Here is a 54,505-nt window from a genome sequence, read left to right on the forward strand (position 1 = left end):
CGTGCAGGTCATCGCCGACGCGGCTGGCCGCCTCGTCTGGGCTTCGCCGGCACTGCCCGGCTCGGTCCACGACCTGACCGCAGCCCGAACCCACGACATCATCGAGGCGCTGACCAGAGCTGATGTGATGACCTTCGCGGACAAGGGCTATCAGGGAGCCGGCGGGAGCGTGCGCACGCCGTTCAAACGGAGCCGCTTCCGGCCCAAGCTGTCACGCCGGCAGAAGGCCGTGAACCGCGCCCACGCGAAGATCCGCGCCCGCGGCGAACGAGCGATCGCCACCCTCAAGACCTGGAAGATCCTGACCAAGCTGCGCTGCTGCCCACGCCGAGCGACCACGATCGTGCAGGCCATCCTCGTTCTCCACCGCGTCGAAGCCAACCGCTACGCAGGATGAAAAGGGCTCATTGGACTGATCCCTGCGATGCCCGCGCGTCTGCTGGGTCGCCTGGCCGTGCCGGAGGAGGCGGATTCGCATTCGGTGGGTGCTCACCGGTTCGACCACTCGGCCGGTGGTGAGCCCGAGTGCCTGACGGCGTTGCGAGCGCTGGGGCCGCTGCCGGTGGAGCGCCTGCTCGGCGCGCTCGAGTTGGTTGTCGGCCGCCATGACTGGAGTTGTGCGCCGGACCTGGTGGCGGGTCTGCTCCGGCCGCCGGATGCCCAGTATGTGTGGATGGCCGCAGGTGGTCACGATAGCGAGGCGACGTCCGCGACGGCTTTGCTGCACCGACTGCGTCCCGGACTGGCCGACCGTACGGTTGTGTTGGTGCGAGAGCTTGCGGCGCACCCTGTGATCGCGCCGCTGCTGGCGGTCACGCCGGCGGCGACCGATGAGCCATCGATCGCGGCCGAGCACGGTGCAGCTCATCTCGGCTTGGCGGTGGCGGTTGCTGGTGCCGTGGTCCACCAGGCGGCGCCACCAGTGATCGTGGAGCGTGCCGCCGCTACCGTCGGCCTGGGAGTCGGCGCCGCGGTGCTACTGCTGCGGGACGCACTCATGCCTCCGGCATATGCGGCGGCGTTGCTCGCCAGGATCCGCGCGGAGTACCTGCTGCCGCGCCATATGTCCGGCACGGTGACCGTGGCCGAGCACCGGTTCGGGCTTGCCGAGCATGAGTTGCCCGAGCAGGCCGACTTCGCAGGCAACGGGATGGTCGCCGTGGCCGACGGCGGCATCGTCGTGCGCACCGGTGTCGCGGCGGGCATGGTCCGCGTTGAATTGGCCGTGCTCGCGGAAGCCCCGGACGAGCTGGAGTCCGGCTGGGAGGAGATCGTCGAAGTGAGCTGGCGTGCCGCCGAGGGGCGCGCATCAGTGATGGCGCCGGACGGCACGGGCAGCCGCGGCCTACGCCGGCAGACCCCGCCGTGGCCCGGCGAATACCGGACCCGGGTACACGCCCGCGGGCGCGACGACCTCGACGCCGAGCTCGAGAGCTACAAGCTCGTCGTCTGGGGCGCACCCGCCGCACCGGAAATCGCCTACAAGCTCACCGACCAACTTGGGCACCGGCTGCGCGGCGACCCCGAGCCGGCCCGGCCCCCCGAGCACGCGTACCGATGGATTCGCCGTAGCCCGCTCTCCCAGGCGGCGACTGTCACCGTCGTCACTGGCGCTACGGTCGAGCAGGCGTTACGTGCGTTCGGAGCCGACCCGGACCAGCCGGAATCGGTCGATGACATTCAGCGCGACCTGTCACTGCGTCGTGCCATCGACCCCTGGATCACCGTGCTGGACGGCGGTGACGCGGTCCTGGTCGTGGAGGACAACGGCTTCCGCGGCACGGACGCCGCAGTGCTGCGTAACGCGTCGGCCGGTGGCCGGGCCGCCAGCATGTTCTGGAACGTCAACGCCGTCACCCGGCTCTCCTTCGCCGAGGCAGGTCAACTGCTCGCTGCCTTCGAGCCATGGGGGCGCGACGAGTACCCGCCGGAGGTTGCCGCAGCTCTCGCCGGGATCGACTTCGCCGAGCTCGGTGATCGCAGTGAGAAGGGACTGGTCGCGGTCGCACGGTTCACCGGCCGGGGCATCACCGCTGCCGACCTCAACCGGATCCGCGCGGACGGCATCGGTTACCGCATAACAGGATAGGCACACAGCCGCACCGCGGTCCGAGACGAGGACCTCAGCCACATCCATCACAGCGGACAATGGATCCTGTTCCAGCCCGACGCCTACCGCCGAGGTGCTCTAGCGGCTGTCCACCTCCAGTCACCCGCTACAGCTGGCTGCGAGCTACGTGGAGGTAGCTCGGAATATCCATTGCCATCCGATCGGCGCAGCGCCTACCTTGAATGAGCAAGGTCGTCCCGACCAACCTGAGGAGTTCCCCGTGTTGCAGTACGCCTACACCGAAACCACGCGGCTCATGCCGCGCGGCGGTGTCGTGCTGCCCTCGATTGGACGAGCCCACGATCTGTGCGCGAGTGAGCGGAACTGGAAGCCGGGGTGGCGGCGCGAATAGCGCCAGCGCAAGCTGCGAAGTCGCCCACCCTGACAGGGATAGGGCGGCTTTCTCGTTACTGGAACAACTTCATAGGGGCGTAGCTCAACTGGTGGAGCACCGGTCTCCAAAACCGACGGATGCAGGTTCGAGTCCTGCCGCCCCTGCTTTTCGTCCCGGCTTCGGCCGGCGGCGTTGTAGGTTCTCAACTCCACAGTGGATGGCATTGGTAAGGCCCCGGCCGGCGCCCGTATGGGCCGGCCGGGGGCACTACCTCCGGGACGAGGGAGACGGCTGACCCGCTCGCTTTGGGAGCGAGAGACACGGGGTTCGACACCCCGGTCCCGGACGATGGGGTTGTAGCTCAGTTGGGAGAGCGCCGGTTCGGCAGACCGGAGGTCGAGGGTTCGAATCCCTTCTTCTCCACGCTTCATGGGCCGTTGGAGCAAGCTGGCAGCTCACCTGGTTCTCAGCCAGGAGGTTACGGGTTCGAGCCCCGTACGGCCTACGCACGCAGGATGCCATGCGGTCGTGGTGAACTTGGCGGACACGTCGGTCTTCCAAACCGAAGAAGCGGGGTCGGTGCCCGCCGACCGCTCAACCGTTCCGGGATGCTCTGCTGGCAAGGGCGACGGGACTTTGGATCCCGGTACGAACGCAGGTTCGATTCCTGCTCCCGGAGCTCGCACTTGACCAGCGGAGAAAGTCGTCTCGGATCTGCGAATCCGGAATTCGACTTCCTCTTGGTGGATGGTTCGACTCCGGCCGGGGGCTCCACGCGGTTGTAGCTCAGTTGGTAGAGCGCGACGTTGCCAACGTCGAGGTCCCGGGTTCAAGTCCCGGTAGCCGCTCGATGTCTCTTACATAGAGACAATGCGACATCACCGAGTTGACACCTATCGTTGAAGTGCCAGTGGACGCCGTTCTCGTCATCAACGCCGACCTCGGCCCGCTCCACCGGGTCACGGTCGCCCACGCGATCCGGATGCTCTGCCGGCGGGTCGCCGAGATCCACGAAGCCGAACCCGACCAACTCATCGGCGTGTTCCCCATGCCGAAGGTGGTCCGGCTCGTCCGGTACGTCGTCACCCGGTGGCGGTACACGAAGGGCCCCGCCTGGTCCAAGGGCGGCGTCCTGGCCCGCGACGAATGGCGGTGCGGCTACTGCGAGGGTCCGGCCGTGACGGTCGACCACATCCTGCCCCGCTCCCGGGGTGGGGCGAACACCTGGCGCAACACGATCAGCGCCTGCTACGCCTGCAACCAGCGCAAGGGTGATCGGACCCCGGCCGCGGCTGGGATGCCGCTACGGCGGCAGCCGGTCGCGCCTGCCTGGTCGTCGCTCGCGCAGCGCTGACTTTCGGCCGGCGAGCCGGTCCCCGTGCTGACCGACGGGGCGAAGGGTTGGTTCTCGCGACCAGCTACCGGCCGCCGGCCCTCATTCCGAGATGGTGCAGCTGGCAGCACGTCCGATTCTGGTTCGGAAGATCGGAGGTTCGAATCCTCCTCTCGGAGCGCAAGGGGATGGCCCGGAAGCAGGGCACCCGGCGGGTTACGGCCCGTCGGGAGTTCGCCGGAGTAGCGCCCGGCTCCCCGCGCCAAGCCCTCGTAGCCCAACGGCAGGAGGCAGCGGCATGAGGTGCCGCGCAGTGTGGGTTCGAATCCCTCCGAGGGCACCAGGCCGGCGTAGCTCAGTTGGCAGAGCACGCGCCTTGTAAGCGCGAGCGGGCCGGTTCGATCCCGGTCGCCGGCTCCACACACCCGGTGGGTGTCTCGCGGGCCGGGACGCCCGTAAGGCAGGGATAGCGCCCCTGACGGTGATCCGTCGGTGAAAACGGCGGCGCCGCCCCGGCACGCGAGAGACCCACCGGGACCACGCCAGCGAAGCTCACCATGGCAGAGCGCGCCCCTCGTAAGGGCGAGGATGCGGGTTCGACTCCCGTCGCTGGCTCTCTCGCCGACGTAGCTCAGGTGGTCAGAGCACTCCGCTCATAACGGAGAGGTCCGGGGTTCGAGTCCCCTCGTCGGCACGCAACATCACGCGCTCGTGGTGGAACTTGGTAGACACGCACGGCTCAGGTCCGTGTGCCGAAAGGCGTGGGAGTTCGACTCTCCCCGAGCGCACGCAAGGGCTGAGCGCTGGTGCGCAGGAGAGATTCGCAATCCCTCCCCGCGGGGTTCGACTCCCTGTCGGTCCACGTTGTAGCGCAGCGTGACTAGAGCACTTACAGCCAGTGGGATGCTCTACATGCCAGCGAGCTACATAGTCGATGACGTGCAATTCGCCGCCGTGGTTGCCCGCTGCCGCTCATGGCGGCAGGTGCTTCGGGAGACTGGCAGCAAGATGACCGGGACCAACGCGGCCCGGCTCCGAGCTGCGCGGTTGAACCTCGACGTCTCCCATTTCACCGGTGCTCGAAAGTGGACGGACGACGAGCTGCGGGACGCTGTAGCCGCAGCCCAGTCGTGGAATGAAGTCGCTCTCCGACTGGGCTGCCCCGCGACATCGGCGAAACGGCGGGCCATGCGCCTCAGCCTCGAATACGGGCACCTTGACCGGCGGGCCCAGGCGTCGCTGCGTTCGCTGCCCGCAGACATGCAGCCGCAGCTCGACCGCGTCAGGTTCGCAGGCGAGAACTTGGCCGCCGCGTGGCTCCAGCTCGCCGGCTGCACCGTCGCGATGGTGCCAGGTCAGGCGCCCTACGACATCGTTGCGGGCTTTCCCGACGGGAGCATGAAGAAAGTCCAGGTGAAGACCACCCAGACACGGCAACTCAGCGACCGCGGCCTAGAGCCTCGGCCGCGATTCTCGCTCACCGTCTTCGCCTACGTCTCCGCGCTGGAACGGGCACAGCTCCCGTACAGCGGCGACGAGGTCGACTACTTCTTCCTGATCGCATCGATCGACGGGATGTGGTTCGTGCCGCACGCTCGCGTTGCCGGTCAGACCAGTTGCAATCCTGGCCCTGAGTACGACGAGTTCCGCGTCCACTGGCCCGTAAGAAATGAGTAACCGCCGGCCGCCGGCCGGTCCCGATGCCGACGCAGAGCAGCTAGGAGTGCTCGCCACCCTGTCACGGTGGAGACCGCGGGTTCGAGTCCCGTCGTTGGCGCAACCAACTCGATCGCGGAACAGCCGACCAACGGAGGCGACGATCATGAGTTTCACGATGCTCCCGGGAACCCGGGCACCCGTCAGGGTGTGGACCGACCCGGACACCATCGAGCAGCTGGCCGCCCAGCAGCTCCGCAACATCGGCGCGCTGCCCTGGGTTCAGGGTGTCGCGGTCATGCCGGACGTCCACTACGGCAAGGGCGCGACCGTCGGCTCGGTGATCGCGATGCGGCAGGCCGTCTCGCCGGCCGCTGTCGGCGTCGACATCGGCTGCGGCATGTCGGCGGTCCGGACCTCGCTCACCGCCGCCGACCTCCCGGACGACCTGGCCGGACTCCGCAACGCGATCGAAGCGACCATCCCGGTCGGGTTCAACCAGCGCGACACGGTGGTCAACCCCCGCCGGGTGCGCGGCCTGGAACAGGCCGGCTGGGACGACTTCTGGAACCGCTTCAACACCCTGCACGACGGGGTGAGCAGGCTGGAAGGTCGGGCCCACAACCAGATGGGCACCCTCGGCGGCGGTAACCACTTCATTGAGGTGTTCATCGAGCAGGGCGGCCCGGACGCCGGGCAGGTGTGGTTGATGCTGCACTCCGGGTCCCGCAACATCGGCAAGGAGCTGGCCGAACGGCACATGGCGGTCGCCCGCACCCTGTCGCACAACGCGGAACTGCCGGACCGGGACCTGGCCGTGTTCCTCGCCGGCACGCCGGAGATGGACGCGTACCGGCGGGACCTGTGGTGGGCGCAGGAGTACGCCCGCCGGAACAGGGCGGTCATGCTGGCCCTGCTCTGCGGCGTGGTCCGCGCCCAGTTCCCGCACGTCACCTACGGGGAGCCCATCTCCGCGCACCACAACTACGTCTCCGAGGAAACCTACGACGGGGTGGAGGTGCTGGTGACCCGCAAGGGCGCGATCCGCGCCGGCCGCAGCGACCTGGGCATCATCCCCGGGTCGATGGGCACCGGGTCGTACATCGTGCGAGGCAAGGGGAACACGGACGCGTACTGCTCGGCGTCCCACGGCGCCGGCCGGCGGATGTCCCGGGGCGAGGCGAAGCGGACGTTCACGGTCGATGACCTGGCGTCGCAGACTGCCGGGGTGGAGTGCCGCAAGGACGCCGGGGTGGTCGACGAGATCCCGGGCGCGTACAAGGACATCACCGCTGTGATGGAGCAGCAGTCCGACCTGGTCGAGGTGGTCGCCCACCTGAAGCAGGTCGTGTGCGTGAAGGGTTAGACCGGTCGGTGCCCGGCGGGGCACCGATCACCGTGAAGGGTTGGCCGAGTCTGGTCGATGGCGCCGCGTTGCTAGCGCGGAGCGGGGAAACCCGCCGGAAGTTCGAATCTCTCACCCTTCGCCAAGCCGTCGTAGCTCAGCCTGGGTAGAGCACGGAGCTGATAACTCCGGGGTCCCCGGTTCAAATCCGGGCGTCGGCACGCAACAGAAGGTCTTGCCTCCGTAGCTCAGTTGGGCAGAGCGCGACGCTACGAACGTCGAGGTCGCTGGTTCGAATCCAGTCGGGGGCTCTTACGGGACGTGGCGCAGTTTGGTAGCGCACTTGGCTGGGGGCCAAGGTGTCGTCGGTTCGAATCCGGCCGTCCCGACTGAACGGGTACTAGCTCAACTTGGTGGAGCGCCGGCTTCGGGAGCCGGAGGATGGGCGTTCGAATCGCCCGTACCCGACTCATGGTGAGGCCAGCCGAGGGCAGGCGACGGCCGCTGTCTCGAAAACAGTTGGGGTGAAAGCCCGTGTCGGTTCGATCCCGACCCTCACCGCCAAGCGCCGCGCGACTCTTATTGTCGGACTCTTAGTGGATGATCGAGGGCGTGGAGAAGCGATGCTCGAAGTGCCAGCAGATGAAGCCGCTTACGGATTTCGCGTTGAACCGTCAGCGACCGGACGGCCGGACGACGTACTGCAAGAGCTGTAAGAAGCAGTACAACGCGACGTATTACAACCTGACCAAGGACCGGCACAACCCAAGCCGCGCAGAGCGGCGGGTACGCCACAGAGCAGGAAACACCCGTCGATTGATCGAATACCTCTCGACGCACCCCTGCGTCGACTGCGGGGAGACCGACGTCGTCGTTCTCGACTTCGACCATCAGCGGGACAAGATTGCCGACGTCAGCCGCCTCCTCAAGGACAACGCGCCGTGGGTGCGCATCGCGGCGGAAATCAAGAAATGTGATGTGGTTTGCGCAAACGACCACCGGCGTCGGACTGCGCGGACTCAGGGATGGGCTCGCCTCACCGAGCCCCAAGCGCCGCTAGCTCATGGGGTAGAGCTGCTGACTCTTAATCAGTAAGTGCAGGGTTCGAGTCCCTGGCGGCGTACCAATTCCCCCGGTAGCTCAGCGGATAGAGCGCTGGTTTCCTAAACCGGGTCGTCGCAGGTTCGAATCCTGCCCGGGGGACAACGCGGGCCGCTAGCTCAATGGCGTAGAGCTGCGGACTTTTGATCCGAGGGTTCGGGGTTCGAGTCCCCGGCGGCCCACTTGCGGGATGGCGCAGTCATGGAAGCGCGCTGGGCTCATAACCCAGAGGTTCCCGGGTTCGAATCCCGGTCCCGCTCCCGCCCTGGTAGCTCAGCGGGAGAGCGCCGTCCTGACGCGACGGAGGCCGGGGGTTCGACACCCTCTCGGGGCACGCATGGAGCCGTCGACTAATGGCAGGTCGCCGCCCTTTCAAGGCGGATCGTGCGGGTTCAAATCCCGTCGGCTCTACCAACGTCCAGTTCCCAGGCACAGAGCGCGCCGAACGGCGAGTGCGGTGTCACCGAAGATCGCCGGTTCGAGTCCGGCCGCCTTGGGACCTGGCCCTTTCCCCTGTAGCTCAAAGGTAGAGCGGCCGGCTGTTAACCGGCTGATCTTGGTTCGAGTCCAGGCAGGGGAGCCAAGCCCGTGTAGCTCAGCGGCAGAGCACCGCTCCCACACAGCGGGTCGCCCTGGTTCGAGTCCAGGTACGGGCACTGGCCTTCGGGCCGCAGTTGTGGCTGTAGCTCAGTGGTAGAGCGCCCGGTTGTGGCCCGGGAGGTCGCGGGGGTCAGTACCCGCCAGTCACCCCAAGGGAGTGCGCCACCGATGGTGAGGTGGGCCGGGCTGTAACCCCGGTGCGTTCGCGCTCAGGGAGTTCGAATCTCTCCACTCCCACGCATGCCTGCGTAGCTCAGGGGACAGAGCACCAGCTTCCGGAGCTGGGTGTCGGGGGTTCGATTCCCTCCGCGGGCGCTTCTGCCTGGTCGTGTGCCCGAGTGGTGAGGGAGCGGTCTGCAAAACCGCGTACGCCGGTTCGATCCCGGTCACGGCCTCAACTGCCATCCACTGTCGGATAACGAGCGAGATGCTCAGGTCGACCAACTGTCGGGGTTCAGGACGCGCTGCGCGTCACCGGATCTCGTTGTCGGGGTGGTCGCTGTCGTAGGCCTGACGGGCTTCAGAGATGGCTGCGCGGTGTGCCAGTGACCAGTCGGCGAGTGCTTTGACGAGGTGAGTGAGGCTTGTGCCGGTTTCGGTGAGGCGGTAGTCGACCTGGGCGGGCACGGTCGCGTACACGGTCCGAAGGACGAGGCCGTCTCGTTCCAGGCGGCGCACCGTGAGGGTCAGCATGCGCTGGGAGATCCCGTCGATGGCGCGCTGGAGTTGGCGGAAGCGTCGCGGCCCATTGGCGAGTTCGACGATCACGAGAACCGACCACTTGTCGCCCACCCGGTCAAGAACGTCTCGGATGCCGCAGTCTGCGTGATCCGGCTGTCCGCATGGTTCGAGGTAGGCGGCTCCCGCGGTTACTTCGGTGTGCGCCAGTGACACGAGACTGCCTCCTTGTGAGCCACCGGGCGCGGGTCCAGGCTCTCACTGTAGTTACTGAAGAGAACCACGGTAGGGGACCGAATCGCAATGATCATGGTGACCGGCGCCAACGGACAGCTCGCTTCGCTCACACTCGCAGAGCTCGGCGAGCGAGACGTACCCGCCTTGGCAGGAAGTCGCACTCCCACCGGCGCACAGCGCCACCTTGACTTCGACGACCCCGCAACCCTCGATCTCACAGGCGTTTCGACCCTGGTCCTCGTCTCGGCCGGGTATGCCGAGGACGACCAGGTCATCCCGCGTCACCGGACTCTTCTCGACGCTGCAGGCCGCGACGGCGTGGCCCACGTGGTTTACACCAGCCTGACCAGCGCCGGGGACCACCTCGGGTTCGCGCTCGCCCACAGGGCCACCGAGCAAATGATCAAGGCTGGCGGGCTCGCGTGGACCATCCTGCGAAACGGGCTGTACGCCGAACTGTTCGGTGCCTTGCTCGCGTGGACTCCTGACGGGCTGGAATCAGCATTCGGGACCGGTGCACTCTCCGCGGTAGCGCGGGCCGACCTGGCAGCTGCCGCAGCCGTCGTCGCAAGCGAGCCCACCGCGCACGTCGGCAAGATGTACGACCTGGTCGGGGACCCGATTACCGCTGGCGGCATCGCCGACCGTCTCGGCGCCGCGCACCACACAATCGGCCTGGGTGAGTACCGCACCCGGCTTCTCGGCGACCCCAGCCTGCTGCCATTCCAGCCGCCGATGCTGGCCTCAATCGCCACCGGTGTCCGCCACGGGTTCCTCGACAACACCAGCCCCGACCTCGTGCGCCTGCTTGATCGACCGCTCACGGATCCACTCACCGTCGCTGCGGATGCCACGGCCGCCACGCGCCCTGGCACGCACTGACACAGATGCTTCACAAGAATGCCCTCCGCTCATGCCGATGCGCGTGCGAGGGCTTGAGGGGTCGCGACGGCGATGAGTTTCGCTATGGTGTCCATTCTGTCGTCCCATGCACCCGACCTCCGACTCTCGAGGAGTGCGTCATGACCGCTACGTACAGGAGGCACGGGTGAGGCTTCTTCTGACGTCCGGGGGCGTCCAGAACCCGAGCATTCGCAATGCGCTGGTCGACCTGCTGGGCAAGCCGATCGCCGAGTCCACAGCCCTGTTCATTCCGACCGGTGTCTACCCCTTCCCCGGCGGAGGTGAGAAGGCGTGGAAGGCGATTCACGGCCAGGCCACCATCCCGCTGTCCCAGCTCGGTTGGAAATCCCTGGGGATATTGGAGCTCACCGCACTGCCGACCATCCGAGAAGAGAACTGGGTCCCGGCCGTCCGGCAGGCCGATGCCCTCCTCGTCTGGGGCGGCGATGTGCTCTACCTGACCTACTGGCTGCGCCAGTCGGGTCTGGCCGACCTCCTACCGTCGCTGAGCGATACGGTTTACGTGGGGGTGAGTGCCGGGAGTATCGCGGTCACCCCGTACAACTGCGATGCCGAGTTCGACCTCGAATTCGTCCCCGACGGCAGCGACATGGCGGAGGGCGCTGACCTGGCGCTGGGGCTGGTGGATTTCACGCTGTACCCACACCTCAATCACCCGGACATGGAGGGCACCGAGCTGTCCACCATTCAGAAGTGGGCGTCCCGAATCCCGGTCCCGACCTATGCCATCGACGATGACACCGCCATCAAGGTGGTCGACGGCGCCGTCGAGGTTGTCTCCGAGGGGCACTGGAAGCTCTTCCCCTGATAGCCGCCGCCAACAGCGATCGGAATGCCGGGCGTCAGTGCGGGTACGCGCCGGACTGGGCCGGGCACCACACCAGAGCGAGGCCGTCCAGCACTGTGGATCGCGGGCGAGGAGCCGCTGCGGTTCCTTCGCAGCAGCACCACAACCGTCGCCGGACGCGGACCAGCCTCCATGGCGATCATCGACCCATCCCGCTACGATCCGATATCGATAGATGACTGAGCGTCAATGCGGTGGTGGTCGCAAGCCCTGGACGCTGGCAATCCGGCGCCGCTACGAACGTGGTGCCGGCCTGAGGATCACGCCGCCTCGACGAAGGGAATCCGGATGACGGAGAGCGCGCAGACCACCGAGAGCCGCACCGTTCCGCCCGCGCGGCCGTACCCGTTCAGTGTGCCCGACCGCCTCGTCGTCGATCCGACCTATGGCGAGCTGCGCGAGAACGAGCCGATGACCCGGGTAAAGCTCCCCTACGGCGAGGAGGCGTGGCTCGCCACCCGGTACGAGGACGTCCGTACGGTCCTCGGCGACGTGCGGTTCGGCCGCGCCCTGTCCGTCCAGCGCGACGAGCCCAGGCTCACCCCGCGCCAGCAGTACAGCGGCATGCTGACCATGGACCCGCCCGATCACACTCGGCTGCGCCGGTTGGTGGCGAAGGCGTTCACGGCACGTCGGGTGGAGGCGCTGCGACCCCGAACCCAGGAGATCGCCGACAGGTTGGTCGACGACATGGTCCGGCTCGGTCCTCCGGCCGACCTGGTGGAGCACGTCGCCACGCCGCTGCCGATTCAGGTGATCTGCGAGCTGCTCGGGGTCCCGTACGCCGACCGCGACCGCTTCCACGTCTGGTCCGAGGCGATCGTCTCGACCACCTCGCTGCCCCTGGAAACGATCCAGGAGTACCTGAACAATCTCTGGGGGTACATCGGTGGTCTGGTCGCCGAGCGGCGCCGCGACCCCGGGATCGACGACCTGCTCGGCGCGTTGGTGCGGGCCCGCGACGAGAATGAGGATCGGCTCAGCGAGACCGAGCTGGTGGAGCTGGCCGGAGGGCTGCTCGCGGCCGGCCACGAGACCACGGTGACCCAGATCCCCAACTTCGTCTACGTCCTGCTGCACAATCCGGACCAGCTCGCTCGGCTGCGGGCCGATCCGTCGCTGGTGCCGGCCGCGGTCGAGGAACTGTTGCGGTACGTGCCGCTCGGCGTCGGCTCCTCCTTCGCCAGGTACGCCAAGGAGGACGTCGAGGTCGGCGGTGTGCTGGTCCGGGCCGGTGAGCCGGTTCTCGGCTCGCTGTCGTCGGCGAATCGGGACGGTACCGTCTTCGCCGACCCGGACCGGCTGGACTTCGACCGCGAGCAGAACCCGCACCTGGGCTTCGGGCACGGCGTACACCATTGCGTCGGCGCGCAATTGGCCCGCATGGAGTTGCAGGTCGCCGTCGCCACCCTCGTGACTCGCCTGCCCGGATTGCGGCTTGCCGTGCCGGAAGCCGAGCTGGAGTGGAAGCGGGGCATGTTGGTGCGGGGCCTGCTCGGCATGCCGGTGGCCTGGTGAGTACCGCGTGGCGGATCGGGGTGGACTCGGGCCGCTGCATCGGCACGAGCATCTGTGCCGGTACCGCGCCTGAGCACTTCCGCCTGGTGGGCGGCCTGTCCGAGCCGCTGGCCGACGTCGTCGCCCCGGCCGACGTCGTCCTCGACGCCGCCGACTCGTGCCCGGTGGAAGCGATCACGGTCCGCGATGCCACCGACGACCGGCTGATCGCGCCGGAGGAGTGACCCGACCGAGGGCCGCGACGGTCGTGCCGCCGCGCTGGGCGCGAAGACCGGCGCGGGCGGCGGATGATGGTAGGAGTGAGGCCTCGGCGCACGCGTTGGCATTGCTGCGGTCGCCGCCTATGGTGGAGACATGTCCCCGGTGACGTTCCGCTCTCGTGCCGTCACCGGTGTGGCGGCAATCGGGGCTGCCTACGTGGCGACGGCGGCGTGCCGGATGGTCGGGATGCGGGTGCCGGTTGTCCGCGTGCTGCACATCGCGCCCACCTCCCGGCTGTCGAGCCCGGCGCGAACCGGCCGAGGCCCCCCGCGGAATCGTTGCATCACGGAACGACCGCCAGGGCGAAGCTATCAAGCTTCGGCCCTTTTCTTTTTTCCCTTCGAAAGGCAGAGGTAGACCATGAGCGTCGATCATCGAACCGTCGACCAGGGTTGGCTGGCTGATCTGCGAGCGTCCCTGGCGGAAGACTTCGCCACGCAGACGGCTCGGCTACGGGAATTGACCGAGCTCAACGCGGACACCGGCGACCCGAGCGAGGCCCACAACCGGGCCGCACTGCAGGTGGCCGCCCGCCGCAACATCGAGCAGATCACCGGTGCGCTGAGCCGCATCAGCGACGGTACCTACGGTGCCTGCACGAAGTGTCACCAGAACATCCCGGCCGAGCGGCTCGAAATCCTGCCGCACGCGCAGTTCTGCGTGTCCTGCCAGGCGAAGCACAACGGCTGATTCCCGGTGTGGCTGCCGTGCCTCGGTGGGCACGGCAGCCACAGGCCGTCACGCAGGAGATGACTCCGCCACGGTGACGACGTCCAGGACGTCAAGGATTCCCAGCAGCCCGGCGAGGGTCACGGCCTCGGAGCGGGTCAGGGTCAGCGAGTAGGTGGCGTCGGGGTCGTCGGGGGACTCGTAGACGAGATCTCGCCGGCCGCCCGAATGGTGCGTGACCACGCCCACGCGGCGGCCGTCGGCGGTGGTGAACATGCGGCGTACCCCGATACCGGGCAGCGGGGTCAGTTCGACAATCATGGGAACTCCAGCGGGCAGGGCGGCGAATGTGCGCGGCGGCTCGACAGCGGCGCAGGCCGGCGAGTGTGGCCAGGCGAAGTGCGGCGGGGCGCGGTGACAGCGCGGCCGGCCGGTCATGGCGGCCAGCCGGGCGGCGCCATGGGACTGGCGCGAGCGGGGCGAGTGGATCAGGCAAGGCCCCGCGCATGGCGCGGGGGAGCACGATCCGCCGACCAAGCGGGCACACAACCGGGGATCGCCCGCCGTGCGGAACGGAACACGATGCACAGCCCGATCGACCGGGTGGCGGAGAGCACCAGTACGAGCACGGCAAGCAGCAGCATCGTCGGCAGCGGCGCTCGCCCGCCGACGCGCCGAAGGCTGCGTCGATCGTGCATGCCCGAACCATAGCCGTCGCCCAGAGTGGAGACCACATCCGCATCGGGTGACCGCCCATGCCCCGCCAGCAACGCCGGCGACGACCCCGCGCGCCGGGCTGGATAGTCCATCGCTTCGTGAGCGCCGGAATGCTACGAAGGGACGTGCCTGACATGACCAGTTCCCTTGATGCCACGTCCCTGGAAACTCCGCGGCTGCTGTTGCGCCGCTGGCAAAGCAACGATCTGGACGGCTTCGCCGCGGTGAACGCACAGCCCGAGGTCATGCGGTACATCCATGACGGCCGCACCCTGGACCGGGCAGCGACCGCGGAGCGCCTGGCCAACTATCAGCGGCACTGGGAGGAGCACGGCTTCGGCCTGTACGCGGTGGAGATCAAGGAAACCGGCGAGCTGGCCGGTTTCACCGGGCTGGCGGTGCCAACCTTCCTGCCCGAGATCATGCCGGTCGTGGAAATCGGCTGGCGGCTCGGCCGCGCGTACTGGGGCCGGGGCTTCGCCACCGAGGCGGCCCAGGCCGTGGTCGCCCACGCTCGTGCCGAGCTCGGACTGCGGCGGCTGGTCAGCATCCACGTTGTCGGCAACGAGGCGTCGGCGCGAGTGATGGTCAAGCTGGGCATGGCGCTGGACCGCGAGACCGTGCAGCCGGACACCGGCCGCCAGGTCCGGGTCTATGCGATGGATCTGTAAGCGGTCCACCCAGCGACCGTCCCGACAGCTCCGGTCCGGCAGGCCAATTCACCGCAATCCGCGCTTGTAGCTGAACGGTTCGGGCCCCGGTTGAGCCGTTTCGGGGAGCCCGCTCACGATGAGCCGGCTCCCCGGAACCTGGCCCGGGCTCGAACGGTGCTTTCCCCTACGGCGGCGGCTCGCACAAGTGGATCCCACCGGTGCTAGCTGAATCGAGCCGAGAGGCGCGGATGCTGGTGATGGCGACGACAGTGCGTCGGTGAAAGGCTTTCTTGCCCGTCGGTGTCGACCGACGCGGTGTATTGACTGTGTGATGATCGGGTGGTGCGGGTGATGATGGCCACCGATGCGGGGCACCCGGGGCGAAAGAATGAGGACTTCGCCGGTGCCGTGCCGTCCGGCATGGTTCTGGTTGACGGCGCGGGTGGCATCGCCGGCGCCGAGAAGGTCTGCCATCACGGCGTGACCTGGTACGCCACCCGTTTCGGAGGTGCTCTCCTGGGCGCGCTGTCTGATGACCGGACCCTACGTGAGGTGCTGGCCGAGAGCATTGAGCGGATCACCGACGAGCATCGCGACACCTGCGATGTCACGAATTCCATCAGCCCTTACGCGGCCGTGGCGATGCTCCGATTCTCGGATGGTCTCGTCGAGCACCTGGTCCTCGGAGACGCCGTGGCGGTCATCGGCCGGACCGGGGCCGATCCCTTCGTCGCCCACGATCCGCGCGAGGTGATGATCGCCCGCTCCGTGGAGGCCCGGCTGAAGGGCGTGCCGGAGGGCACTGACGAGTACCGGCGACTCCTGCTGGAGTTGCGTGCACAACGGAACAGCCCGGGCGGTTTTTGGGTGGCCAAGGACGACCCGCGGGTGGTGGACGAGGCGATCACCGGCAGCTGCCCAACGGACGAGATGACCGTTGCTGCGCTGCTGAGCAACGGCGTGAGCCGGCTGGTGGACACCCTCAGACTGACCAGTTGGGCGGGACTGCTGCACCTGGCGGGGACGGTCGGACCCGGCGAGATCATCCGCTGGGTCAGGGAGGCTGAGGTTCGCGGCGACGTCGCCCCCGACGACGCGACGATCCTCTGCTGCAGCCGGACTAGACAGCTCGGCGACGGGTGACTCGATTGCCTTTTTCCGGCCGGGCATACTCGCTGCTCATGACGTACGACCTCGCGGTTTGGCAAGGCGAGCGCCCAGACGAGTGGAACGCGGCCGAGACCTTCAGCGCCTTGTACGACCAGTCCAGGCAGACCGCTTAGCCTGGGCGGCGTCCCCATGCCGAGATCAGCGGCGCGAGGGTGAGGTCGAGCTCGCCGGCATCGACGGCGGCCAGGTGCGCGTCGATCTCGGCGTCGTCGGCCAGCCCGGCGGCGAGCAACTCGGCGCGGACCATGCGTACCGTCGCGATCTCCAGCCGGTCGCAGGCCACCCCACCGACCGGGAAGCAGCCGGCCGCCGCCACATCGACCAGGCCCGCCGCGCGCAACGCCTGCGGCAGCGTACGGCCGTAGCGCAGGTCGGCGCCGCGGCGCGTCATCAACTCCCGGACGGCACGCCGCAGCCGGTTGGCACGCCGCTGCGCCGGACCGACCTCATCGAGACAGGCCAACGGCTGCAACTCGGTGTCGGCATCCTCGACCAACAACCAGCCGCCGGGCCGCAGCGCCGCCACCATCGTCGCCAACGCCCGGGCCCGGTCGGGCACGTGAACGAGCACGAGCCGCGCGTGTACCAGGTCAAACGTGCCGGACTGCGGCGGCGGGTCCCCGACGACGTCGTGCCGAAGAACCTCGTACCCGCCCTGCGGGTCCAACCAGGCCGGATTGATGTCCGTGGCCAGCACGTAACCGGTTGGTCCGACGGCCGTGGCCAGGGCCTCGGGAATGCTGGGACCTCCGGCACCAACTTCCCAGCAGCGCCAGCCCGCCCGCACTCCGAGCCGGTCGAGGTGCCCACGCGTGACACCGTCGAACAGCTCGGCCAGCCAGCTGAACCGCTCGCCCGCCTCGCGCCGGGCATTGTCGAGCAGGTAGCGGTGATCCGGGGCAGGCTCCGGGGACTGTGGCGACGGGGTCCTGGCCTGCGCGCCCGCAGTATTCACCGGCCCGCCCGTCGTGTACGGCTCGGGCCCGGGATCGACGACGGGCTGCGATGAACTCATGCCCACATCCTCACGCCCGATCGTGTACGGCGTCAGCGCGACACGGGCTGAAACCAGACACAGCAACGCCTCGACCGGCCCAGTCGCAGGGGGCTCACGAGTCGGCGAGCCGAAGGAGATCACGTAGGTGGGCAACCTCGGAGCGGTTCTCCGGACCGAATCGCTGCAGTGCTCGGCGCCACGCGTCCACCGTCGCGAGCAGGTCGCCCGCGGCGTGGTGCGTGGTGCCGAGGTGGGTGAGCGTGCGTTTGAGCGGGACGCGCGCCGACGGTGCGCTGGCGACGGGCGCGGTGGCTACCGGCGCGCGAGCTGCGGGGGTGGCGTCGTTCGGTGCCCTCGCCGTAGGGGCGCTGGCCGCCGGGGCCGTGGCTGTCGGGGTGCTGGTCATCGGGCGGCTAGCCATTCGCCGGGCGGTCGTGCGGGAGCTGCGCGTCGGCCGGTTGGAGATCGACGAGCTGGTGGTGCACAGCCAACCCGCTGCCGAGGGATGACCCGCTCCCGCGCTGGGCGCGAGACCGTCGTTGGTGGTGCGCGGGAAACCGTGGAGGTGGCGGGCAGCACCGAGTCCGGGAGACTGGCGGGGCATCAACTCGCCCGGGTCAAGAACCAACGCGGTGCGGTCCGTCGGCGGGACGCGTTCGCGCCGACGGACCGCACCGGAAACGACGCCTACGGTTTGCGGGCGAGGAGCCCGACGAAGGTGTGATAGGTGTCGGTCTGCATCGGCGCGGGCGTACCCGGCTCTGGGCGCCACTCGGCCAGCGGCACCAGCCCCGGCTCCAGCAGCGTCAGCCCATCGGCGAACGAGAGGATCTCCTCGTCCGTACGCCAGCGGCCGGTGCCCAACGACTCGTTGAAGACCCGCTCGACCTCGCGGGCCTTGCGGGAGCCTTCGGGGTCCCGCTCACCCGGGTCGCGGAAGTGCGAGATCGCCACATAGCTGCCGGAGGGCAGCGCGTCGATCAACGCCGCCGCCACCGCTCGCGGATCCTCGTCGTCACCGAGGTGGTGCAGGATCGCGAAGAGCAACAACCCGATCGGTCGGTCAAAATCGAGGAACCGACGTACGTCCGGATGGTTGAGGATTTCCTGTGGTGCCCGGACGTCCGCCTGGATCACCGTCGCGGTGCCCTCCGCGGCGAGCAGGGCCCGTCCGTGTGTCAGGACGATCGGATCATTGTCCACATACACCACCTGAGCCTTCGGGTTCTGCTCGGTGGCGACCTCGTGCACGTTGCCCTGGGTGGGCAGCCCCGATCCGATGTCGAGGAACTGGTCGATGCCCGCCTCGGTGACCAGGAAGCGAATCACGCGACGCAGAAAGGCCCGGTTCGCCTGACCGGCTGCCGGCCCATCCGGTGTGATCCGCAGGGCGTGCTCGGCGACCTGTCGGTCGACCTCGAAGTTGTCCTTGCCGCCGAGGAAGAAGTCATAGACCCGGGCCACGCTGGGAATGCTGGGGTCGATGCCGGGGGGTGCCGCCTTGTCGCGGGTCACAGGCGTCTCCATTCGATCGGGACGGGCGCAGTCTGAGGTCTGCGGGCGGTGCCGGATTGCGGCGAGTCTAGCGATCGGGAAGGTTGAATTTTACCCCGACTGGTATCGCTCCCAGCGAACCGTCCCGTGACCAGCACACTCGTTCAGCGACACCGGCGGGTGGTAGGCCCGGCGCCATCACGGTCATGTTGCTGGCGGTCGGCCGGGACCCGGCGCCGCGTCCCGTTAGGCTCGCCGGCATGCCGGACAGCACTTCGACGTCGCGCGTAGTCGGCGGCGATGTCATCGAAGGGCGGCAACGCCTCATCTTCGTCAACAAAGGTGATCACTACGCACTCAGCACGCTCGGCGTTTTCGCGGACGGCGTCGTCCTCTGGCGATACGGTTCAACTGATCTCGACGGCCTTCGCGCTGTGTTCGACGATGGAACGCTGACCCTGACGCCACCCGAGGGCTCTTCGCTGATCATCAGCGGCACGGCGAGAGGATCCGTGCCGGCACTGGAGTCGTGGCTGACTCCGGAGCTGGTGATCGGCGAACTCGCCGACGAGGTGGACCTTCTCAACAACCGGCCGGATTCCTCCCGGCGCTGCTGGAACGCACTGCTGGTGTACGCCGCGGAGCCGACCGGGGCAAACCTGGAAATCGTTCGCGCGCTGTATCACGCGGTGCCCGAACACCGCCGTATCTACATGCTCGGTGACATGGACCAGAACGACGTCCCGGTCCGGATCCTGCTCGCTGAAGTGGGTGAGACGATCCAGGCCAGGCGCTCAGGCCACATGCTCACGGTGACCCCCGAGGCCCGGAAGCAGGCGCTCGACTATTTCCGCAGGAGCGAGGCTGGTATCGCCAAAGCCCGGACACAGCAGGTGGCGGACGGACCGGAGACAACCGTCCCGCTGACCATCGGCGGGCACGTCTATCCGCATGGCTGGCCGGACCCCGCGGGCCTCGAGGTCCTGCAGATCGACTATCCGGCGGCGGTGATACACGGCGGCCGGGAGTACGCGAGCGTCATGCACGCCTACTGGGCGCTGTCCACTGATGACGCCGAATGGCGCGATCGGATCGCCACGGCCGTCCGTGGCCTCGACGCCCGGGCTGTCGGCGAGGAGGCACCCCGGCGGGCAGGCTGGCCGGCGGCGCGGCTGAGCGTGATGGCCTCGCTGCTGCGGGACAAGTTCGAGCGCCATCCGGCGATGGCGGAAACGCTGCTGGGCACGGGTGACGCCCGGCTGCTCTACAACGACTGGGCTTCGAAATATTGGAGTTCGAGCGGCACCAACTGGATTGGACGGCTGCTGGAACTCGTCCGGTCGGAACTGACTCACCGATAACCGGGCCCGCCGAAAGGGATCACCGGCCCGTGAACGGTCCGGGCCGGTGATCAGGAGACAGTGTTGCGGGTCAGCGGCCCTGCAGGCGCTTCACGTTGTCGCCGAAGGTCCAGCCCTTCGACCCGTCCCAGTTCGCCGACCAGGTCATCAGGCCCTTGATGCCGGGGACACTGTTGTACGCCTGGGTGACCAGCGACGTCGACATGTAGCCGCCACCGGCACCGGACTGCGCGGGCAGGCCCGGAACCTGCTTGTCGTACGGCACGCGGATGGTGGTGCCCTGGATGGTGAGGCCGTTGTTCAGGCACTGCGTCTGCACCGTGAAGCCCTGCACGGTGCCGGCGGGGTACGAGTCGCCGGCGCAGCCGTACATGCTGCCGTTGTAGTACTGCATGTTCAGCCACCAGAGCCGGCCGTTGTCCACGTACTTCTTGATGATCGGCAGGTACGAGCCCCAGATCGAGCCGTAGACCACACTGCCGCCGGTGACGTAGGCCGTCTCCGGTGCCATGGTCAGGCCGAAGTTCGAGGGCATCCGGGCCAGCACCCCGTCGATGATCCGGATCAGGTTGGCCTGCGACGTCGACAGGGTATTGATGTTGCCGCTACCGGTCAGGCCGGTCTCGATGTCGATGTCGATGCCGTCGAAGTGGTAGGCCGTCAGGATCGGCACGATCGTCGCGATGAACCGGTCGGCGACCGCGGTGGAGCTCAGGTCGATGCCCGCGGCGGCCCCGCCGATCGACATCAGGATCGTGGCGCCGGCGGCTTTGGCCTGGCACATCTCGGCCGGGGTGGCCACCTTCACGCCGGCGTCCATGCCGTTCTCCCAGAGGACCGTGCCGTCTGAGCGGATCACCGGGAACGCCGCGTTGATCACGTTGTAGCCGTGCTGGTTGAGCCGGCTGTCGGTGATCGGGATCCAGCCGAGTCCGGGGTGGACACCGTTCGAGGCGCCGTCCCAGTTCTCCCAGTAGCCCTGCAACACCTTGCCGGTGGGCCGCGACTTTACCGCGCAGGTCCCGCCAGTTGGCGGCGGCGTGGTGGGGGGAGGTGTGGTCGGAGGCGGCGTGGTGGGTGGCGCGGTCGTCGGTGGTGGCGTGGTGGGCGGCGGCGTGCTTCCCGAGCACGCGCCCAGGTCACGCCACAGCGACGGGGTCGCGGCGGGGTTCCAGCCGGCGCCGGGGTACGCGGTGTGGGTGACCAGAGCCTGGTAGAGCCGGCCACCGTAGGTGACCTGGGTGCCTGCCTGGTAGGTGGTGCCCTCGGCCCAGGCCGGCGCGGTGCAGGCGACCAGCGCGACGGCGTTGGCCGAGGGCACGGCCGCCATGCTGCTGGGGACGAAGGCGACGGCGGCCGTGACGGTCATCGCCGCCCCGGCCACCACTGCGAAAATCCGACGGCTTCTCATGGCTCACTCTCCGGCTTCGGCGACCCGTGACCTCCACATATTGACGTTCGTGCGGCTTAATAGCAAGGGTTGTTTACAGATAGCGGGCGGGTCGTCGCCGACGCCGGCGGCTCCGGGGCGCCCAGCCGTGTCCGGGGCCGCCGAGGGGACCGGTGCCCGGGTGCCGCGGCGACCGCCTCGACAGGCGGTGGCGACTGTCGTGCTGGATACTTCCCCGATGACCAATCCTGACCTCGATCCGGACGTCTATCCACCCCTCGATCCTCGCGAGCCCGTTCCGGAGACCGCCGAAGAGCTGCTTCCCGGTACGCCGAACGAACTGCCGGCCGCGCCGACTGAACCGATGCCCGACGACGGCGAGCCCGGAGGCGTACCCGAGCCGGCGTGACAGTCGTCCGGCAGCGCTGTCCCGCCCCGCTGTGAGACGTCAAGGACTCGGGTGGGACCCGCGCATGGTCGCCGACCGAGGCGTGAGATACGTTGGCGATCATCGATACGTGGCGGGATCGTCGACGTATGACAGGCGTGTTCCCGTCCTCGCTGATCCGCCGCCTACTGCCGGGTCTGCTGGCCGCCGTCGTGGTGTCGACGGCGGTGCTCACCACCGCGATCAGCGCCGCTCCGGCAGCCGACGCCGGGGCCGCGCCGCCGGCCGCGTACCCCGGAATCGTCCCGGCCCCCGGCGGGCCCGCGGCGCCGACGCCAACCACGGCGCCCAGTACGCCGAGCACCTCGCCCTTCCCGCCGAGCGCGCCCACGAACCTGACCGCCAGCGAGGTCCGGACCGGGTCGGTCACCCTCACCTGGACGGCCGCCAGGCCGGGCTGTTGCGCCGTCACCGGGTACGACATCACGTACTACCAGGCGTTCGACGACGTCATCTACAGCGCCAGCGTCGGGGCCGTCACCACCACCACGATCAGCAACTACCTCCGGCCGGGCAAGCAGTACTCGTTCCGGGTGGCCGCCCGGGACAGCCTGGGACACCGCTCGGCCTCGACAGACGCGCTGACCGTGGTCACCCCGGTGACGGACACCGGCCCGGACACCACCCCGCCGAGCGCCCCGCAGAACCTGGCCGTCGGCGAGGTGACCGCCTCGACCGCCACGCTGTCCTGGTCGCCGTCGACGGACAACGTCGGCGTGCTCGGGTACAACGTCTACCAGTTCGACGGCTGGTTCACCTCGACGCTGATCGCCACCGTGCCGGGAACGACGTACACGGCGTCGCTACCCCCGTCGACGCCGCTTCGCAACCTGTTCTACGTACGGGCCCGGGACGCGGTGGGCAACGTGTCGATCGCGTCCAACACGGTCGCCCTGCCCACGACGTCCACTCCGCCGCCCCCGCCGCTCCCGACCTGCCGGGTCACCTACCGGAACCAGTCCGAGTGGCACGGCGGCTTCGTGGCCACGGTGACGGTCCAGAACACTGGCGCGGCACCGGTCGACGGCTGGATCGTCACCTTCAGCTTCCCGGGAGACCAGCAGGTCATCTCGGGGTGGAACGCCACGGTCGGCCAGACCGGCGCCACCGTGACCGCCCGTAACGTCGACTGGAACCGCGTCCTCGCGCCGAACGGCTCGGCGAGCTTCGGCGTCCAGGGGCGGTGGAGCACCAACGACGCGCCGCCGACCAGCTTCTCGTTGAACGGCGCCCCCTGCACGGTGGGCTGAGCGCGTCCCCATTGGAGGATTCTCGTGAGCACACCCCACCGCCGCCGCAGAGCACTGCTCGGGGCTGTCACGGCCGGCATCCTCGCCGCCTCGACCACATTCGGCGGTACGACCGCGCCGGCCTCCGCCGCGAACACGCTCAGCATGCGGGGCGCCGACGTCTCCTCGTTGCAGCGCAGCCTGGATCTGGGCGCCAGGTACTACGATGCCGGCGGTGTCGCCCGCGACCCACTGGACATCCTGAAGTCCGTCGGCGTCAACTACGTCCGACTGCGCGTCTGGAACAACCCGATCAGCGGCTACAACAACAAGAGCAAGGTCTTGACCCAGGCGAGGGCGGCCAGGGCGAAGGGCCTCAAAGTGCTCATCGACTTCCACTACTCCGACACCTGGGCCGACCCCGGCAAGCAGTACAAGCCGGCCGCCTGGGTCGGCCACAGCCTGAGTCAACTGCGCACCGACGTCTACACCTTCACCTACGACGTCTGCTCCAGCCTCCGAGGGCAGGGCACCCCACCGGACAGTGTGCAGATCGGCAACGAGATCAACGTCGGGATGCTGTGGGACGAGGGCAAGGTCGTCAACAACGACTTCGCCCCGCTGGCCGGCTTGCTCAAGCAGGGCTACAACGCGACCAAGGCGTGCGGCAGCGGCATCCCGGTGATGATCCACACCGCCGACGCCGACAGCAACGCCAACGCGCGATGGTTCTACGACGGCATCCGCGCCCAGGGTGTGCAGTGGGACATCACGGCCCTGTCGTACTACTGCATGTGGCACGGGACCCTGGCGAACCTCTACAACAACATCGTCGACCTGCGCGGCCGCTACGGGAAGCCGGTGGTGATCGTGGAGACCGCGTACCCCTTCACCCGGAACAACGCGGACAGCGAGCCGAACGCCATCGGCGACGCGATCTGTGACGGCATCAGCGCGACCTGGTCCGGGCAGGCCCAGGAGTTCGACTGGGTCCAGAACACGGCCCGCAACGCGGGAGCCATCGGTGTCTTCTACTGGGAGCCGACCTGGTACGCCGTCAACGGCAACGGCTGGGATCCGGCCAACATCAACGGCACCGGGAACCAGTGGGACAACATGGCGGTCTTCGACTGGTCCGGGCGGGTGAACCCGGGCGTGCGCTGGACGCCCTGACCCGTCGCCCGACGCGCGCGACCGCGGTCAGGATCGCTTCCGGAATGGGGCGAGGACGGCGCGGATCTGGTCGGCCGCGCCCCAGTCGTCGTCGAACTGGGCCAGCACGGCGAGGTGTTGCCGCAGCTGGATGATCGGCATGCGGGCCTGCCAACCGCTGTCGAGCGAGGTCAGTTCCGCGTAGACCTCGAACATCCGTCGCGCCTCGGGCGGAGGCGAGGTGGACCACACGTGGGCGAGGTCGACCTCGGCCCACACGTACGACACGGCCGGATCGATCAGCGCGGGCTGCCCGTCCGGAGTGGCCAGGATGTTCTGCACCCACAGGTCGCCGTGCGTCAGGCAGGCCGGCCGGTCCGGCAGCAGGTCGGGCAGCCGGTGACACAACCGCTCCAGCGCCGCCCGGTCGCCCGCGTCCAGTGCCGCCTCGACGCGCGGCTGCCCGAGCCACCGAAGCAGCCGGTGCTGTGCGAAGAAGGCGTAGCCGTCGTCATTCCAGGTATTGATCTGGCGGCGACGGCCCAGCCAGTTGTCGTGGTGCCATCCGAAGCGAGGATGGGTCGTGCTCATGTGCATGCGCGCGAGGACGTGGGCGAACTGCTCCCAGAAGACCTCGCTGCGCGGCCTCGGCTCCAGCATCGACAAGACGAGAAGTTCCCGGTCCGCCAGGATCACCTCGGGTGCCGCCACACCGCCGAGCTCGCGCAGGGCGGCCAGCCCTTCGGCCTCCGCGACGAAGACGTCGTCGGCCGGAGCGTCGGCGAAGGCCTTGACGAACACCGGCGGCGCGTCCCGGCGGGTGGCGATGCCCGCGAGCGCAGCGATCCCGCCCGTCACCGGTTCCACCGCGACGATGTCGCGCATCCTGGGCCGGAGCAGGCGCTCCAGCAGGACCGTCGTCGAGCGCATCAGGTCCGACTCCTCGGGTGCGGTGGTTCACGTCGCGCGCAATCCTAGGTGGCGGATGCCGGCCTCTCGAACGATCGACGATCGTCTTCCGGCCCGCTTCCGCCGACGGGTCAGGGTGTCAGGCCGGCCTGGATCGCCAGGATCGCGGCGCCCACTCGGTCACGGCTGCCGGTCTTGGCCAGCACATTGGTGACGTGGGTCTTGACGGTGCTCATCGAGAGGAAGAGGCGCTCGGCGATCTCGTTGTTGTTGAGCCCGGCGCCGATCAGGGCGAGCACGTCGGTCTCCCGCGGGGTCAGCTGGTAGACCGCCAGGTCCACGCGGGTGGCCGGCCCGGTAGCGCGTACCCGGTCGAGAACGGCGCCGGTGACCTCGGCGGAGAGGATCGCCTCGCCGGCGGCGACGGTGCGTACCGCGGCGATCAGATCGGCTGCGCTGCACCGCTTGAGGAGGAACCCGCGCGCGCCGGAGGCGATGGCGTCCAGGACGTAGGCGTCGTCGTCGAAGGTGGTCACAACGATCACGGCCGGGGCGTGCGGGATCGCGGCCAGCTCGCGGGTGGCCTGCAGACCGTCGAGCACCGGCATGCGGATGTCCACGAGGGCGACGTCGATGCGGGGGTCGCGACGCACGGCGTCGAGGAACTGCCGGCCGTCGGCGGCCTCGGCGGCGACGTGGATGTCGGGTTGGGACCGCAGGATCAGGCCGAAGCCGTCGCGGACCAGCTGCTGGTCGTCGACGATCGCTACCCGGATCACGGGTTCGCCACCGGCAGGGTGACCTGCACCAGGGTGCCGCCGCCGGGTCGCCGCGTCAGCTCCCAGCTTCCACCGCGCGCCCGCACGCGCTCCTCGATGCCCAGCAGGCCCGAACCGCGCCTGGGTGTCTGGGGCGGCCCGACGCCGTCGTCGCTGACCCGTAGACGGGCGTGGTCGCCGACGCGGACCAGTTCGATCCAGGCCGCTGTGGCCTTCGCGTGGCGGGCGATATTGGTGAGGGCCTCCTGGGCGATGCGGTAGGCGGTCAACACGCCGATCTCGTCCAGACCCGGCTCCGGGTCCACACGTACCCGTACCGCCACGCCCTGCTGGCGCAGCGGCTGCGCGAGCAGCTCGTCGATATCGGACAGGCGGGGCGGCGCGCTCACCGCGATCGCCGCGTGCGGATCGCGCAGGTGCACGACGAGCGTGTCCAGTTCGCTCAGCGCGGTGCGGCCGCTGCCCGCGATCGCCCGCAGCGCCGCCCCCGGGTCGGCGCTGAGCTGGCCCGCCTCGGCCTGGACCACCATCGCGGTGACGTGGTGGCCGACCACGTCATGCAGCTCGCGGGCCAGGTTGGTGCGCTGCTCGAGCCAGGCCGCCTGGCCGCGCAGGTCGTCCGCCTCCCGGGTGAGCGCGCGGCCGCGGGACCACGACCGCAACAGGATCGCCAGGACATAGCCGGCCGTCACGAAGACGAACGGCTGCTCGTACATTCCTCGCCCGGTGAGCAGCGCGGTGGTGAGGGCGCCGGCCGCGCCGAGCAGGCCAGCCAGCCACCCCAGCCACGGACGCCGGGCTGGGTCTTCGCAGCTGGAGAGGAACACGAGGCAGGCGGCCGCGAGGCCCAACTGCACCGACTCCCCGGTGCTCACGATCGCCACGAACCCGGCACAGGCCGCGAAGACCAGGGCGCGGTAGCGGGGCCGCAGCGCCGTGGCGCCGAGGCCGACCGGCACCACCAGCCACGCCCAGCCCGCCGGCACGGACAGGCCCCCCTCGGCGGTCGTGATCACGAGAGCGATGATCAACCCCGCCAAGGCGTACGCCAGCCCGCGCACCCGCTCGGGGTCACGCAACCATTCCCGGATGTCGGTCATCACCTCAACAGTCTCCGCGACCAGCTCGGAGACCGACCAGTACCTCGGTACCAGATCGGGCGGTACCCCGGTGCTGCCCCGGCGAGCGGATCGGCACCACGGCACGTTCCGCCGAGAGGCGCACCGCACGACGCTTCTGGGGTGACTCTCGTCGACTCCCGCGCCGCCAGCAGTGTCGGCCCTCTCCGCACGGTTCCCAACTACATCACCGCCGTCCGCACGGTCGCCGCGGTCACCGTCGGGATCGCCGCCCTCGTCGCGGGATCGGTGGCATTTATGGCGGTAGCGTATGGCATCTACTGGATCGGGGACATGCTCGACGGCTGGGCTGCCCGGCGGCTCGGACAGGAGACCCGGGCGGGGGCCGTCCTCGACATCGTCAGCGATCGCGCGTGCACCGCCGTACTCTGCGTGGGCCTGGTCTCCCTCGTGCCCGACGTCGCGGTCGTGGCCCTGGTGTTCCTGCTGTCGTTCCTGGTGCTGGACACCATGCTGTCGCTGGCGTTCCTGTGCTGGCCGGTGCTCAGCCCCAACTACTTCCACCTGGTCGACCGCCGGGTGTGGGCGTGGAACTGGTCTCCGGTGGCCAAGGCCGCCAACACCGCCGGGGTCGTCGGCGCCATCGCGTTCGGGCAGTACCGGCTCGCGCTGGCCGTCGCCGTCGCCGTCGTCGTGGTCAAGCTGTGGTCAGTCGCCGCGGTGGCCCGGCTGCTCGACCGGGACGGCCGCGCGTGAGCAGCCTCGCCGAGGCGGTCGCGGGGCTCGGTTACGGTCTCGCTTCGGCCCTCGTTCCGGTCGTCAACGCCGAGGCGTACGCGGTGGTCGCCGGGCACCGTGGCGGCCACGTTGTCGTCGCCGTGCTCGCCCTGGCGCTCGGGCAGACCGCCGGCAAGCTGCTCCTGTTCGAATCCGCGCGTCGCGGAACGGGGCGGCTGGCCCGCAGGCTCAGGAGACAGAGCCGGTCAGGTCGTACGGCGGCCCGAGCCGCCCGGTGGACCGGGCCGATCCGGCGTTGGCTCTCCCGCCGCCGCACCGCCCTTCCGACCGTGCTGGTCTCCGCGGCGGTCGGGGTCCCACCGCTGGCCGTGGTCAGCTTCGCCGCCGGCACCGCGGGCCTGCGCCACTGGGAGTTCGCCGTCGCCTGCCTTCTCGGGCGCGTGATCCGATTCGCCCTCCTCGTCCTGCCGGCGACGCTGGCCTGACCCCCGCCGTCGGGGGAGCGGCGACGAACACGACGGCTCACCCGTGCCCGCCGACACGCTCGCGACACTGCCGGTCGCTCATTCCCAGGGCGGGAGATGTCGGCCCACATATGCACGGGCCCGCGGGATCGGGTCTCGCCAGTACCGGTCGGGCATGCGGTGGTGGTGCTCGGCGCAGAATTCGGCGAGATCGGTGCTGATCGGGACGCGTTCGAGCGGGTGGCCCTCGAAGGCCGCGTTGACCGCCAGCACCTGCGGCTCCGGGTTCCAGCCCGCATGGTCGAACGCCCAGCCGCCCCAGACCGCGTACGTGTGGAAGACCGGCAACTCGCCCGCCAGGCGCACCGCCGCCACCTCGATCAACCGGTCCGGGTACGTGTCCCGACAGACCCAGGCGAGGATGTGGCAGGCCCCGGCGGCGAAGAAGGCCTGGTCGGTCCGTTCCCACGCGACGCGCTGGTCTGATCGCTCGATCGCCGTCCGGCGAAAGGCTCCCGCTGCCTCCACCACGCGCACGCTAGTGGGTGACCCGCGGTCCCCTCACCCCGCCCAACGTCGTCCGCCGCGTTGGACCGGCGCGTGTCACTCGGCGAGGCGGATCGCCAGTGGGCCACGCCGTCCCAGTGCCCACACGGTGAGTGCGAAGCAGCAGAGTCCCATTCCCGTGATCGTGACCGCTGTCCAGCCGCCCGCGGCCCAGAGCGTGGCCGCGGCGGCGGAGCCGATGGCGGCGCCGACGAAGTTCCCGGTCGCCAGTGCCGTGTTGAGCCGGCTGCGGGCCTCGTGGGAGAGGGCGAACAGCCGCGCCCGGTTGAGGAGGGCCTGCGTCTGGAGAGCGACATCGATCATGATGATCGCGATGATGAGCAGCGCGACGGACCGGCCGGCGAACGCCGCGACGACGAAGGCGCCGAGGGCCAGTGTCCACGCCACCCCGGTGGCCGGAAGCGACCAACCACGGTCGTGCAGACGACCGCCGCGCAGGCCGGATAGGACACCGGCGAGGCCGGCCAGTCCGAACATCCCGATCACCGCTACCGGGTATCGGAACGGTGGGCCGCTGAGCAGAAACGTCAGCGCCGTCCAGAACAGCGAGAACGCGGCGAACCCGGTGGCGGCCAGGACCAGCGTCCAGCGGGCCGCCCGCTCGCGCAGGACCACCGCGCCGACCGAGGCGATGAGCTGCGGGTACGGCAGGCGGGTGCGCGGCGCCAGCGGTGGAATCGCGCGGTACAGCAGGACCGCGAGCAGGACGGCGACGACTGCGGCGAGGGCGAAGGTCGTACGCCAGCCGGCGGCACCGGCGACGAACCCGCTGATCGTACGGGAGGCGAGGATGCCGCTGAGGGTCCCGGATCCGACGACGCCGACGATCCGACCGCGGTGGGCGTCGCCGGCCAGGTCCCCGGCCAGCGGCGTGAGGACCTGCCCGGAAATCGTCGTGACGCCGAGGACGGTCAGCGCGAGCAGAAGAACGCCGAACGACGGCGACAGCGCGCACAGCAGCAACGCGGCGGCCGAGGCCACCAGCAGCACCGGGACGAACCGGCGGCGGTCCAGGACGTCGCCGAGCGGCACGAGCAGCAGTACGCCGACGGCGTACCCGGTCTGCGTCGCGGTGACGAGCCAGCCGGCCGTCGCGGTGGCGGCGCGGAGGTCGCCGGCGATGAAGCTGAGCAGCGGCTGCGCCCAGTACAGGTTGGCGATCGCCGCTCCCGCTGCCAACGCGAGCAGGAACGTCAGCCGGCGACTCATCTCGGGCGGCGGTGCCGTGCCGGACGCTGCCACCCCGCCACGCTAGTGAATTACGGCTTGCGGCGGAGTTCGCGCAGCACGCCGTGACGGCGCACGGCCCACGCGAGGCGCCGGACGCTCGGGTGCCACACGAACAGCACTGCCGCCCGACGGATCAGGCCGAACCGGTTGTCGCTGACCTGGTTCTCCATCGCCTGCCAGATCAGCTCGCGCACCTTGGCGCTGTCCAGGGCCGCCCGTACCTCACGGCGTACCGCAGGGTCTTCGGTCGCCGAGGCGATGGCGGCGGCCAGGCCCGGACGGGCCGCAAGCGGCTCCACCGCCGCGGCGACGAGCGGCCGGCGTACCTCGTCCTGTTCCAACAGCAGCAGCACGGCCTCCCGGATCTCGACCGTCTCCAGGCCGGAGCGCAGCAGGCTCAGCAGGCTGCGCTCGACCTCGCCGTCGTGATCCGGGACGGACAGCGTGGCCAGCAGCACGGACACCTCGTCGAGATCGATGAGGTGCCGCACCCCGCTGCGGAACTCCGGCAGCTCCCAGGCGACCTGGAGAGCCCTGACGAGATCGCGGTTCATGCGCCATCCGCTACCCGCAAGCGACCGCCGGCGAAACTCCGGCGGCCGACCCGGCGGTGCCCGGGGCGGTTGGGGAACTATCGTTCTGGGGTGCACATCCGTTTCGACGTCCCCGCTGATCCCGACTACCCGGGTCGCGTGGCGGCCACGCTCGGCGGTGTTCGGCTGCGCAGGTACAGCTACGTCGGCGCGGTGCTGGCGGCGGTGGGGGCGATCGGTCTGGTCGTCTCGCGGGGGTTCGCGTCCGGCGAGCGGACGGCGCCGCTGTGGGTGGCGATGCTCGTGGGCGGCGTGCTGTCGATGCTGTACCTGCCGTGGGTGCGGTGGCGCGCGCGTCGCCGCTCCGGTCGCTACGCGGTCGAGGGCGGCTACGACATCACCGATGACAACATCATGATGCGCAGCGGCTCGGAGTCCGGCGGTATCGCGTGGGACGGCGTCGCCCAGGTGCAGGACACCCCGGATTTCTGGATCGTGTACGTCGGCCGGATGCCGGCGACCGTGATCCCACGGTGGTTGATGTCCGCCGAGGACGCCGAGACGTTGCGAGCCTTCATGGCCGACCGCGGGCTGCTCCGACCGCGCTGACCTCGTGTGCCGCCGACGCGCCGGGGCAGAGCACGGCGAAGCCGAGGGCGAGAACCCGACGTTTCAGGACCGGTTACGGGGCTGGGCGAGGAAGCGCAGGTACGCCACCCGGTCGAACGGGTTACCGTCGGTGCGGGGCCGACGCGGCGGGTCGCCGGACACCGGGCGGTCACCCCCGGGCGCCGACGACCACAGCCCCTCCCCGCCGGACAGGTCCGGCAGCAGCCGCTGCGCCTCCGGTTCGAGTCGCGCCGGCAGCAACCCGCTGATGCGCCAGCCGGCAGCGATGTCGGCCCGGCCACCGAATAACGCGCGGGCGGCGTGATCCCACTCGGAAGCGTGACGCTTGATTCGATAGGAATCTGTCAATAGATTGAGGGCGGGCGCCGCCGAGGTCCGGGCAACCGGGCCGTCGGCGACTGACAGGTCCACCCCGAGCCGGGCACGTCGGTCGTACGCATCGACCAGTCGCTGTGGCGCATCGCCGCGCCGCACCCGGCGCGTTGTCGCGCCGCGTCCGCTCCGGACGCGCGCTGCCGCGCCGATTTCCCCAGCTCGATGGCAGAAGGACTTTTCATGACGATTCTCCGCGCCCGCCCCGCCCCGACCCTGGCGGTCGTCGCCGCGCTGGCCGCCGCCGTGACCGCGACCGGAACGGCCCTGCTCGTCGTCCCCGCCGCGGCCGCCCAGGGTTGCCGGGTCGACTACACGCCCAACCAGTGGCCCGGCGGATTCACCGCCAACATCAAGGTCACCCCCGGCGACAGCGCCGTCTCCAGTTGGACCGTCACCTGGAGGTACGCCGGGGACGAGCGCGTCACGAACGGCTGGAACGCCACGGTCAGCCAGTCCGGATCGACGGTGACCGCGCGCAACATGTCGTACAACGGCAGCATCCCGGCCGGCGGTTCCGCCGAGTTCGGCGTGCAGGGCACGTACGGCACCAGTGGCGGCACGCCGACCGGGTTCAGCCTGAACGGCGTGCCGTGCAACGGCACCGGCCCGACCCCGACGACCGGCGTGCCCACCACCCCTCCGCCGACCACCCCTCCGCCGACCACCCCTCCGCCGACCACCCCTCCGCCGACCACCCCTCCGCCGACGACGCCCCCGCCGACCACCCCGCCCCCGACGACGCCTCCGCCCACGACGCCTCCGCCCACCACCCCGCCGCCGGCCGGGTGCGCCGGTGCGGTGCTCTGCGACGGCTTCGAGAACCAGACCGGCGCGACGCCGTCGGGCGACTGGACCGTGGTGAACCCGGACTGTTCGGGCGCCGGCACGGCCACCATCGACACGGCCACCACGCACAGCGGCAGCCGGGCCGTCCGGATCAACGGCGCAGCCGGGTACTGCAACCACGTCTTCATCAGGTCCACCAAGAATCTCAGCAGCGTGGGCAGCGTGCGGTACGGCCGGATCTGGGTACGGCACACCACCGCCCAGCCCACCGACCACACCACGATGATGGCGATGGCCGACGCCGCCGACGGCAACCGGGACCTGCGGATGGGCGGCCAGAACGGCGCCCTGCAGTGGAACCGCGCCTCCGACGACGCGACGCTGCCCGAGCAGAGCCCGGCCGGGGTGGCGCAGAGCGTCCCGCTTCCCACCAACCGGTGGGCCTGCCTGGAGTTCATGGTGGACGGCTCGGCCGGTCAGCTGCGTACCTGGCTGGACGGCACGGCCATCGCGGGGCTGACCGCGGACGGCGTGCCGACGCACGACATCGACGGCCAGTGGTACAACCGCACCTGGCGTCCGCAGCTCACCGACCTGAAGCTCGGCTGGGAGAGCTACGGCAACGGAGCCGACACCCTCTGGTACGACGACGTCGCGGTCGGGTCCAGCCGGATCGGCTGCTGACCCTGCGAGGTCCGGTAGCTCTGGTCAAGGGTGTGGCCCGCTCGACGTGTCACACCCTTGGCCAGCTCCGACTGCTGCGCCGGTGCTGATCCCGACCGCCCGGCGGATCGGGCCGTCCCACCGGCCGAGGGCGCTGTCACAGCGCACCGATAGCCTGCTGCCATGGCGAGCGCCGAACTGGAAGAGTTGATCGTCGCGGACGCCGACGCGCTGCGCGCATGGTTGTCGGAGAACCACGCCACGTCGCCCGGCGTCTGGCTCGCCCTGACCAGGAAGGGCGGCACGGTCACCACGCTGACCTGGCAGCACGCGGTCGACGAGGCGCTGTGTTTCGGCTGGATCGACGGGCAGGCCCGCAAACGGGACGAGCAGACCTCCTGGATCCGGTTCACCCCTCGCCGACCCCGTAGTGTCTGGTCCCAACGCAACGTCGAACACGTCGCCCGGCTGGAGGCGCAGGGACGGATGATGCCCGCCGGCCGCGCCGCGGTGGAGGCCGCGAAGGCCGACGGGCGGTGGGCTGCCGCGTACGCCCCGGCGTCGGAAGCCGAGGTTTCGGCCGACCTGCTCGCCGCCATCGCCGCCGAACCCGCCGCCCAGGCCATGTTCGACGTGCTCACCAAGACCAACCGGTTCGCGCTCATCTACCGCCTCAACGCCGTCAAACGGGCGGAGACCCGCGAGCGGAAGATCGCCGAGTTCGTCGCCATGCTGGCCCGCCACGAGACCATCTCTCCGCAGAAGGCCAGGCCGCCGAGCGCGCCATCCTCGTGATCACGGCGCTCCGCCGGCCCTGACCCGGCGCGTCGTACCTGCCACCGGTCGTCCTCGGGACCGGGCCCGACGGCTACCGGAACGGTCAACTGGCTGTCCACGGCCCCGGGGGCGGCGAAAGGGCCTTCAGTCGGCGCCGTCCACGCGGGTGGCGATGTCGCGCAGGGCGGCGATGTGGGCGCTCAGAGCCGCCCGACCGGCCGTGGAGAGGTTGATCCAGGTCCGCGGGCGCTTGCCCACGTAGCCCTTGCGGACCTCGACGTACCCGCCGTCGCTCAACGTCGAGATCCGCTTCGACAGGGCGGAGTCGCTGAGCTTCACGGCGTCGCGGACGAACGCGAACTCGGGCGGTGGCGCGTGGCCTGGCCGTCACGTCGCTGCGGGAGGTCGCAGTCGGGCGGGAGACGACCGAGCCGGAGGTCGACGCTGTCCACCCTGCGGTCAAGCAGCTCGAAACCGTGACCCGCTGGCGGCGCCCCGCAGCTCAGGCGGAGGAGCGCAGGCGCGAACCCGAGGCGTCGACGGTCTGCCGCGTGCCGTGCACGGTGACGCCGGTCAGCCGGATGCTTCCCAACGCCTCGGGGATGCGCGGATCGGTGGCGAGATGGCCGTTGCTGACGTCGAGCCCGAGCATCGACCGCAGAAGCAGCAGAGGGGCGCCGCTGGCCCAGGCCTGGGGATTGCAAGCGGTGGGGTAGGGCACGGGCCGTCGTCCGAACGATCGGTCGTACCCGGAGAACGCCTCGGGCAGGCGGTAGTCGAAGTGGGCCGCCGCATCGAGCATCGCCATCGCGATGCGGTTGGCCGCATCCCGGTGGCCGTACCGGGCGAGCCCGGCGGCGATGATCGAATTGTCGTGCGGCCACACGGTGCCGAGGTGGTAGCCGATGGGGTTGTACCCCACGTCCTCGGTGGACAGGGTCCGGACACCCCACCCGGAGAACATCGCGTCGGACATCAACTGCCGAGTCACCGCGGCGGCACGATCGGGCGGGACGATTCCGCTCCACAACAGGTGGCCCATGTTCGAGGTCATCGAATCGATGGGCCGCTTGTCGGCGTCGAGGCCGATCGCGTAGTAGCCGCCGCGCGTCGGCAGCCAGTAGTCGCGGTTGAACCGCTCGCGCAGATCGGCGGCCTCGCCACGCAGGCGTCGCGCCAACGGAGGGTCGGCCCACGGTCCGTCGGCGAGTTCCGCGGCGCGGAGCTTGGCGTCGTAGGTGTAGCCCTGGAGCTCGCAGGTGGCGACCGGCAGGTCGGGGAGCCTGCTGTCGACGAACTGCACACCGTCCGGTGAGTCGCGCCAACACTGGTTGCGCATCCCGTCCGGGGAACGCGTGGCGTACTCGACGTAACCGTCGCCGTCGCGGTCTCCGAATACGTCGATCCACCGCAGAGCGGCGTCGGCGTTGGGCCGCAACTGCCGCACCAACGCGTCGTCGCCCGTCCACCGCCAGTACTCGGAGAGCAGGATGAGCCACAGCTGGGTGGTGTCGGCCGAGCCGAAGCAGGGGCCGTACGGCGCGATGCCGAGCTGCGTCAGCTCCCCGGATCGGAACTCGTGCAGGATCTTCCCGGGCTCCTGGTCGCTGAAGTCGTCGACGGCGTTGCCCTGGTGCGCGGCGAGCGTCACCAGCGCACCCGCGCGACGTCCGGTCCACAGGTGATGCTCTGGTAGGCGGTGACCAGCGTGTCCCGCCCGAAAATGGTCAGGAACCAGGGCATTCCGGCGGCCAGCAGGACGACCTGTTCGCCGTTGATCTCCTTGACGATGCGCATCGACAGCAGGTCGACGGCGGACTTGTGATAGACGTTGCGCAACAGCTCCGAATCCGCGCTGAGGTCCGGCTTGTTGGCCGCCCACCGCGACGCCATGTCGTCGGCGCCGGGGTCGTGTGCCTCACCGAAGGTGCGGCTGGGCGGCCGTGCCGATGGAGCCCGAGCCCAATTGCGGGGGCATGTCGCGATTCGCGCCGCCGTGAGCCTGTTCCTGCTGTTGCGTCGGCCGCGAATTCATGGCACCCGCACCTCCCCCGATGGCAGGGGGCGGCTCCGCCGTGCCCGTTCGCAGTCTAGGACTCGAAAAGATGACCTCGCTGCGATATCGAAGGGCACTGCCGGCGGCGACACGGACGACCGATCGTGCCGGTGGGCGGGACACCGCTCACCGGCACGATGGGCGCTCACGCCGGCGTGACGCCTGCCCTGCTCCGGCCCACGGTGGTGAGGTGCGCGGGTCGGGCTGGTCCGTCCGCTGTGGCCTGTTCCGTGGCACTCGGCCGGTTGAGCATGTTATCGATAACATGCTATCTTTCGGCGCGGGAGCGAAGGGCACGCTCCCAGTCACCTCAGTCAATCGGCACAGGCAACGCCGAGGGCTCGCCCCTCCCGCCGCCTCGCCGGTCGGTGACCAGTCCGGGCCGCTCCGCCACTGCCAGGCGACCGCAGGCGGTCGTCGGACGACCCTGGTCCGGCTGCATTCCCCCTTGCCCCGTCACGGACAACCCCGGCAGCGACGGTACGGCCCGTACGCACCCGTGTGCGCCATGCCGGCCTCAGGAGCATGCCGGCCCGCACACCGGTGCGAACCGACTCGTTGACGGCGAGGTGCATGTCCTACGGACGATCAACGGCAAGGAGTCGAGCAATGGTCAAACGGAGACAACTCTTCTCGTTCATCGCGGCCGCGGTGGTTCTCGTCGCGGCGACCGGTGGTGCGCTGCGCGGCGGATTCGGCGCCGAGGCGTTGGCTGCCACCAACGGCACCCTCGCGGCGACCGCGGGGTGCGGCAAGGCGCCCACTCTCACCAGCGGGACGCGCACGATTTCCAGCAGCGGCCAGAATCGCAGCTACATCCTCCAGATCCCGGGCAGTTATGACCGGAACCGTCCGTACCGACTGGTCTTCGGCTTCCACTGGCTGAACGGCTCGGCCAACAACGTCGCCTCGGCCGGCTACTACGGGCTGGCGCCGTTGTCGAACAACAGCACGATCTTCGTCGCGCCCCAGGGTATCGACGCCGGTTGGGCCAACACGAACGGTCGGGACCTGACCCTGTTCGACGACATCTCCCGGCAGGTCGAGAACGACCTCTGCGTCGACACGACCCAGCGTTTCGCCCTGGGCTGGAGCTACGGCGGGGCCATGAGCTACGCGGTGGCCTGCGCCCGCCCGACCGTCATCCGGGCGGTCACCGTGCTCTCCGGCGCCAACCTCAGCGGCTGTAACGGCGGTACCCAGCCGGTCGCGTACTTCGGCATCCACGGCATCTACGACAGCGTGCTGAACATCTCCCAGGGCCGGGCGCTGCGCGACACGTTCGTCAGGAACAACGGCTGCACCGCACAGAGCCCGCGCGAGCCCAGCCGAGGCAGCCTCACCCACATCACCACCACCTACTCCGGCTGCCGCGCGGGTTACCCCGTGCAGTGGGCCGCGTTCGACGGCGACCACACCCCGAGCCCGGTCGACGGGTCGTCCAGCCCCAACGACTCCAGGACCTGGACCTCGGCGGAGATCTGGCGATTCTTCACCCAGTTCCAGTCCACCACGCCGCCCACGACCGCCCCGCCGACCACGGCCCCGCCCACCACGCCGCCTCCGACCACGCCCCCGCCGACGACGCCCCCGCCCACCACGCCGCCTCCGACGACGCCGCCGCCGACCGGGGAGCCGGGCAGCTGCGCCGCCACCTACCGGGCGGTCAACAGCTGGCCGGGCGGCTTCCAGGGTGAGGTCACCGTCGCCAACAACACCGCCACCTCGATCAGCGGCTGGACCGTACGCCTGACCCTGGCCAGCGGCCAGGCCATCAGCAGCCTCTGGAACGGCACCAACACGGGCACCACCGGCAACGTCACCGTCCGCAACGCCGCGTACAACGGCACCCTGGCGCCGAACGCCTCGACCACCTTCGGGTTCACCGCCACCGGCAACGGCGACACCCCGCCCAGCAACGTCACCTGCACGAGCCCCTGACCGTCCGAGCCCGGGGTCCGGAGCCACCAGCTCCGGGCCCCGGGCCGGGGTTCCACACCGCAGCGACCGCCACGGCGGTGGGCAGCGTCCGCGCCGCGGGCCGTGCGTCCGGTGGTGCGAGCTTCGGTGCCGCGCCTGCCGGACGTCGGGGCGTCGACGCCCGAGGAGGCCGGGACCAGACCATGTGCGGGCGTCGATGTTAGCGCCAACCATCCCAGATCGCCGGATGCGCCTTCCCAGGTCGAGGACCTCGGACGGCATTGTTGCCGTGCATGATCGGCGTCGATCGGTTGCGTCGTGCGCGGGCGCGGGCCGCCGGCTCATCGAAGCGCCAATGTTACGTCTTGACGAACAGCATGTTATCGCTCACAGTCGATGGTCAAGGACGGCGACGGCTACGGCTCACGGGGCGGGCCTGCGACGCCGACCTTGATTCAGGCGTGCGTCCACAGCATGCAGGGGATCTTGTTAGCGCGAACATTCCCGACGCATGCACCCGGTCGCGTGTCGCGGTGCGCCCAGCTTCGGGTGGCCGTTCGGCTCCTGGTGATTGAGGAGGATCATGTCTGCCTTTGGTAGGTCTCCGTCGACGGCACCGCCCTCGCGGCGGCGAGGGTGGTTGGTGCGAGCAGTCGCCGCCGGCGCGGCAGCGGTGGTGGTCGCCGGCGCCGCCGCGATGGCGGTGTCGTCGCCCGCGTCAGCGGCGACGGTCGACACCAGCGCCTGGTACGTGTTGGTGAACCGCAACAGCGGCAAGGCATTGGACGTGTACAACCTGGCCACGAACGACGGGGCGCGGATCACCCAGTGGACGCGTAACAACGGTAACCAGCAGCAGTGGCAGTTCGTGGACTCGGGCGGCGGCTACTACCGGCTCAAGTCGCGGTTGTCGGGCAAGGTGCTTGACGTCTACAACCGTTCGACCGCCAACGGCGCGGCGATTGTGCAGTGGACCGACAACAACGGCACCAACCAGCAGTTCCAGCTGGCCGACTCGGACAGCGGCTACGTGCGGCTGATCAACCGCAACAGCAACAGGGTGATGGAGGTGCAGGGCGCCTCGACCGCCGACGGTGGCAACATCGTGCAGTACGACGACTGGAACGGCACCAACCAGCAGTGGCAGCTCGTGCGCGTCGACGGCGGGGGCAACCCCACCACGCCGCCGCCCACCACGCCGCCCCCGGGCGGCACGTGTGATCTGCCGTCGTCGTACCGGTGGTCGTCGACCGGCGCGTTGGCGCAGCCGAAGTCGGGTTGGGTGTCACTCAAGGACTTCACCGTCGCCCCCTACAACGGACGGCAACTCGTCTACGCCACCACCCACGACACCGGCACCCGGTGGGGCTCGATGAACTTCGGCCTGTTCACCAACTGGTCCGAGATGGCCTCCGCCAGCCAGAACACCATGAACAACGCCACCGTCGCACCCACCCTGTTCTACTTCGCCCCCCGCAACATCTGGGTCCTGGCCTACCAGTGGGGCGGCACCGCGTTCTCCTACCGCACCTCCACCGACCCCACCAACCCCAACGGCTGGTCCGCCGCCCAAACCCTGTTCACCGGCAGCATCACCGGCTCCGGCACCGGCCCCATCGACCAAACCCTCATCGCCGACAACAGCACCATGTACCTCTTCTTCGCCGGCGACAACGGCAAGATCTACCGCGCCAGCATGCCCATCGGCAACTTCCCCGGCAGCTTCGGCAGCACCTACACCACCATCATGAGCGACTCCACCAACAACCTCTTCGAAGCCGTCCAGGTCTACAAACTCCAAAACCAGAACCGCTACCTCATGCTCGTCGAAGCCATCGGCTCCCAAGGCCGCTACTTCCGCTCCTTCACCGCCACCAGCCTGGGCGGCACCTGGACCCCCCAAGCCGCCACCGAAAGCAACCCCTTCGCCGGCAAAGCCAACAGCGGCGCCACCTGGACCAACGACATCAGCCACGGCGAACTGATCCGCACCACCGCCGACCAAACCTTCACCATCGACCCCTGCAACCTCCAACTCCTCTACCAAGGCCGATCCCCCAACTCCGGCGGCGACTACGGCCTCCTGCCCTACCGCCCGGGCCTGCTCACCCTGCAACGCTGACCCTCCACCACCTGACGACGCGGGGCGGGCTCGGCACCACGCCGAACCCGCCCCGCGTCGCGTGCCTGGGCCGCCCGTCCGTGCCAGGGTGGGTCATGCCATTGAATGCACACCACCTGAGAACATCGGTCGCCGTGTCCGACATCGCGAGGGCCGTCGCGTTCTACGAAGGCAAGCTGGGCCTGGTGGCGCTGTGGTCCGCGCCCAGCGCCACCATCGCCGACGGCAGCCGCATCTACGCCTCCGGTGGCGGTCCGGCCCTCAACGTGTACCAGTCGGTCACCGCCGGGAAGACCCAGGCGACGCTGGCGACGTGGTACGTCGACGACATCGACGAGATCGTCGACGAGCTGACCTCGTCCGGCGTCGAGTTCGCCCGCTACGAGCAGATCGAACACGACTCGAAGGGGATCACCGAGCGGGCCGGCGGTGGTCGTATCGCGTGGTTCCAGGACCCGGACGGCAACACCTTCGCCATCGAGGCCGACGTCTGACCGACTGCGGGGCGCCGCCGCGCGGGGATCCGGCCCGCTGAACTCTGCCGGGGCGCAGAGGGCGACGGATCGGAATGCCGCGAGCTCTTCTCCCACATTGCCGCGTTGTTGCCGGGTCGGTGCGATCCGACCATCTTCCGCGAGGGAATTCGGCCCTCGTGTCGATCTCGACCGCTCGACGTTCGTCGGAGCAGTGACAGCACCGGCGGTCGAGTAGGGAGATCGATGACCATGCGCAGCAGCCTGTGGGGACTGATATCCGCGCGTGCGAGCATCCTCCGCCTGATGCCCAGAGCGGGCTTCGGCCTCCTCGGCGCGCTCCTCCTGCTCAACCTGCTCCTCGCCGCGCTGCCCATCGCGTTCGTCATCACGTCCAGCGTGGTGCTCGGCAAGGTGCCGGGGGCGGTGGACGGCGGCCTCGACTCGACGGCGTGGCGGGAGCTGGTGCCGGTCTTCGCGGCGGCGGCCGGCATCTTCGTGTTGCAACAGGTGTTGGCTCCGGCCCAGCTCTCGCTGGGCGAGCTGCTGGCGCGGCGGATCGACGGCACCGTGGTGGACGACGTGATGCGGGCGTCCACGCGCAGCACCGGGGTCGGGCCGATGGAGGACCAGTCCGTCCTCGCCGACCTGCGCTACGCCGCCCGCGAGCTGGAACACGGCCTGCAGATGTGGGGGCCGGGCAGCGCCTGCGCCGGCACTCTCGCGCTGATCGCGCGGTACGGCCAACTGGTCGGCTACACGGCCATCATCGGCGTCGTCTATTCCTGGTGGGCGGCCCTGGCGGTGGCCGTGACCGTGCTGTGGTTCCGCAACGTGCAGCGCGGCGGCCTGCGCCGCTACGCCCACGCCCGGTTCAGCCTCATGCCCCAGCAGAACAAGGTGGAGTACGTCCGCAACCTGGCCGTGCAGGCGCCGGCGGGCAAGGAGATCCGGGTCTTCGGGCTGGCGAACTGGATGGACGGCGAGATGCGCTCGTCCTACCGCGCGTGGTTCACACCGCTGTGGGCGGCGCGGCGGCGCGTCTACCTGTGGCCGGGTGTGTGGTCCACCGGGTTCAGCCTGCTCGCCTGTGGGGCGATCTTCGCGACGATCGGCGCCACCGCGATCAGCACGCTGACGCTTACCGAGTTCGTCCTGATCATGCAGGCGGCACTGGGCGCCATCCGGCTGTCGGTGTTCTACCCGGAAGCCGACCTGGAGACCGCGATCGGCACCGAGACCCATCGGGCGGTGCGACGGTTCTCCGATCACATCGACCGGTACACCGTGCTGGAGCCGACCGGCTCCGGGAGCCCGGCACCCGAGCCGGTCAGTGAGATCCACTTCGACGACGTGTCGTTCCACTATCCCGGTCAGGACCGGCCGGTGCTCGACGGTCTGGACCTGCGAATCCCGGTCGGCAGCTGCACCGCGATCGTCGGGCTCAACGGCGCGGGCAAGACCACCCTGGTGAAGCTGCTCGCACGGCTCTACGAGCCCGACCGCGGCGCCGTACGCCTCGACGGGGTCGACATCCGCACGTTCGAGCTGTCGCAGTGGCGGGCCCGGCTCGCCGTGATCTTCCAGGACTACCTGCGCTACGAGTTCTCGGCGGCGGACAACGTGGCGTTCGGCGCGGTGGGCTCGGCGGACGATCGGGACGGCGTCCGGGAGGCCGTGGCCGCGATGGGCCTGACCGACGTGCTGAACTCGCTGCCCCGCGGCCTGGACACGCCGCTGGCCGCGCATGTCACCGGCGGCGCCGAGCTGTCGGGCGGCCAGTGGCAGCGGCTGGCGCTGGCGCGGGCCTTGTTCGCGCTGCGCCACGGCGCGTCGGTCGTCGTGCTCGACGAACCGACAGCGAGCCTCGACGTACGCGCCGAGGCGCAGTTCTTCGATCAGTTCGCGGCGCTCACCCAGGGTGCCACCACGCTGCTCATCTCCCATCGTTTCTCGACGGTCCGGCACGCCGACAAGATCGTGGTGCTGCACGACGGCCGGGTCAGCGAGGAGGGCTCACACGACCAGCTGCTGGCTCGCAACGGGCGCTACGCCGAGCTGTTCAGGTTGCAGGCCAACCGCTTCGCCGACAACACCGACTCGGACCGGGACGAGGTGCTGCTGTGAGGGAGATGTTCTCCGGCGTCGGCAAGCTGCTGTCCGCAGCATGGCGGATCGACGCGCGCAAGACCGTGGTCGCCACCTTCCTCATGCTGGCCCTGGCCGCGTCGGCCGCCCTGCTCGCCGTCGCGCTCGGCATGATGACCGACGCGGTCATCGGCGGAGACGCGACCGAGGCCGCCGTGTTGGGCGCGGTGGTGGCCCTGCTCGCCATCCTGGCGCAGTCCTCCGGCCAGTTCGCCATGGTCGCGTACTTCGAGCTGTCCGAACTGATCGAGCTGGACCTGCACCGGGAGTTGCTGGCGGTCTCCAACGGATCTGAGGGGATCGGCCATCACGAGCGCCCCGAACAGGCCGACGAGCTCACCGTCCTGGTCCAGGACAGCGGGCAGTTCCGCAGCAGCATGGAGTCGCTGTTCCAGGCGGCGACGATGGTGCTGGCGGTCGTCCTGGGCGCGGCGATCCTGGCGTGGCAGAGCCCGTTGCTGCTGTTGCTCCCGGTGGCCGCGGCCGTGCCGTTGTTCACCGGTCGGCTGGCGGAGAGCGCCCTGGAGCGGGCCAAGACGGCGGTCGCCGAGCCGACCCGTGTCGCGCTCAACCTCTTCCAGGCCACGACCACCGCCCGCTACGCCGGCGAGCTGCGGGTGTTCGGCGTGGAGAAGGAACTCCGGCAGCGGTACGCGAGCCTGTGGCGAACCGCCACCCGTGGTCTCTACGGCGCGCACCTCAAGGCCATGGCGCTACGCGCGGCGGGTCAGGTCGTCTTCGGCCTCGCGTACGTCGGAGCGGTGTTGCTCGTCGTGCGCAACGCGATAGCCGGGCAGCAGAGCGTCGGCGAGGTGGTCCTGGTCATCGTGCTGGCCACCCAGGTCAACCAGCAGGTGACCGGCGCCGTCACGCAGCTGCAACAACTGCAACGTCTCGCCAACACCTATCTACGGCTGGATCGGTTGCGCGACGCGGTCGTCGGCGCCGGGTCCCTGGCCGACCAGCCCGTCCCGGACCGGCTGGTCACCGGGATCGCCTTCGAGAACGTGAGCTTCAGCTACCCGAGCGCCGAACGGCCGACGCTGCGCGATGTCAACCTGACGCTTGCCGCCGGCAGCACGGTGGCGATCGTCGGTGAGAACGGCGCCGGCAAGACGACCCTGGTCAAGCTGCTGTGCGGCTTCTACCAGCCCACGGCCGGCCGGATCCTCGTCGAGGGTGTCGACCTGCGACGGCTGCCCGTCGAGCGGTGGCGCGAGCGGATGGCCGCCGGCTTCCAGGACTTCGTGCGGTACGAGATCCGGGCGCTCGAGGCGGTCGGTGTCGGTGACGTGGCGCGGGTGTCGGACGAGGCCGCGGTCAACGACGCGTTGGTGAAGGCACACTCCACCGACGTCCTGCGCGCCCTGCCGGACGGGTTGTCCACCCAGCTCGGCACGTCGTACGCCGATGGCGCCGAGTTGTCCGGCGGGCAGTGGCAGAAGCTCGCCCTGGGTCGGGCGCTCATGCGGGACAACCCGATGCTGCTGCTGCTCGACGAACCCACATCGGCCCTCGACCCGCAGGCCGAACACGAGCTGTTCGAGCGCTACGCCGAACACGCGAGGCGCACCAGCGCGCGGACCGGGGCGATCACGGTGTTGATCTCGCATCGCTTCTCCACGGCACGGATGGCAGACAAGATCATCGTGGTCGGCGACGGGCAACTGCTCGAGGTCGGAGACCACGACACCCTGATGCGCGCCGGCGGCTCCTACGCCGAGATGTTCGCCATCCAGGCCAAGGCCTACAGCTGACCGACCACACGAGGGAGAGAGAAATGGGCCATCGGATCCGGGTATCCGTCATCATCGCGACCTACAACTCGGCCGACCTGCTGGCCGACACACTGCGTTACCTCGTCCGGCAGACGATTCCCACCAACGAGTTCGAGGTGATCGTCGGCGATGACGGTTCGACCGATCACACCGCCGAGGTGGTGCGGTCCTTCGCCGGCACCCTCCAGGTCAAGTACGTCTTTCAGGAGGACCGGGGATTCCGTGCCGCCGCCGCGCGCAACGCCGCCGCCCGGCTCGCCGTCGGCTCGCTGCTGATCACTCTCGACACCGGCTCGATGGTCGGCCCGGAGTTCCTCGCCGCGCACCTGGCCGCCCACGAGGGCGGCGAGTCGCGGCGGGCGGTGATCGGCCTCAGCTACGGCTACAACCCCGAGGTGCCGATGGCGGGGGTGGACGAGCTTCTCGCGCAGATGTCCCCGGAGACGGCGGTGGAGCAGTTCCGCGACCTACCCGACTTCCAGGATATCCGCCAGTCCTACTTCGCCGACTGCGAGATGGACCTGAGCCGGCGACTGGTGGCCTGGCAGGCATTCTGGACCTTGAACTCCTCTGTGCGGACCGACGACTTCCGCCGGGTCGGCGGCTTCGAGGAGAAGTTCGAGGGCTGGGGCGGCGAGGACATGGAGTTGGCGCTTCGGCTGCAACGGGCCGGTCTGACGATCGAGATCGCGCCCGACGCCTGGGTCGTGGTGGCGCCGCACGACCGCGATCACAAGGCGAACTACGACGCGCTCTTCGCGAACATGCGGATGTTCCTGAGCAAGTTCCCGGAGCCCGTGGTCGAGATGGGCTTGGGCGTGATGCTCGACAAGGGGGAGTTCTGGGCCTGGGAGCAGACGTACCGGGAGCTTCTGGACTGGCGGCAGCAGACCGGCGGCCTGAGCGTCTCCGACGAGATCGCCAGGGCCCTGACGGACGTGCCGGCCGACGAGTCGGTCGCCATCATCGGGTGCGGCGCCGAGCTGCCCGCGACGGTGACCAGCGCGATCCTCGTCGACTTCGACGACGAGCTCCTCGACCGTGCCGTGCGTTCGGGGGACCACAGCGGCTACCACGCCGTCGGGCTGCACACGCTGCTGGCCGACGACAGCGTCGACACGGTCGTCATCACCTCCCGGATGGCCGGCCTCTGGGGCACCTGGGGTGCGGAGATCCTGGCCGAGTCCGACCGGATCGGCCGGCGCACCATTTCGTACGCCGGCCCGGCAACCTCGTGAACCCGTAGGCCAGTTCGAAGAGCTGGACCGACCATGCGAAGGAGAACCATGGGCCACCGGCGGCGGGTATCCGTCATCATCGCGACCTACAACTCAGCTGACCTGCTGTCGGAGACCCTTCGGCAGCTCGCCCGGCAGACGATTCCCACCGACGATTTCGAGGTGATCGTCGGCGATGACGGTTCGACCGATCACACCGCCGACGTCGTGCGGTCCTACGCCGACCTGTTGCACATCACGTACTTCCATCAGGAGGACCGCGGGTTCCGGGTCGCGTCCGCGCGCAACGGCGCGGCCCGGATGGCGGTCGGCGGGCTGCTGGTCATTCTCGACACCGGGTCGATGGTGGGCCCGGAGTTCCTCGCCGCGCACCTGGCCGCCCACGAGGGCGGCGAGTCGCGGCGGGCGGTGGTGGGGCCCAGCTACGGCTACAACCCCGATTCGCCGATGGTGGGGGTGGACGAGCTCCTCGCGCAGCTGTCGCCCGAGTTGGTGGTGGAGCGCTACCGCCACCTACCGGAGTTCCAGGACGTGCGCCAGCCCTACTTCGCCGGCTGCGGCATGGACCTGAGGAAACGGTCGATCCCCTGGAAGGCCTTCTGGACCGGAAACTGTTCGATCCGGATGGACGACTTCCGCCGCGTCGGCGCCTTCGAGGAGCGATTCCAGGGCTGGGGTGGCGAGGACATGGAGCTGGGTTTCCGGCTGCACCGCGCCGGCCTGACGATCGAGCTCGCGGCGGATGCGTGGGCGGTTGTCGCGCCGCACGACCGCGACCACAAGGCCAATTTCGACGAGCTGTTCGCCAACATGCGGCTGTTCCTGAGCAAGTTCCCCGAGCCCGCGATCGAGATGGGTCTGGCCGTGATGGTGGAGAAGGGGGAGTTCTGGCAGTGGGAGCCGACGTACCTGGAGCTCCTCGATTGGCAGCAGCGGGCGCGGGGCCTGAGCGTCTCAGCCGAGATAGCCGACGCCCTGGCGGATGTGCCCGACGATGAGGCGGTCACCATCATCGGGTGCGGCGGCGAGCTGCCCGCGTCGGTGACCGGCGCGACCCTCGTCGACTTCGATCACGAACTCCTCGACCGGGCCGTGCGTTCGGGGGACCACAGCGGTTACCACGCTCTTGGGCTGTCCACGCCGCTGAGCGACGACAGTGCCGGCACTGTCGTCATCACCTCGCGGATGGCCGGCGTCTGGGACACCTGGGGAATGCAGATCCTCGCGGAGGCCGGCCGGATCGGCCGCCGGACGATCTCGTACGCCGACCCGGTGCTGCCGACCGCACATTCGCAGCAACCCCACTTCGAAGGGAGAGCCGCATGACAACCCTGGTGGTGTCGCCGCATCTCGATGACGCGGTGCTGTCCTACGGCGGCCACCTCGTCCAGTTGGCCGACGCTGGCGAACACGTCGTCGTCTACACGGTGTTCGCCGGGAGTCCCGCGCCGCCGTACTCGCCGATCGCGACCACCTTCCACGACCAGTGGGCGATCGTCGGTGATCCCGTGGCGGCGCGGCGCGACGAGAACGTCGCGGCCCTCGCCACGCTCGGCGTCGACCCGCCGTATCTGTGCGGCCCGTTCCTCGACGCGATCTACCGCAGGAACGCGCAGGGCGGCTGGGTGATCGACGACGAGAACCCGATGGATCACCATGCCGACGACGAGGACGATCTGGTCGCCGCTGTGGCCGCCGACATCGAGCGGGTGATCGGTGAGTTCTCCGTCGACCGGGTCGTCACGTGCGCGGCGGTCGGCAATCACGTCGACCACCGGCGCACCCGCGACGCCGTCCTCGCCGCGGTGGCCAGGACCGACTCGCCGCTGTCGCTCTGGGACGACTTCCCCTACCTCGCGTGGCCGGGAGTCAACGTCATGCCGGCGCTGCCGGCGGGCGTACGCGTGTCGGAGCCGGTGGCCGTCGCGATCAGTGACAGGCAGTGGGCCCGCAAACTTCGCGCGGTCGGCGCCTACGCGAGCCAGATCGCGATGCTGGAGAGCGGTGGCCAGACCATGAGCGAGCAGTACGCCGAGGACTGCGCGAACCGCCGCGACCTCCACGGTGTCGACGGTTTCTACGAGACCGTCCGCGAGGTGCTGGCACTCACAGATTCCGCTGGACTTCGGTCAGGCGCTCATTGAGGAACGCGCGCTCGACGTCGTTGTCGGTGAGGGTCAGCGCCTCCTCGTAGGCCGTCCGGGCCTGCGACCACTGCCCCAGTTGGCGCAGGAAGTCGGCCCGGGCGGCACTGAGGTACCCGTACGTGGCCAGGGCCGGATCGGCGAGCAGGGGATTCAGCGCGTCGAGGCCGGCCCGGGGGCCGTCGCGGAGCCCGATCGCGACGGCCCGGTTGAGATCCACCACGGGCGAGGGCCAGAGCCGGAACAGGGCGTCGTAGAGCGCGACGATCTGGGCCCAGTCGGTGTCCCGCCAGCTCGCCGCCTCGGCGTGCAGGGCGGCTATCGCGGCCTCCAGGGCGTACCGCGTCGGTGGCCGGCGGCGCAGCGCGTCGGTCACCAACGACCGGCCCTCGGCGATGAGCTGCCGGTCCCAGCGGGAGCGATCCTGCTCGGACAGCAGCACCAGGCGCCCGTCCGCGGACATTCGGGTGTCCTGGCGCGAGGCGTTGAGCAGCAGCAGCGCGAGAAGCGCGCTGATCTCGGCGTTGGTCGGCATGAGCAGATGCAGCATGCGGGCCAGGCTGATCGCGCTGTCCACCAGATCCTGGCGAACCAGGTGGGTGCCGAGCGGCGCCGTGTGCCCGGTGGTGAAGATCAGGTGGACGACCTCCAGGACGGCGCTCACCCGCTCCTCGAGCTGGTCCGGGCCCGGCACCCGGTACGGGATGCGGGCCGCGGCGATCTTCTTCTTGGCCCGGGTGATCCGGGCTGCCATCGTCGCCGGCTGCACCAGGAACGCGCGGGCCACCTCGGGTGTGGACAGCCCGCAGACCAGGCGCAGGGTCAGGGCGACCTGCGCCTCCCGGGCCAGGGCGGGGTGCGAGCAGGTGAAGATGAGCCGCAGCCGGTCGTCGACCAGGCCGTCCTCGGGCCCCGGCGTGGTCTCGTCGGCGACGAGCAGCGGCATCTTGCGACGGAACACCGATTCGCGGCGCAGGACGTCGCGGGCCCGGTTGCGCGCGATGGTGGTCAACCAGGCGCCCGGTCGGTCGGGGACACCGGTCTCCGTCCAGGTCTCCAGGGCCTGTGCGAACGCGTCCTGCGTGCACTCCTCGGCGAGGTCGAGGTCCCGGGTCAGATGGGCCGTGGTGCTGAACACCTGGGCCCAGTCGCGGCGGTGCGCCTGGGCGACCGCCGCGACAACCTCGTCTTTCATCCGTGGGTCGGCCACGTCAGCCGTGGTCGACCACCGGGCGGATCTCCACACCGCTGTGCGAAGCGTGCACCTCGGGAAGCAGCGTCGCCATCGACAGAACCTCGTCCAGGTCGGTCGCCTCGATCAGGTAGTAGCCGCCGAGCGCCTCCTTGGTCTCCAGGAACGGGCCGTCGGTCGTCTGGATCTGACCCACCGAGTCCGAGCGCAGCGTGGTGGCCGTGGGCGCCAGCTCCAGCTGCTGACCGTCGATGATCTGCGTGCCGGCCTTGGCGACGAACGCCTCGTGCGCCGCGTCGTGCGCCTTCCACTGCTCGTCGGTCATCGCGTCCCACTGCTGGGCGTCGCCGTAGATGAGGATCATGTACTTGGCCATCTCTCATGTCCCGTCGTGTGCCGGCCCCCTCGGTGGTGGCCTCTACATTACGACGGGTCGCGCGGGCGGTAGATCGACAGCAACGCCGAAAATCTGGGCCTCGCTGGCCCGGCACGAGGCCCGCGGCGACCGGCCGGCTGACGTGTTCAGTCCTTCGCGTGTGCGAGCAGGCGGTCCAGGGGTTCGAGGTCGAACGGGGTGTCCAGGCCGAGGATCACGTGGGTGGCGCCGGCCTTGAGATAGGCGTCGACCTCGTCCACCTCCGCCGTCTCGATCATCGTGGTGCGCTCGATCTCGGCGGGGTCGCGACCCTGCTCGGCGCACCAGCGGTCGAGGACGGCGCTCTTGTGGGCGAAGCGCTCCGCCGAACCGAAGTCGTTCCACATGTCCGCGTACCGGGCCACGATGCGCAGGGTCACCTTCTCACCGCCGCCGCCGACCAGCAGTGGCACCCGTGCTGCCGTCGGGACCAGCGCGGCCAGGCGGGACCGTACGGTCCGCACGCCGTCCTCCAGCGCCCGCAGCCGTTCGCCGGCGCGGCCAAACCGGTAGCCGAACTCGGTGTAGTCCCGCTCGAACCAGCCGGCGCCCAGGCCCAGGATCAGGCGACCGTCGCTGATCTGGTCGACCGTGCCCGCCATGGCCGCGAGCAGGTTCGGGTTGCGGTAGCTGTTGCACGTCACCAGCGAGCCGAACCGGACGCGCCGGGTGTCGGCGGCGAGCGCGGCCAGCGTGGTCCAGCACTCGTAGTTCGCGCCGTCCGGGTCGCCGTAGAGCGGATAGAAGTGGTCCCAGGTCCAGACGGTGTCCACACCGAGCTCGTCCGCCGCACGCCAACCCTCGCGTAGCTGAGCCATCTCGCAGTGCTGCGGCTTGAAGAGCACCCCGACCTTGAATCGAGCCATGACCGTCTCCTCTGGATTTACGCGTTATCGAGTCGAGGATGCCCGCCACGGCCCCGCAAAACCTCTTCACAATTGCTGTTCCGACGTCATGAAGGCACACGCGGAGTGGATTTCCGCGCTCGGCAATCGAGAAGAAATATGGAGCCGGGGAGGTCATTAGGTTCAGCGGCAGATACCGCTCTTCGCACCACCGGATCCCTGCCCGGTGCCGTGCACCGAACCATGGAGGCCCGCGATGGGTAAATGCCCGATCATGCTCGATCCTGAGGGGCGTGACATTCATGCCGAAGCTGCCCGGATCCGCGCCGAGGGCCCGGTCACCCTCGTCGAGGTTCCCGGTGGCTACCACGCCTGGTGCGTCACGTCGTACGACATTGGCAGGAAGCTGCTCGCCGGTGACCAGCTCTCCAAGAACGCGAAGGAGGACTGGCCCCCGTTCGTGCGCGGCGAGGTGCCGCACGACTGGGAGCTCATCACCTGGGTGGCGATGGACAACCTGACCGTTCGTGACGGCGCCGACCACGACCGGCTGCGCAAGCTGGTGTCGCACGCCTTCACGCCGCGCGAGGTCGAGAAGGCCCGCCCCCGCGTCGAGTCGATCGTGCAGCGGCTGCTGGACGACATGGAGGCCAGCACGCGGCCGGGCGAGACGGTCGACATCAAGGGGCAGTTCACGTACGCACTGACCGCGACGCTCATCTGCGACCTCTTCGGCGTGCCGGAGGAGGTGCGGGAGGAAGCGCTCAAGGGCACCAAGCAGAACAGCCTGACCAACCACACCGGCGAGATGGCCGCGGCGAACCTCGACCAGTGGCACGACGCCATGTCCAAGCTCGCCGCCCGCCGCCGTCAGGACCCGGGAGACGACCTGACCAGCGTCCTGATCGCCGCGAACGAGGACGGCGAGACGCTCTCCAACGAGGAGCTGATCGGTAGCCTGCACGTCCTGCTCGGCGCGGGATCGGAGACGTTGAGCAACGTGCTGGCCCACTGCATCATCGACCTGAGCACCCACCGCGACCAGCTGGAGCTGATCCGCACCGGGCAGTACACCTGGATGGACGCCTTCGACGAGGCGGTCCGTAAGGACGCCGCCGTCGCCCAGCTGCCCTTCCGCTACGCGAAGGAGGACATCGACGTCGCCGGCGTCCACATCGCCAAGGGCGACCTGGTCCTCATCGCGTACGCCGGGATCGGCCGGGACCCGGCGCTGCACGGCGACACCGCCAACGACTTCGACATCACCCGCCCGGACAAGACGAACCTGTCCTTCGGGCACGGCGAGCACTACTGCCTGGGGCGGCCGCTGGCCACGATGCAGTCGATGGTGGCGCTGCCGGCCCTCTTCGAGCGCTTTCCCGACCTGACCCTGGCCGTGCCGCGCGAGGAACTGCCCCCGCAGGGCTCGTTCATCATGAACGGCTACGACCGCGTGCCGATGTACCTCACCGCCGCGGTCCCCGCGGTCGCCTGAGCCCCGTGCCGACCGTCATGGCGGTGGCCACCACGATGGTGGCCACCGCCATGCGTACGTCCTGGGTTTCCCTGAAACGGTCTGCGCGGGCTCAGGGCAGTCGCGTCAGACCGGCGCCGGACAGCAGGTGCACGGTGCCGGGCGGGGTCGGGTCGCCGCCGAGCCGCAGGAAGGCCGCACCCGCCGCCTCCGGCGTCAGCACCGGGCGCATGGGCTCGACGAACGTCTCGGGCGGGACGCCGGCGCGCTCGGCGTACGCGTCGACCGCCGCCCGGCCGAGGCCGGTTTCCGGAGTGAGCTGCGGCAGCACCGTGTGGAACGTGATGTCCAGCCCGGCACGTGCGGCCTCCTGGGCCGCGTAGTCGGCGAGGAAACGTACTGTCGCTTTGCCTCCGGCGTAGCCGCCGCTGAGCACGGAGCCCTTCAGCGCGGCGCCGCTGCTGGTCACGATGACCCGGCTGCCGGGCGCCAGGGGCTGCCGCAACACCTGACGCAGCCAGAGGAACGCGATGCGCACGTCGGTGTTCCAGGGGGTGGAGAACGACTCCCAGGTCTGCTCCGTCAGCGGACGCAGCTCGGGTGCGGCGCCGGCCACCAGGGCGAGGACGTCCGGCGGGTTCCGGCGGAGGACGTCGAGGCTGGCCGGGTCGGTGGCGTCCGCGTCGACCAGGCTCAGGTTGCCGTGCGCGTCGGCCAGGGCGGCCAGCGGTGCGGTGTCCCGCGACAGGGCGGTCACCGTCGCGCCAGCCGCCAGGAACGCCTCGGTCACCCCACGGCCGAGGCCACGGCTCGCGCCGACCACGAGCACCTTCCGATCGGACCAGTAACTCATCTCGTCCACCATTCATGATGCCGTCGGTCAATTGGTCACCGTAAAGCTACGATCCTGGTCGAGCCCGATCTTCTTTCAGAATGCGCGGTTCCGCACGACGCTCTGATGTGTCTTTTCCGGCCGACGCCCAGGGGTTAACGTGACTTCCTGAATTCCCGGCAACGACCTTCAGCGCTTCATGCAGCCGCCCGTTTGCGCCATCCGCTTCCCGGCGGGGGCACGATGGGGCCGTACCAGGAGGAGACCCCGTGCAGACAACCGAGACGTCACACCGAACCGATCTGACGAAGAGGGCGGCCGACATTGTCCCGGTGCTCCGGAAGAATTCGTTGTGGCAGGAGGAGAACCGCCGGCTCGCCGACGAGAGTGTCGAGGCGATGACGGCTGCCGGAATCTTCCGCATGCGTACCGCGGCGCGCTTCGGCGGGTACGAGGTGGACGCCCACACACTGCTGGACGTCGGCATCGAGCTGGGTCGCGGCGACGGCGCCGCGGCGTTCGACGTCGCCGCCTGGTGGATCACCTCGTGGAACGTCGGCCTGTTCCCGGACGAGGTGCAGGACGAGATCTTCGCGGACCCGGACGCCCGGATCAGTGGGACGCTGGCGCTCAACGGCACCGGAGTCCCCAAGGACGGCGGCATCGTGGTCAACGGTGAGTGGGCGTTCAACAGTGGCGCCGCGCACAGCGGGTGGAAGCTGCTCTCCACCCTGCTCATCCCGTCCGAGGGCGAGCCCGAGCCGGTGATGGCAGTGGTGCCGATGAGCGCGCTGCGCATCGTGGACGACTGGCACGTGTCCGCGCTCTCCGGGACCGGCAGCGTCAGGGCCGTCGCGGAGGATGTCTTCGTGCCCGGCGCCAACGTCATGCGGATCGCCGCGTTCACCGCCGGCGAGTACGCGTCCGAGCGCAACCGGGACCTGCCGATGTTCCAGTCGCCACTGGTCGCGGCGGTGGCGGCGTCGACCTCCGGCAAGATGATCGGCATGGCGCGTGCTGCCGAGGAGCAGTTCTATGCCCGGATCAACGAACGGCCCATCTCCAACACCAACTACGAGCGCCAGGCGGACGCGCCGATCACGCACCTGCAGGCGGCCGACGCCGCCCTCAAGATCGACGAGGCCGAGGGGCACGCGCGCAGGCTCGCCACGTTGGTGGACGAGCGCGGTCTGACGCGGGAGCCGTGGACGGTCCGCGACCGCGCGTACGCCAGGGCTGTGGCGGGTCGTGTGCCGCAGCTGACCGCCGAGGCGGTCGACATCCTGGCCGGCGCGTGTGGCGCATCGTCGATCTACACGCGGGAGCCGATCCAGCGGATCCGGCGCGACGTCCGCGCGGTCACCCTGCACGCTCTGCATCTGCCGACGACCACGATGGAGCTCTACGGCCGGGTGCTGTGCGGCCTGGAGCCCAACACGTTCTTCATCTGATCGGTCCACCAGCTCGCGGATGTCCACCGATACGTCGGTGGGCATCCGCGCGCGCGTACACGGATGCGTCCGGCGACCCGGTCCGAGCCGGCACCGACTTCCATCGCTGGCGGGACCAGGCGGCCGGCACTTCTCGGACGTTGCGCCCTGTCGGCCCGGCGCACGCTGGAAGACGCCAGGACGGCGCGGATCCGGCCACGATGGTCATCAGTTGCCATCGATCGACGACCGACGGAAGTGGGTAGCAGATGACCACCAACACACAAGCTCCGGTCCTGGACGGATCGGACCAGGCGGCGATCGGCGCCGTGTCGGCCCGGATGGTGAAGGCCTGGGCGGCCCATGACGCCGACGCCTTCGCCGACCTGTTCGCCGAGGACGGCACGCTCATCCTGCCGGGCGTGTACGTGAAGGGCCGCACGGCCATTCGCGACTACATGGCGGATGCCTACCAGGGCGTGTACGCCGGCACGACCGTCACCGGGAAGCCGATCGACGTCAAGCCCCTCGGGCCCGGCGCGGTCGCGTTGTTGACCGTCGGCGGGGTGATCGCGGCCGGGAGCACCGACCTGGCCTCCGCGGACGCCATCCGGGCCTCGTGGATCCTCGTCAAGCGCGACGACGCCTGGGTGCTCTCGGTCTACCAGAACTGCCCGCGTGACC

General features: G+C 69.5%; 52 protein-coding genes, 31 tRNA genes and 1 pseudogene (1 of these 84 cut by a window edge). 64 read left to right on the plus strand and 20 right to left on the minus strand.

From position 1 onward, the window contains the following. From ACFYPH_RS12915 to ACFYPH_RS13090, 36 genes are all read left to right on the plus strand, one after another. Positions 1-397, plus strand: a 397-nt coding sequence (locus tag ACFYPH_RS12915; RefSeq protein ID WP_387181504.1) for a transposase family protein, incomplete at its 5' end; no start/stop codon positions are given. 27 nt (positions 398-424) lie between these two features. After that, entirely contained in the window at positions 425-2,089 is a 1,665-nt protein-coding gene (locus tag ACFYPH_RS12920) for a DUF6461 domain-containing protein (RefSeq protein ID WP_387181507.1), read from the plus strand. 446 nt (positions 2,090-2,535) lie between these two features. Beyond that, positions 2,536-2,608: transfer RNA gene (locus tag ACFYPH_RS12925), tRNA-Trp, on the plus strand. A 186-nt stretch (positions 2,609-2,794) separates the two neighbouring features. After that, positions 2,795-2,867 (plus strand) — tRNA-Ala (locus ACFYPH_RS12930). A gap of 8 nt (positions 2,868-2,875) precedes the next feature. Further along, positions 2,876-2,949: transfer RNA gene (locus tag ACFYPH_RS12935), tRNA-Glu, on the plus strand. A gap of 17 nt (positions 2,950-2,966) precedes the next feature. Beyond that, positions 2,967-3,039, plus strand: a tRNA-Gly gene (locus ACFYPH_RS12940). Between the two features lie 7 nt (positions 3,040-3,046). Then, a tRNA-Gln gene (locus ACFYPH_RS12945) sits at positions 3,047-3,123 on the plus strand. 96 nt (positions 3,124-3,219) lie between these two features. Continuing rightward, positions 3,220-3,292, plus strand: a tRNA-Gly gene (locus ACFYPH_RS12950). A gap of 62 nt (positions 3,293-3,354) precedes the next feature. Beyond that, entirely contained in the window at positions 3,355-3,798 is a 444-nt protein-coding gene (locus ACFYPH_RS12955; protein WP_387181510.1) for an HNH endonuclease, read from the plus strand. An 85-nt stretch (positions 3,799-3,883) separates the two neighbouring features. Beyond that, positions 3,884-3,956, plus strand: a tRNA-Gln gene (locus ACFYPH_RS12960). Positions 3,957-4,043: 87 nt separating this feature from the next. Further along, a tRNA-Leu gene (locus ACFYPH_RS12965) sits at positions 4,044-4,120 on the plus strand. A 1-nt stretch (position 4,121) separates the two neighbouring features. Next, positions 4,122-4,197 (plus strand) — tRNA-Thr (locus ACFYPH_RS12970). Between the two features lie 121 nt (positions 4,198-4,318). Continuing rightward, a tRNA-Thr gene (locus ACFYPH_RS12975) sits at positions 4,319-4,392 on the plus strand. A gap of 5 nt (positions 4,393-4,397) precedes the next feature. Next, positions 4,398-4,471, plus strand: a tRNA-Met gene (locus tag ACFYPH_RS12980). Positions 4,472-4,482: 11 nt separating this feature from the next. Continuing rightward, a tRNA-Leu gene (locus tag ACFYPH_RS12985) sits at positions 4,483-4,565 on the plus strand. Between the two features lie 115 nt (positions 4,566-4,680). Further along, positions 4,681-5,454 (plus strand): hypothetical protein, encoded by a 774-nt coding sequence (locus ACFYPH_RS12990; RefSeq protein WP_363937692.1) that lies wholly within the window; start codon positions 4,681-4,683, stop codon positions 5,452-5,454. Between the two features lie 25 nt (positions 5,455-5,479). Further along, positions 5,480-5,554: transfer RNA gene (locus ACFYPH_RS12995), tRNA-Asp, on the plus strand. A 45-nt stretch (positions 5,555-5,599) separates the two neighbouring features. After that, positions 5,600-6,799 (plus strand): RtcB family protein, encoded by a 1,200-nt coding sequence (locus ACFYPH_RS13000; RefSeq protein ID WP_363937695.1) that lies wholly within the window; start codon positions 5,600-5,602, stop codon positions 6,797-6,799. 34 nt (positions 6,800-6,833) lie between these two features. Beyond that, positions 6,834-6,923 (plus strand) — tRNA-Ser (locus ACFYPH_RS13005). 1 nt (position 6,924) lies between these two features. Then, positions 6,925-6,999 (plus strand) — tRNA-Ile (locus tag ACFYPH_RS13010). Between the two features lie 16 nt (positions 7,000-7,015). Next, positions 7,016-7,089 (plus strand) — tRNA-Arg (locus tag ACFYPH_RS13015). Between the two features lie 4 nt (positions 7,090-7,093). Beyond that, a tRNA-Pro gene (locus ACFYPH_RS13020) sits at positions 7,094-7,167 on the plus strand. A 5-nt stretch (positions 7,168-7,172) separates the two neighbouring features. Continuing rightward, a tRNA-Pro gene (locus ACFYPH_RS13025) sits at positions 7,173-7,246 on the plus strand. A gap of 5 nt (positions 7,247-7,251) precedes the next feature. Beyond that, a tRNA-Ser gene (locus tag ACFYPH_RS13030) sits at positions 7,252-7,342 on the plus strand. 486 nt (positions 7,343-7,828) lie between these two features. Next, positions 7,829-7,904 (plus strand) — tRNA-Lys (locus ACFYPH_RS13035). A gap of 3 nt (positions 7,905-7,907) precedes the next feature. Beyond that, positions 7,908-7,981, plus strand: a tRNA-Arg gene (locus ACFYPH_RS13040). Positions 7,982-7,987: 6 nt separating this feature from the next. Then, positions 7,988-8,061, plus strand: a tRNA-Lys gene (locus ACFYPH_RS13045). 2 nt (positions 8,062-8,063) lie between these two features. Next, positions 8,064-8,139 (plus strand) — tRNA-Met (locus tag ACFYPH_RS13050). A 2-nt stretch (positions 8,140-8,141) separates the two neighbouring features. Next, positions 8,142-8,213, plus strand: a tRNA-Val gene (locus tag ACFYPH_RS13055). Positions 8,214-8,218: 5 nt separating this feature from the next. After that, a tRNA-Glu gene (locus ACFYPH_RS13060) sits at positions 8,219-8,293 on the plus strand. A gap of 95 nt (positions 8,294-8,388) precedes the next feature. Further along, positions 8,389-8,462: transfer RNA gene (locus ACFYPH_RS13065), tRNA-Asn, on the plus strand. A 1-nt stretch (position 8,463) separates the two neighbouring features. After that, positions 8,464-8,535, plus strand: a tRNA-Val gene (locus ACFYPH_RS13070). Between the two features lie 20 nt (positions 8,536-8,555). Further along, positions 8,556-8,631: transfer RNA gene (locus tag ACFYPH_RS13075), tRNA-His, on the plus strand. Between the two features lies 1 nt (position 8,632). Then, a tRNA-Tyr gene (locus ACFYPH_RS13080) sits at positions 8,633-8,716 on the plus strand. 5 nt (positions 8,717-8,721) lie between these two features. After that, a tRNA-Arg gene (locus ACFYPH_RS13085) sits at positions 8,722-8,794 on the plus strand. A gap of 9 nt (positions 8,795-8,803) precedes the next feature. Beyond that, a tRNA-Cys gene (locus tag ACFYPH_RS13090) sits at positions 8,804-8,874 on the plus strand. Between the two features lie 76 nt (positions 8,875-8,950). Here ACFYPH_RS13090 and ACFYPH_RS13095 read toward each other — a convergent pair. Continuing rightward, positions 8,951-9,292 (minus strand): winged helix-turn-helix transcriptional regulator, encoded by a 342-nt coding sequence (locus ACFYPH_RS13095; RefSeq protein WP_387182311.1) that lies wholly within the window; start codon positions 9,290-9,292, stop codon positions 8,951-8,953. A 168-nt stretch (positions 9,293-9,460) separates the two neighbouring features. On the opposite strand from ACFYPH_RS13095, the gene ACFYPH_RS13100 reads away from it, so the two are divergent. From ACFYPH_RS13100 to ACFYPH_RS13120, 5 genes are all read left to right on the plus strand, one after another. Further along, on the plus strand, positions 9,461-10,276 hold the full coding sequence (locus ACFYPH_RS13100) for an NAD(P)H-binding protein (protein WP_387181514.1): 816 nt from the start codon (positions 9,461-9,463) through the stop codon (positions 10,274-10,276). A gap of 166 nt (positions 10,277-10,442) precedes the next feature. Then, positions 10,443-11,126 (plus strand): Type 1 glutamine amidotransferase-like domain-containing protein, encoded by a 684-nt coding sequence (locus ACFYPH_RS13105; RefSeq protein WP_387181517.1) that lies wholly within the window; start codon positions 10,443-10,445, stop codon positions 11,124-11,126. Positions 11,127-11,453: 327 nt separating this feature from the next. Then, entirely contained in the window at positions 11,454-12,683 is a 1,230-nt protein-coding gene (locus ACFYPH_RS13110; protein ID WP_387181520.1) for a cytochrome P450, read from the plus strand. Beyond that, positions 12,680-12,907, plus strand: coding sequence for a ferredoxin (locus ACFYPH_RS13115; protein ID WP_354862258.1), 228 nt, complete (start codon positions 12,680-12,682; stop codon positions 12,905-12,907). The genes ACFYPH_RS13110 and ACFYPH_RS13115 overlap by 4 nt, the downstream gene beginning before the upstream one ends. A gap of 496 nt (positions 12,908-13,403) precedes the next feature. Further along, the gene (locus tag ACFYPH_RS13120) at positions 13,404-13,634 is read left to right on the plus strand and encodes a TraR/DksA family transcriptional regulator (protein ID WP_387181523.1); all 231 of its coding nucleotides are present in this window, start codon (positions 13,404-13,406) and stop codon (positions 13,632-13,634) included. Positions 13,635-13,682: 48 nt separating this feature from the next. Here the strand turns inward: ACFYPH_RS13120 and ACFYPH_RS13125 are convergent, their stop codons facing one another. Together ACFYPH_RS13125 and ACFYPH_RS13130 are read right to left on the minus strand one after the other, a co-directional pair. Continuing rightward, on the minus strand, positions 13,683-13,934 hold the full coding sequence (locus ACFYPH_RS13125) for a potassium transporter TrkA (RefSeq protein WP_354863283.1): 252 nt from the start codon (positions 13,932-13,934) through the stop codon (positions 13,683-13,685). A gap of 167 nt (positions 13,935-14,101) precedes the next feature. Continuing rightward, entirely contained in the window at positions 14,102-14,311 is a 210-nt protein-coding gene (locus tag ACFYPH_RS13130) for a hypothetical protein (protein ID WP_354863284.1), read from the minus strand. Between the two features lie 153 nt (positions 14,312-14,464). Between ACFYPH_RS13130 and ACFYPH_RS13135 the strand changes: the two genes are divergently transcribed. Continuing rightward, positions 14,465-15,001 carry a GNAT family N-acetyltransferase gene (locus ACFYPH_RS13135; RefSeq protein WP_355068506.1) on the plus strand — a complete coding sequence of 179 codons (537 nt, stop codon included), beginning with the start codon at positions 14,465-14,467 and terminating at the stop codon, positions 14,999-15,001. 333 nt (positions 15,002-15,334) lie between these two features. Further along, a complete protein-coding gene (locus ACFYPH_RS13140) occupies positions 15,335-16,126 on the plus strand; it encodes a hypothetical protein (protein WP_387182314.1) in 792 nt (263 codons plus the stop codon). Positions 16,127-16,262: 136 nt separating this feature from the next. Here ACFYPH_RS13140 and ACFYPH_RS13145 read toward each other — a convergent pair whose 3' ends face one another. Beyond that, on the minus strand, positions 16,263-17,168 hold the full coding sequence (locus ACFYPH_RS13145; protein WP_387181526.1) for a methyltransferase domain-containing protein: 906 nt from the start codon (positions 17,166-17,168) through the stop codon (positions 16,263-16,265). A gap of 242 nt (positions 17,169-17,410) precedes the next feature. Between ACFYPH_RS13145 and ACFYPH_RS13150 the strand changes: the two genes are divergently transcribed. Beyond that, positions 17,411-17,659 carry a hypothetical protein gene (locus ACFYPH_RS13150; RefSeq protein WP_354863286.1) on the plus strand — a complete coding sequence of 83 codons (249 nt, stop codon included), beginning with the start codon at positions 17,411-17,413 and terminating at the stop codon, positions 17,657-17,659. 178 nt (positions 17,660-17,837) lie between these two features. Here the strand turns inward: ACFYPH_RS13150 and ACFYPH_RS13155 are convergent, their stop codons facing one another. Then, positions 17,838-18,665, minus strand: a complete 828-nt coding sequence (locus ACFYPH_RS13155; protein WP_354861117.1) for an SAM-dependent methyltransferase — start codon at positions 18,663-18,665, stop codon at positions 17,838-17,840. A 239-nt stretch (positions 18,666-18,904) separates the two neighbouring features. On the opposite strand from ACFYPH_RS13155, the gene ACFYPH_RS13160 reads away from it, so the two are divergent. Continuing rightward, a complete protein-coding gene (locus ACFYPH_RS13160) occupies positions 18,905-20,005 on the plus strand; it encodes an NADAR family protein (RefSeq protein ID WP_387181529.1) in 1,101 nt (366 codons plus the stop codon). Between the two features lie 70 nt (positions 20,006-20,075). Here ACFYPH_RS13160 and ACFYPH_RS13165 read toward each other — a convergent pair whose 3' ends face one another. Beyond that, positions 20,076-21,416, minus strand: a complete 1,341-nt coding sequence (locus ACFYPH_RS13165; protein ID WP_355068512.1) for a carbohydrate-binding protein — start codon at positions 21,414-21,416, stop codon at positions 20,076-20,078. Between the two features lie 217 nt (positions 21,417-21,633). Here ACFYPH_RS13165 and ACFYPH_RS13170 point away from each other — a divergent pair, with 217 nt between their 5' ends. The 3 genes from ACFYPH_RS13170 (at position 21,634) to ACFYPH_RS13180 (ending at position 24,245) form a co-directional block, all read left to right on the plus strand. Continuing rightward, positions 21,634-21,804, plus strand: coding sequence for a hypothetical protein (locus ACFYPH_RS13170; RefSeq protein ID WP_354861122.1), 171 nt, complete (start codon positions 21,634-21,636; stop codon positions 21,802-21,804). Positions 21,805-21,932: 128 nt separating this feature from the next. Then, positions 21,933-23,093, plus strand: coding sequence for a cellulose binding domain-containing protein (locus tag ACFYPH_RS13175; protein WP_387181533.1), 1,161 nt, complete (start codon positions 21,933-21,935; stop codon positions 23,091-23,093). 24 nt (positions 23,094-23,117) lie between these two features. Beyond that, positions 23,118-24,245, plus strand: coding sequence for a glycosyl hydrolase 53 family protein (locus tag ACFYPH_RS13180; protein ID WP_354861125.1), 1,128 nt, complete (start codon positions 23,118-23,120; stop codon positions 24,243-24,245). Between the two features lie 27 nt (positions 24,246-24,272). On the opposite strand, the gene ACFYPH_RS13185 is transcribed toward ACFYPH_RS13180, so the two are convergent. The 3 genes from ACFYPH_RS13185 to ACFYPH_RS13195 form a co-directional block, all read right to left on the minus strand. After that, on the minus strand, positions 24,273-25,154 hold the full coding sequence (locus ACFYPH_RS13185; RefSeq protein WP_354861127.1) for a fructosamine kinase family protein: 882 nt from the start codon (positions 25,152-25,154) through the stop codon (positions 24,273-24,275). A gap of 110 nt (positions 25,155-25,264) precedes the next feature. Further along, complete coding sequence (locus ACFYPH_RS13190) at positions 25,265-25,912, minus strand: response regulator transcription factor (protein WP_354861129.1); 648 nt, start codon at positions 25,910-25,912, stop codon at positions 25,265-25,267. Next, positions 25,909-27,012 carry a sensor histidine kinase gene (locus ACFYPH_RS13195; protein WP_355139816.1) on the minus strand — a complete coding sequence of 368 codons (1,104 nt, stop codon included), beginning with the start codon at positions 27,010-27,012 and terminating at the stop codon, positions 25,909-25,911. Before ACFYPH_RS13195 ends, ACFYPH_RS13190 begins: the two co-directional genes overlap by 4 nt. A gap of 141 nt (positions 27,013-27,153) precedes the next feature. On the opposite strand from ACFYPH_RS13195, the gene ACFYPH_RS13200 reads away from it, so the two are divergent. Together ACFYPH_RS13200 and ACFYPH_RS13205 are read left to right on the plus strand one after the other, a co-directional pair. Continuing rightward, positions 27,154-27,747 (plus strand): CDP-alcohol phosphatidyltransferase family protein, encoded by a 594-nt coding sequence (locus ACFYPH_RS13200; RefSeq protein WP_354861132.1) that lies wholly within the window; start codon positions 27,154-27,156, stop codon positions 27,745-27,747. Next, positions 27,744-28,214 carry a VTT domain-containing protein gene (locus tag ACFYPH_RS13205; protein ID WP_354861133.1) on the plus strand — a complete coding sequence of 157 codons (471 nt, stop codon included), beginning with the start codon at positions 27,744-27,746 and terminating at the stop codon, positions 28,212-28,214. The genes ACFYPH_RS13200 and ACFYPH_RS13205 overlap by 4 nt, the downstream gene beginning before the upstream one ends. Before the next feature lie 78 nt (positions 28,215-28,292). Here ACFYPH_RS13205 and ACFYPH_RS13210 read toward each other — a convergent pair whose 3' ends face one another. The 3 genes from ACFYPH_RS13210 to ACFYPH_RS13220 form a co-directional block, all read right to left on the minus strand. Then, positions 28,293-28,721 (minus strand): hypothetical protein, encoded by a 429-nt coding sequence (locus ACFYPH_RS13210; RefSeq protein WP_354861134.1) that lies wholly within the window; start codon positions 28,719-28,721, stop codon positions 28,293-28,295. A 75-nt stretch (positions 28,722-28,796) separates the two neighbouring features. After that, the gene (locus tag ACFYPH_RS13215) at positions 28,797-30,002 is read right to left on the minus strand and encodes an MFS transporter (protein WP_354861136.1); all 1,206 of its coding nucleotides are present in this window, start codon (positions 30,000-30,002) and stop codon (positions 28,797-28,799) included. Positions 30,003-30,019: 17 nt separating this feature from the next. Continuing rightward, positions 30,020-30,544 carry a hypothetical protein gene (locus ACFYPH_RS13220; protein ID WP_354861138.1) on the minus strand — a complete coding sequence of 175 codons (525 nt, stop codon included), beginning with the start codon at positions 30,542-30,544 and terminating at the stop codon, positions 30,020-30,022. A gap of 90 nt (positions 30,545-30,634) precedes the next feature. On the opposite strand from ACFYPH_RS13220, the gene ACFYPH_RS13225 reads away from it, so the two are divergent. Further along, positions 30,635-31,132 carry a YcxB family protein gene (locus ACFYPH_RS13225; protein ID WP_354861140.1) on the plus strand — a complete coding sequence of 166 codons (498 nt, stop codon included), beginning with the start codon at positions 30,635-30,637 and terminating at the stop codon, positions 31,130-31,132. Positions 31,133-31,195: 63 nt separating this feature from the next. Here ACFYPH_RS13225 and ACFYPH_RS13230 read toward each other — a convergent pair whose 3' ends face one another. Then, a complete protein-coding gene (locus tag ACFYPH_RS13230) occupies positions 31,196-31,627 on the minus strand; it encodes a hypothetical protein (RefSeq protein WP_387181539.1) in 432 nt (143 codons plus the stop codon). Positions 31,628-31,708: 81 nt separating this feature from the next. On the opposite strand from ACFYPH_RS13230, the gene ACFYPH_RS13235 reads away from it, so the two are divergent. Then, positions 31,709-32,998, plus strand: coding sequence for a cellulose-binding domain-containing protein (locus ACFYPH_RS13235; RefSeq protein ID WP_354861143.1), 1,290 nt, complete (start codon positions 31,709-31,711; stop codon positions 32,996-32,998). A gap of 162 nt (positions 32,999-33,160) precedes the next feature. After that, entirely contained in the window at positions 33,161-33,772 is a 612-nt protein-coding gene (locus ACFYPH_RS13240) for a YdeI/OmpD-associated family protein (RefSeq protein ID WP_354861144.1), read from the plus strand. Between the two features lie 126 nt (positions 33,773-33,898). Here the strand turns inward: ACFYPH_RS13240 and ACFYPH_RS13245 are convergent. The 3 genes and pseudogenes from ACFYPH_RS13245 to ACFYPH_RS13255 all read right to left on the minus strand — a co-directional run. After that, positions 33,899-34,105: pseudogene (locus tag ACFYPH_RS13245) on the minus strand (transcriptional regulator); the annotation flags it as partial. Between the two features lie 151 nt (positions 34,106-34,256). After that, positions 34,257-35,405, minus strand: a complete 1,149-nt coding sequence (locus ACFYPH_RS13250; protein WP_354861146.1) for a hypothetical protein — start codon at positions 35,403-35,405, stop codon at positions 34,257-34,259. After that, complete coding sequence (locus ACFYPH_RS13255; RefSeq protein ID WP_354861147.1) at positions 35,402-35,647, minus strand: hypothetical protein; 246 nt, start codon at positions 35,645-35,647, stop codon at positions 35,402-35,404. The genes ACFYPH_RS13250 and ACFYPH_RS13255 overlap by 4 nt, the downstream gene beginning before the upstream one ends. 772 nt (positions 35,648-36,419) lie before the next feature. On the opposite strand from ACFYPH_RS13255, the gene ACFYPH_RS13260 reads away from it, so the two are divergent. From ACFYPH_RS13260 to ACFYPH_RS13295, 8 genes are all read left to right on the plus strand, one after another. Continuing rightward, complete coding sequence (locus tag ACFYPH_RS13260; RefSeq protein ID WP_363939045.1) at positions 36,420-37,751, plus strand: cellulose binding domain-containing protein; 1,332 nt, start codon at positions 36,420-36,422, stop codon at positions 37,749-37,751. A gap of 562 nt (positions 37,752-38,313) precedes the next feature. Continuing rightward, entirely contained in the window at positions 38,314-39,852 is a 1,539-nt protein-coding gene (locus ACFYPH_RS13265) for a non-reducing end alpha-L-arabinofuranosidase family hydrolase (protein ID WP_387181544.1), read from the plus strand. A gap of 134 nt (positions 39,853-39,986) precedes the next feature. Then, entirely contained in the window at positions 39,987-40,346 is a 360-nt protein-coding gene (locus ACFYPH_RS13270) for a VOC family protein (protein WP_354856231.1), read from the plus strand. A gap of 285 nt (positions 40,347-40,631) precedes the next feature. Further along, on the plus strand, positions 40,632-42,452 hold the full coding sequence (locus tag ACFYPH_RS13275) for an ABC transporter ATP-binding protein (protein ID WP_354856230.1): 1,821 nt from the start codon (positions 40,632-40,634) through the stop codon (positions 42,450-42,452). A gap of 5 nt (positions 42,453-42,457) precedes the next feature. Continuing rightward, positions 42,458-44,230 carry an ABC transporter ATP-binding protein gene (locus ACFYPH_RS13280; protein WP_387182317.1) on the plus strand — a complete coding sequence of 591 codons (1,773 nt, stop codon included), beginning with the start codon at positions 42,458-42,460 and terminating at the stop codon, positions 44,228-44,230. A 23-nt stretch (positions 44,231-44,253) separates the two neighbouring features. Then, complete coding sequence (locus ACFYPH_RS13285; protein ID WP_387181548.1) at positions 44,254-45,489, plus strand: glycosyltransferase; 1,236 nt, start codon at positions 44,254-44,256, stop codon at positions 45,487-45,489. A gap of 48 nt (positions 45,490-45,537) precedes the next feature. Beyond that, positions 45,538-46,815: a glycosyltransferase gene (locus ACFYPH_RS13290; protein ID WP_387181551.1), complete on the plus strand. Its 1,278-nt coding sequence runs from the start codon at positions 45,538-45,540 to the stop codon at positions 46,813-46,815. Continuing rightward, a complete protein-coding gene (locus ACFYPH_RS13295; RefSeq protein WP_387181554.1) occupies positions 46,812-47,633 on the plus strand; it encodes a PIG-L deacetylase family protein in 822 nt (273 codons plus the stop codon). The genes ACFYPH_RS13290 and ACFYPH_RS13295 overlap by 4 nt, the downstream gene beginning before the upstream one ends. On the opposite strand, the gene ACFYPH_RS13300 is transcribed toward ACFYPH_RS13295, so the two are convergent. The 3 genes from ACFYPH_RS13300 to ACFYPH_RS13310 form a co-directional block, all read right to left on the minus strand. Next, positions 47,596-48,828, minus strand: coding sequence for an RNA polymerase sigma factor (locus ACFYPH_RS13300; RefSeq protein WP_387181556.1), 1,233 nt, complete (start codon positions 48,826-48,828; stop codon positions 47,596-47,598). The genes ACFYPH_RS13295 and ACFYPH_RS13300 overlap by 38 nt on opposite strands. Positions 48,829-48,844: 16 nt before the next feature. Further along, entirely contained in the window at positions 48,845-49,201 is a 357-nt protein-coding gene (locus tag ACFYPH_RS13305; RefSeq protein WP_354856225.1) for a YciI family protein, read from the minus strand. A 146-nt stretch (positions 49,202-49,347) separates the two neighbouring features. Then, positions 49,348-50,106: an LLM class F420-dependent oxidoreductase gene (locus ACFYPH_RS13310; protein ID WP_387181559.1), complete on the minus strand. Its 759-nt coding sequence runs from the start codon at positions 50,104-50,106 to the stop codon at positions 49,348-49,350. Between the two features lie 235 nt (positions 50,107-50,341). On the opposite strand from ACFYPH_RS13310, the gene ACFYPH_RS13315 reads away from it, so the two are divergent. After that, on the plus strand, positions 50,342-51,580 hold the full coding sequence (locus ACFYPH_RS13315; RefSeq protein WP_354856223.1) for a cytochrome P450: 1,239 nt from the start codon (positions 50,342-50,344) through the stop codon (positions 51,578-51,580). Between the two features lie 91 nt (positions 51,581-51,671). Here ACFYPH_RS13315 and ACFYPH_RS13320 read toward each other — a convergent pair whose 3' ends face one another. Beyond that, complete coding sequence (locus ACFYPH_RS13320; RefSeq protein WP_355068979.1) at positions 51,672-52,412, minus strand: SDR family oxidoreductase; 741 nt, start codon at positions 52,410-52,412, stop codon at positions 51,672-51,674. A gap of 248 nt (positions 52,413-52,660) precedes the next feature. On the opposite strand from ACFYPH_RS13320, the gene ACFYPH_RS13325 reads away from it, so the two are divergent. Then, a complete protein-coding gene (locus tag ACFYPH_RS13325; RefSeq protein ID WP_355068977.1) occupies positions 52,661-53,842 on the plus strand; it encodes an acyl-CoA dehydrogenase in 1,182 nt (393 codons plus the stop codon). A 248-nt stretch (positions 53,843-54,090) separates the two neighbouring features. Next, a protein-coding gene (locus tag ACFYPH_RS13330; protein ID WP_354856220.1) for an SgcJ/EcaC family oxidoreductase crosses the window boundary here: on the plus strand, positions 54,091-54,505 show its 5' portion. 8 nt of this gene lie beyond the right edge of the window; 415 of the gene's 423 nt are visible here — the first part of the coding sequence; its start codon is at positions 54,091-54,093; its stop codon lies beyond the right edge, outside the window.

It is taken from the genome of Micromonospora sp. NPDC005252 (assembly GCF_042872475.1).
Classification (GTDB): Bacteria; Actinomycetota; Actinomycetes; order Mycobacteriales; family Micromonosporaceae; genus Micromonospora.

Coding starts and splice junctions, on each gene's coding strand:
- ACFYPH_RS12920 (WP_387181507.1), top strand. CDS start 425: ATGCCCGCGCGTCTGCTGGGTCGCCTGGCCGTGCCGGAGGAGGCGGAT.
- ACFYPH_RS12990 (WP_363937692.1), top strand. CDS start 4,681: ATGCTCTACATGCCAGCGAGCTACATAGTCGATGACGTGCAATTCGCC.
- ACFYPH_RS13000 (WP_363937695.1), top strand. CDS start 5,600: ATGAGTTTCACGATGCTCCCGGGAACCCGGGCACCCGTCAGGGTGTGG.
- ACFYPH_RS13100 (WP_387181514.1), top strand. CDS start 9,461: ATGATCATGGTGACCGGCGCCAACGGACAGCTCGCTTCGCTCACACTC.
- ACFYPH_RS13110 (WP_387181520.1), top strand. CDS start 11,454: ATGACGGAGAGCGCGCAGACCACCGAGAGCCGCACCGTTCCGCCCGCG.
- ACFYPH_RS13125 (WP_354863283.1), bottom strand. CDS start 13,934: ATGATTGTCGAACTGACCCCGCTGCCCGGTATCGGGGTACGCCGCATG.
- ACFYPH_RS13130 (WP_354863284.1), bottom strand. CDS start 14,311: ATGCACGATCGACGCAGCCTTCGGCGCGTCGGCGGGCGAGCGCCGCTG.
- ACFYPH_RS13135 (WP_355068506.1), top strand. CDS start 14,465: ATGACCAGTTCCCTTGATGCCACGTCCCTGGAAACTCCGCGGCTGCTG.
- ACFYPH_RS13140 (WP_387182314.1), top strand. CDS start 15,335: ATGATGGCCACCGATGCGGGGCACCCGGGGCGAAAGAATGAGGACTTC.
- ACFYPH_RS13145 (WP_387181526.1), bottom strand. CDS start 17,168: ATGAGTTCATCGCAGCCCGTCGTCGATCCCGGGCCCGAGCCGTACACG.
- ACFYPH_RS13160 (WP_387181529.1), top strand. CDS start 18,905: ATGCCGGACAGCACTTCGACGTCGCGCGTAGTCGGCGGCGATGTCATC.
- ACFYPH_RS13165 (WP_355068512.1), bottom strand. CDS start 21,416: ATGAGAAGCCGTCGGATTTTCGCAGTGGTGGCCGGGGCGGCGATGACC.
- ACFYPH_RS13170 (WP_354861122.1), top strand. CDS start 21,634: ATGACCAATCCTGACCTCGATCCGGACGTCTATCCACCCCTCGATCCT.
- ACFYPH_RS13175 (WP_387181533.1), top strand. CDS start 21,933: ATGACAGGCGTGTTCCCGTCCTCGCTGATCCGCCGCCTACTGCCGGGT.
- ACFYPH_RS13185 (WP_354861127.1), bottom strand. CDS start 25,154: ATGCGCTCGACGACGGTCCTGCTGGAGCGCCTGCTCCGGCCCAGGATG.
- ACFYPH_RS13195 (WP_355139816.1), bottom strand. CDS start 27,012: ATGACCGACATCCGGGAATGGTTGCGTGACCCCGAGCGGGTGCGCGGG.
- ACFYPH_RS13220 (WP_354861138.1), bottom strand. CDS start 30,544: ATGAACCGCGATCTCGTCAGGGCTCTCCAGGTCGCCTGGGAGCTGCCG.
- ACFYPH_RS13235 (WP_354861143.1), top strand. CDS start 31,709: ATGACGATTCTCCGCGCCCGCCCCGCCCCGACCCTGGCGGTCGTCGCC.
- ACFYPH_RS13240 (WP_354861144.1), top strand. CDS start 33,161: ATGGCGAGCGCCGAACTGGAAGAGTTGATCGTCGCGGACGCCGACGCG.
- ACFYPH_RS13255 (WP_354861147.1), bottom strand. CDS start 35,647: ATGGCGTCGCGGTGGGCGGCCAACAAGCCGGACCTCAGCGCGGATTCG.
- ACFYPH_RS13260 (WP_363939045.1), top strand. CDS start 36,420: ATGGTCAAACGGAGACAACTCTTCTCGTTCATCGCGGCCGCGGTGGTT.
- ACFYPH_RS13265 (WP_387181544.1), top strand. CDS start 38,314: ATGTCTGCCTTTGGTAGGTCTCCGTCGACGGCACCGCCCTCGCGGCGG.
- ACFYPH_RS13275 (WP_354856230.1), top strand. CDS start 40,632: ATGCCCAGAGCGGGCTTCGGCCTCCTCGGCGCGCTCCTCCTGCTCAAC.
- ACFYPH_RS13280 (WP_387182317.1), top strand. CDS start 42,458: ATGTTCTCCGGCGTCGGCAAGCTGCTGTCCGCAGCATGGCGGATCGAC.
- ACFYPH_RS13285 (WP_387181548.1), top strand. CDS start 44,254: ATGGGCCATCGGATCCGGGTATCCGTCATCATCGCGACCTACAACTCG.
- ACFYPH_RS13290 (WP_387181551.1), top strand. CDS start 45,538: ATGGGCCACCGGCGGCGGGTATCCGTCATCATCGCGACCTACAACTCA.
- ACFYPH_RS13295 (WP_387181554.1), top strand. CDS start 46,812: ATGACAACCCTGGTGGTGTCGCCGCATCTCGATGACGCGGTGCTGTCC.
- ACFYPH_RS13300 (WP_387181556.1), bottom strand. CDS start 48,828: ATGAAAGACGAGGTTGTCGCGGCGGTCGCCCAGGCGCACCGCCGCGAC.
- ACFYPH_RS13305 (WP_354856225.1), bottom strand. CDS start 49,201: ATGGCCAAGTACATGATCCTCATCTACGGCGACGCCCAGCAGTGGGAC.
- ACFYPH_RS13310 (WP_387181559.1), bottom strand. CDS start 50,106: ATGGCTCGATTCAAGGTCGGGGTGCTCTTCAAGCCGCAGCACTGCGAG.
- ACFYPH_RS13315 (WP_354856223.1), top strand. CDS start 50,342: ATGGGTAAATGCCCGATCATGCTCGATCCTGAGGGGCGTGACATTCAT.
- ACFYPH_RS13320 (WP_355068979.1), bottom strand. CDS start 52,412: ATGAGTTACTGGTCCGATCGGAAGGTGCTCGTGGTCGGCGCGAGCCGT.